Source organism: Ornithinimicrobium sp. (genome assembly GCF_030537745.1).
GTDB lineage: Bacteria > Actinomycetota > Actinomycetes > Actinomycetales > Dermatophilaceae > Ornithinicoccus.
This window is the reverse complement of the sequence record NZ_JAUNVI010000016.1, coordinates 1-46,605: the sequence shown is the minus strand read 5'-3', so window position 1 is coordinate 46,605 and position 46,605 is coordinate 1. Positions and strand designations below refer to the sequence as shown.

At 69.7% G+C, this 46,605-nt stretch carries 41 protein-coding genes and 1 pseudogene; 30 read left to right on the top strand and 12 right to left on the bottom strand.

The window, feature by feature from the left end; translation table 11 throughout:
• The first annotated feature begins 48 nt into the window (after nucleotides 1-48).
• From Q4P07_RS05520 to Q4P07_RS05510, 3 genes are all read left to right on the top strand, one after another.
• Nucleotides 49-840 (top strand): enoyl-CoA hydratase/isomerase family protein, encoded by a 792-nt coding sequence (locus tag Q4P07_RS05520; protein ID WP_303373896.1) that lies wholly within the window; start codon nucleotides 49-51, stop codon nucleotides 838-840.
• Nucleotides 841-905: 65 nt separating this feature from the next.
• Entirely contained in the window at nucleotides 906-1,586 is a 681-nt protein-coding gene (locus Q4P07_RS05515) for a response regulator transcription factor (protein ID WP_303373901.1), read from the top strand.
• Nucleotides 1,587-1,591: 5 nt separating this feature from the next.
• On the top strand, nucleotides 1,592-2,656 hold the full coding sequence (locus Q4P07_RS05510) for a HAMP domain-containing sensor histidine kinase (protein WP_303373895.1): 1,065 nt from the start codon (nucleotides 1,592-1,594) through the stop codon (nucleotides 2,654-2,656).
• A 28-nt stretch (nucleotides 2,657-2,684) separates the two neighbouring features.
• On the opposite strand, the gene Q4P07_RS05505 is transcribed toward Q4P07_RS05510, so the two are convergent.
• Nucleotides 2,685-3,191 (bottom strand): GtrA family protein, encoded by a 507-nt coding sequence (locus Q4P07_RS05505; protein WP_303373894.1) that lies wholly within the window; start codon nucleotides 3,189-3,191, stop codon nucleotides 2,685-2,687.
• A gap of 58 nt (nucleotides 3,192-3,249) precedes the next feature.
• Here Q4P07_RS05505 and Q4P07_RS05500 point away from each other — a divergent pair, with 58 nt between their 5' ends.
• The 3 genes from Q4P07_RS05500 to Q4P07_RS05490 are packed head-to-tail and all read left to right on the top strand — an operon-like array spanning nucleotide 3,250 to nucleotide 6,192.
• Nucleotides 3,250-4,491, top strand: a complete 1,242-nt coding sequence (locus tag Q4P07_RS05500) for a 5-(carboxyamino)imidazole ribonucleotide synthase (protein ID WP_303373893.1) — start codon at nucleotides 3,250-3,252, stop codon at nucleotides 4,489-4,491.
• The gene (gene purE, locus Q4P07_RS05495; RefSeq protein ID WP_303373892.1) at nucleotides 4,484-4,999 is read left to right on the top strand and encodes a 5-(carboxyamino)imidazole ribonucleotide mutase; all 516 of its coding nucleotides are present in this window, start codon (nucleotides 4,484-4,486) and stop codon (nucleotides 4,997-4,999) included. The genes Q4P07_RS05500 and purE overlap by 8 nt, the downstream gene beginning before the upstream one ends.
• Nucleotides 5,000-5,031: 32 nt before the next feature.
• Nucleotides 5,032-6,192, top strand: a complete 1,161-nt coding sequence (locus Q4P07_RS05490; protein ID WP_303373891.1) for an acyl-CoA dehydrogenase family protein — start codon at nucleotides 5,032-5,034, stop codon at nucleotides 6,190-6,192.
• A gap of 3 nt (nucleotides 6,193-6,195) precedes the next feature.
• On the opposite strand, the gene Q4P07_RS05485 is transcribed toward Q4P07_RS05490, so the two are convergent.
• Nucleotides 6,196-7,719, bottom strand: a complete 1,524-nt coding sequence (locus tag Q4P07_RS05485) for a serine/threonine-protein kinase (RefSeq protein WP_303373890.1) — start codon at nucleotides 7,717-7,719, stop codon at nucleotides 6,196-6,198.
• Between the two features lie 8 nt (nucleotides 7,720-7,727).
• Nucleotides 7,728-9,131 (bottom strand): LCP family protein, encoded by a 1,404-nt coding sequence (locus tag Q4P07_RS05480; RefSeq protein ID WP_303373889.1) that lies wholly within the window; start codon nucleotides 9,129-9,131, stop codon nucleotides 7,728-7,730.
• Here Q4P07_RS05480 and Q4P07_RS05475 point away from each other — a divergent pair.
• A complete protein-coding gene (locus tag Q4P07_RS05475) occupies nucleotides 9,130-10,065 on the top strand; it encodes a glycosyltransferase family 2 protein (protein WP_303373900.1) in 936 nt (311 codons plus the stop codon). The two genes, Q4P07_RS05480 and Q4P07_RS05475, sit on opposite strands and share 2 nt — an antisense overlap.
• 26 nt (nucleotides 10,066-10,091) lie before the next feature.
• Here the strand turns inward: Q4P07_RS05475 and Q4P07_RS05470 are convergent, their stop codons facing one another.
• Genes Q4P07_RS05470 through Q4P07_RS05460 form a run of 3 tightly spaced genes read right to left on the bottom strand, consistent with a single transcriptional unit; the run spans nucleotide 10,092 to nucleotide 12,351 of the window.
• A complete protein-coding gene (locus Q4P07_RS05470) occupies nucleotides 10,092-10,766 on the bottom strand; it encodes a 3-oxoacid CoA-transferase subunit B (RefSeq protein WP_303373888.1) in 675 nt (224 codons plus the stop codon).
• 2 nt (nucleotides 10,767-10,768) lie between these two features.
• Complete coding sequence (locus Q4P07_RS05465) at nucleotides 10,769-11,557, bottom strand: CoA transferase subunit A (protein WP_303373887.1); 789 nt, start codon at nucleotides 11,555-11,557, stop codon at nucleotides 10,769-10,771.
• 32 nt (nucleotides 11,558-11,589) lie between these two features.
• Complete coding sequence (locus tag Q4P07_RS05460) at nucleotides 11,590-12,351, bottom strand: TIGR03089 family protein (protein ID WP_303373886.1); 762 nt, start codon at nucleotides 12,349-12,351, stop codon at nucleotides 11,590-11,592.
• Between the two features lie 67 nt (nucleotides 12,352-12,418).
• On the opposite strand from Q4P07_RS05460, the gene Q4P07_RS05455 reads away from it, so the two are divergent.
• Nucleotides 12,419-13,375, top strand: coding sequence for a DNA-3-methyladenine glycosylase (locus tag Q4P07_RS05455; protein ID WP_303373885.1), 957 nt, complete (start codon nucleotides 12,419-12,421; stop codon nucleotides 13,373-13,375).
• A 33-nt stretch (nucleotides 13,376-13,408) separates the two neighbouring features.
• On the opposite strand, the gene Q4P07_RS05450 is transcribed toward Q4P07_RS05455, so the two are convergent.
• Both Q4P07_RS05450 and cofD read right to left on the bottom strand, forming a co-directional pair.
• The gene (locus tag Q4P07_RS05450; protein WP_303373884.1) at nucleotides 13,409-14,440 is read right to left on the bottom strand and encodes a coenzyme F420-0:L-glutamate ligase; all 1,032 of its coding nucleotides are present in this window, start codon (nucleotides 14,438-14,440) and stop codon (nucleotides 13,409-13,411) included.
• The gene (gene cofD / locus Q4P07_RS05445) at nucleotides 14,437-15,444 is read right to left on the bottom strand and encodes a 2-phospho-L-lactate transferase (protein WP_303373883.1); all 1,008 of its coding nucleotides are present in this window, start codon (nucleotides 15,442-15,444) and stop codon (nucleotides 14,437-14,439) included. The genes Q4P07_RS05450 and cofD overlap by 4 nt, the downstream gene beginning before the upstream one ends.
• Before the next feature lie 170 nt (nucleotides 15,445-15,614).
• Here cofD and Q4P07_RS05440 point away from each other — a divergent pair, with 170 nt between their 5' ends.
• The 3 genes from Q4P07_RS05440 to Q4P07_RS05430 all read left to right on the top strand — a co-directional run bounded on the left by Q4P07_RS05440 (nucleotide 15,615) and on the right by Q4P07_RS05430 (nucleotide 20,975).
• Entirely contained in the window at nucleotides 15,615-15,869 is a 255-nt protein-coding gene (locus tag Q4P07_RS05440; protein WP_303373899.1) for a WhiB family transcriptional regulator, read from the top strand.
• 64 nt (nucleotides 15,870-15,933) lie between these two features.
• Nucleotides 15,934-19,185 (top strand): glycosyltransferase, encoded by a 3,252-nt coding sequence (locus Q4P07_RS05435; RefSeq protein WP_303373882.1) that lies wholly within the window; start codon nucleotides 15,934-15,936, stop codon nucleotides 19,183-19,185.
• Nucleotides 19,182-20,975 carry a DUF5719 family protein gene (locus Q4P07_RS05430; protein WP_303373881.1) on the top strand — a complete coding sequence of 598 codons (1,794 nt, stop codon included), beginning with the start codon at nucleotides 19,182-19,184 and terminating at the stop codon, nucleotides 20,973-20,975. Before Q4P07_RS05435 ends, Q4P07_RS05430 begins: the two co-directional genes overlap by 4 nt.
• Nucleotides 20,976-20,997: 22 nt before the next feature.
• Here the strand turns inward: Q4P07_RS05430 and Q4P07_RS05425 are convergent, their stop codons facing one another.
• Nucleotides 20,998-21,351 carry a metallopeptidase family protein gene (locus Q4P07_RS05425; protein WP_303373880.1) on the bottom strand — a complete coding sequence of 118 codons (354 nt, stop codon included), beginning with the start codon at nucleotides 21,349-21,351 and terminating at the stop codon, nucleotides 20,998-21,000.
• A 184-nt stretch (nucleotides 21,352-21,535) separates the two neighbouring features.
• On the opposite strand from Q4P07_RS05425, the gene Q4P07_RS05420 reads away from it, so the two are divergent.
• From Q4P07_RS05420 to secA, 16 genes are all read left to right on the top strand, one after another.
• On the top strand, nucleotides 21,536-21,910 hold the full coding sequence (locus tag Q4P07_RS05420) for a DUF3499 domain-containing protein (RefSeq protein WP_303373879.1): 375 nt from the start codon (nucleotides 21,536-21,538) through the stop codon (nucleotides 21,908-21,910).
• Between the two features lie 36 nt (nucleotides 21,911-21,946).
• Nucleotides 21,947-23,392: a phosphomannomutase/phosphoglucomutase gene (locus tag Q4P07_RS05415; protein ID WP_303373878.1), complete on the top strand. Its 1,446-nt coding sequence runs from the start codon at nucleotides 21,947-21,949 to the stop codon at nucleotides 23,390-23,392.
• Complete coding sequence (locus tag Q4P07_RS05410; protein ID WP_303373877.1) at nucleotides 23,392-23,601, top strand: Trm112 family protein; 210 nt, start codon at nucleotides 23,392-23,394, stop codon at nucleotides 23,599-23,601. The genes Q4P07_RS05415 and Q4P07_RS05410 overlap by 1 nt, the downstream gene beginning before the upstream one ends.
• A 10-nt stretch (nucleotides 23,602-23,611) precedes the next feature.
• The gene (locus tag Q4P07_RS05405; RefSeq protein WP_303373876.1) at nucleotides 23,612-24,898 is read left to right on the top strand and encodes an SIS domain-containing protein; all 1,287 of its coding nucleotides are present in this window, start codon (nucleotides 23,612-23,614) and stop codon (nucleotides 24,896-24,898) included.
• Nucleotides 24,899-24,963: 65 nt separating this feature from the next.
• A complete protein-coding gene (locus Q4P07_RS05400) occupies nucleotides 24,964-25,884 on the top strand; it encodes a tryptophan 2,3-dioxygenase (protein WP_303373898.1) in 921 nt (306 codons plus the stop codon).
• The gene (locus Q4P07_RS05395) at nucleotides 25,881-27,125 is read left to right on the top strand and encodes a kynureninase (protein ID WP_303373875.1); all 1,245 of its coding nucleotides are present in this window, start codon (nucleotides 25,881-25,883) and stop codon (nucleotides 27,123-27,125) included. Before Q4P07_RS05400 ends, Q4P07_RS05395 begins: the two co-directional genes overlap by 4 nt.
• Before the next feature lie 10 nt (nucleotides 27,126-27,135).
• The gene (locus Q4P07_RS05390) at nucleotides 27,136-28,563 is read left to right on the top strand and encodes a mycothione reductase (protein ID WP_303373874.1); all 1,428 of its coding nucleotides are present in this window, start codon (nucleotides 27,136-27,138) and stop codon (nucleotides 28,561-28,563) included.
• Between the two features lie 26 nt (nucleotides 28,564-28,589).
• The gene (gene ahcY, locus Q4P07_RS05385) at nucleotides 28,590-30,071 is read left to right on the top strand and encodes an adenosylhomocysteinase (protein ID WP_303373873.1); all 1,482 of its coding nucleotides are present in this window, start codon (nucleotides 28,590-28,592) and stop codon (nucleotides 30,069-30,071) included.
• Nucleotides 30,072-30,093: 22 nt separating this feature from the next.
• The gene (gene mtrA / locus Q4P07_RS05380; protein WP_303373872.1) at nucleotides 30,094-30,771 is read left to right on the top strand and encodes an MtrAB system response regulator MtrA; all 678 of its coding nucleotides are present in this window, start codon (nucleotides 30,094-30,096) and stop codon (nucleotides 30,769-30,771) included.
• Nucleotides 30,743-32,470 (top strand): MtrAB system histidine kinase MtrB, encoded by a 1,728-nt coding sequence (mtrB, locus tag Q4P07_RS05375; RefSeq protein WP_303373871.1) that lies wholly within the window; start codon nucleotides 30,743-30,745, stop codon nucleotides 32,468-32,470. The genes mtrA and mtrB overlap by 29 nt, the downstream gene beginning before the upstream one ends.
• On the top strand, nucleotides 32,467-34,275 hold the full coding sequence (locus Q4P07_RS05370; protein WP_303373870.1) for an LpqB family beta-propeller domain-containing protein: 1,809 nt from the start codon (nucleotides 32,467-32,469) through the stop codon (nucleotides 34,273-34,275). The genes mtrB and Q4P07_RS05370 overlap by 4 nt, the downstream gene beginning before the upstream one ends.
• Nucleotides 34,276-34,346: 71 nt before the next feature.
• On the top strand, nucleotides 34,347-35,096 hold the full coding sequence (locus Q4P07_RS05365; protein WP_303373869.1) for a ComF family protein: 750 nt from the start codon (nucleotides 34,347-34,349) through the stop codon (nucleotides 35,094-35,096).
• A 108-nt stretch (nucleotides 35,097-35,204) separates the two neighbouring features.
• Complete coding sequence (raiA, locus tag Q4P07_RS05360) at nucleotides 35,205-35,885, top strand: ribosome-associated translation inhibitor RaiA (RefSeq protein ID WP_303373868.1); 681 nt, start codon at nucleotides 35,205-35,207, stop codon at nucleotides 35,883-35,885.
• Nucleotides 35,886-35,999: 114 nt separating this feature from the next.
• Nucleotides 36,000-37,214, top strand: coding sequence for a winged helix-turn-helix domain-containing protein (locus Q4P07_RS05355; protein ID WP_303373867.1), 1,215 nt, complete (start codon nucleotides 36,000-36,002; stop codon nucleotides 37,212-37,214).
• Between the two features lie 105 nt (nucleotides 37,215-37,319).
• Nucleotides 37,320-39,989 (top strand): ExeM/NucH family extracellular endonuclease, encoded by a 2,670-nt coding sequence (locus tag Q4P07_RS05350; protein WP_303373866.1) that lies wholly within the window; start codon nucleotides 37,320-37,322, stop codon nucleotides 39,987-39,989.
• 94 nt (nucleotides 39,990-40,083) lie between these two features.
• A complete protein-coding gene (gene secA / locus Q4P07_RS05345; RefSeq protein WP_303373865.1) occupies nucleotides 40,084-42,789 on the top strand; it encodes a preprotein translocase subunit SecA in 2,706 nt (901 codons plus the stop codon).
• Between the two features lie 4 nt (nucleotides 42,790-42,793).
• Here secA and Q4P07_RS05340 read toward each other — a convergent pair whose 3' ends face one another.
• Together Q4P07_RS05340 and Q4P07_RS05335 are read right to left on the bottom strand one after the other, a co-directional pair.
• Nucleotides 42,794-43,306, bottom strand: coding sequence for an Rv3235 family protein (locus Q4P07_RS05340; protein ID WP_303373864.1), 513 nt, complete (start codon nucleotides 43,304-43,306; stop codon nucleotides 42,794-42,796).
• The gene (locus Q4P07_RS05335; RefSeq protein ID WP_303373863.1) at nucleotides 43,303-44,091 is read right to left on the bottom strand and encodes a LysM peptidoglycan-binding domain-containing protein; all 789 of its coding nucleotides are present in this window, start codon (nucleotides 44,089-44,091) and stop codon (nucleotides 43,303-43,305) included. Before Q4P07_RS05335 ends, Q4P07_RS05340 begins: the two co-directional genes overlap by 4 nt.
• 149 nt (nucleotides 44,092-44,240) lie before the next feature.
• On the opposite strand from Q4P07_RS05335, the gene Q4P07_RS05330 reads away from it, so the two are divergent.
• Nucleotides 44,241-44,804 carry a hypothetical protein gene (locus Q4P07_RS05330; protein ID WP_303373862.1) on the top strand — a complete coding sequence of 188 codons (564 nt, stop codon included), beginning with the start codon at nucleotides 44,241-44,243 and terminating at the stop codon, nucleotides 44,802-44,804.
• A gap of 9 nt (nucleotides 44,805-44,813) precedes the next feature.
• Here the strand turns inward: Q4P07_RS05330 and Q4P07_RS05325 are convergent, their stop codons facing one another.
• Entirely contained in the window at nucleotides 44,814-45,047 is a 234-nt protein-coding gene (locus Q4P07_RS05325; protein WP_303373861.1) for a helix-turn-helix domain-containing protein, read from the bottom strand.
• A 165-nt stretch (nucleotides 45,048-45,212) separates the two neighbouring features.
• On the opposite strand from Q4P07_RS05325, the gene Q4P07_RS05320 reads away from it, so the two are divergent.
• On the top strand, nucleotides 45,213-45,914 hold the full coding sequence (locus Q4P07_RS05320; RefSeq protein ID WP_303373860.1) for a hypothetical protein: 702 nt from the start codon (nucleotides 45,213-45,215) through the stop codon (nucleotides 45,912-45,914).
• Nucleotides 45,911-46,605 (top strand): annotated as a pseudogene (locus tag Q4P07_RS05315) (hypothetical protein); the annotation flags it as partial. The gene Q4P07_RS05320 and the pseudogene Q4P07_RS05315, both read left to right, overlap by 4 nt.

Genomic DNA, 46,605 nt, shown 5'->3' with positions numbered 1-46,605 from the left:
GCCGGGCCGACCCGACCTCGGGTAGCGGACCCCAAGTAGCCTGACGGCATGAATGCCCCGACGATGCTGCAACTGACCAGGCACGCGGACGGTCACGTGGTCGAGATGAGGCTCAACCGGCCGGAGGCGATGAACGCGATCAACACCGCCTTCAGCGCCGAGATCACCGCAGCGACCGCCGAGCTTGCTGCCGACCCGAGCGTGCGGGCAGTCGTCATCACCAGCGTGCACGAGCGGGCCTTCTGCGTGGGTGCCGACCTCAAGGAGCGCAACACCTTCACCGACGCGCAGATGATGGAGCACCGGCTGGTGTCCAAGCAGGCCTACCGCGGCGTGCTCGACCTACCGGTGCCGGCGATCGCGGCCGTGGAGGGCTTTGCCCTCGGCGGAGGTATGGAGATCGCCCTGTCCTGCGACCTGATCGTGGCCGGGGAGCAAGCGACCGTGGGGCTGCCGGAGGTCAGCGTCGGCGTGATCCCGGGGGGTGGCGGCACGCAGTTGGTGACGAGGCGGGTCGGCTGGTCACGCGCGGCCTCGATGATCTTCACCGCCCGGCGGATGTCGGCGGCGGAGGGCAAGGACCTGGGGGTGCTCGATGAAGTGGTGCCCGCGGGGACCGCCCGCGACCGGGCGCTGGAGCTCGCCACGGCGATCGCTGCCAACTCGCCCGTCGGCGTGCGCAACGCCAAGAAGGCGATGCGGCTGGGCATGGGCGTCGATCTCGCCGCCGGCCTGGAGATCGAGGACGGTTGCTGGCGGGCGACCGCGTTCAGCGGCGACCGCGCTGAGGGCGTGGCCGCCTTTGCCGAGAAACGCACCCCGAACTGGCCGGGGCACTGAGCCCAGGATGGGCCCGCCACGAGATGCCGACCGATACTGTGCCCACCGCGACGAGTAAGGAGTTAGTGATCCGAGTCCTTTTGGCCGAAGATGACGCCACCATCTCCGAGCCGCTCGCGCGCGCCTTGCGCCGCGAAGGCTATGACGTCGTCGTCGCCGCCGACGGCCGCTCCGCCCTCAGCGAAGGGGTGAGCCAGCCAGGCCCGGACCTGGTCATCCTCGACCTGGGGCTACCGCTGATGGACGGCCTCGACGTGTGTCGAGGGCTGCGCGACGCCGGCGTCTTTGTGCCGGTCCTCATGCTCACCGCGCGCACCGACGAGATCGACACAGTCGTCGGGCTGGATGCTGGCGCGGACGACTATGTGACCAAGCCCTTCCGCCTCGGTGAGCTGATGGCCCGGGTGCGGGCGCTGCTGCGCCGCGGACCGGAGACCCCCAGCCGGACGCCCGGATCGTTGCGGATGGACGTCGGCGCCCGCCGAGTCTTCTTGCACGACAAGGAGCTGCGCCTGACCACCAAGGAGTTCGAGCTGCTCCGGGTGCTGATGCGCGAGGAGGGCAGGGTCGTCTCCCGGGAGACTCTCATGCGTGAGGTGTGGGACAGCTGGTACGGCTCCACTAAGACGCTCGACATGCACGTGTCCGTGCTGCGGCGCAAGATCGGCGACGACGCGCAGAGTCCCCGCTACATCGCGACCGTCCGTGGGGTCGGCTTCCGCTTCCAGAACGACCTCCAGGACTGACGCCCGTGCGCGCCGTGTTCCGCGAGGTCGCGGTGCGGGTCCTGCTCAGCACTCTGGCCATCGCCGTGGCAGTGACTGCGGCGGTCAGTTGGGTGGTACGCCAGATCCGCTCGGCGAACTGGCCCGGGGAGGACGTCACGGTGCAGTTCTGGGTCAGCGTGGTCGCCGTGGTCCTCGTCGTGCTGGTCGTCGGCGCGATCAGCGTCCCGGTCGTCAGGTCGCTGGCCGACCGAGCCGCCGAGTCCGTGGCTGACCCGCTGCGGCGCCTGGCCCACCGCACCGACGAGATGGCCTCCGGCGGTTTCGCCCTCGACCCGCATGCGCGGCCGGGCCGCGTCGTTGAGCCAGAGCCGTGGCAGGCGGGAGTCCCGGAGATCGACGCGGTCGCCCGCGAGATTGATCGTCACCACCACACCTTCGCGCGCACCCTCGTCTCGGAGCGCTCCTTCGCCGCCGACGCCTCGCACCAGCTCCGCACCCCGCTGGCGGCCCTGCTCCTACGGCTGGAGGAGATCGCTCAGTCGCAGGACGTGGTGCTGGCGCGGGCCGAGGCCGACATCGCGATCGCCCAGGTCGAGCGCCTCACTGGTGTGGTCGACGAGTTGCTCCGTCGGACGCGGCCGGGCCATGCCAGCGGCGGTGCCCTGACCTCGGTCGATGCGGTGCTCGCCGGGCTGGACGAGGAGTGGACCCCGGCCTTCGCCGAGCAGGGACGGGCGATCCAGCTCAGCGCTGAGCGCGGCATGATCGTGGAAGCGAGCAGCTCAGGTCTGTCCCAGATCCTCAACACTCTGGTCGAGAACTCCCTGGTGCACGGCGGCGGCCGGGTCGGTCTGCACGTGGCGCGGTCGGGGCCGTCTGCGGTCTTCACGGTGACCGATCAGGGCAGCGGGATCCCGCAGGAGATGTCACGGTTGATCTTTGATCGCAGCGTGAGCACCGGGGCGGGCACCGGCCTTGGCCTGTCCGTGGCCAGGGAGACCGCGGAGGCCAGCGGTGGCCGACTCGAGCTGACGCAGACCCGCCCGCCGATCTTCGCGCTCTATCTCTCACTCGCCTCGACGCCGTAGCCCGTGAGGCATCCTCGGGACGCGGTGCTCACTCGTGCTGGGCGCTCCCGCCCTCGGAGTCGACCTGTGGCCGGAAGACGAAGGTGCGGTAGGCCCAGAACCTGAAGAGCGTGCCGAGCACCAGGCCGATCCCGTTGCCGGAGACATTGTCGGCGAGCTGGCTCTCTAGCCCCAGGACGTAGCGAGACAGGCCCAGACAGGCGAGGGCGATCGCCAGACCTACCGCATTGAAGAAGACGAAGAGGACGAACTCGTGCCCCAGCGTTCGACTGATCCGGTGCCGGAAGGTCCACAGCCGATTGCCGAGCCAGGAGAAGACCGTGGCGATGCTCGTGGCGATGACCTTGGCGACCAACGGATGTCCGGGCAGCGACCCCTCAACTAGCCCCGGGAAGCCGAAGACGAGGACGTTGTAGATCAGCGTGTCCAGGACGAAAGCGAGGGCCCCGACCGCCCCGAACTTGGCGACCTCCTGGGCCAGCGCGGTATAGCCGGTGCGCAGTCGGTCGACGAGCGATCGGCGCACAGGAGTCACCGGGGGAGTCTACGTGCCACCGCTGGGCGATCTGGCCCGCTCTGGGTAGGGTCGTCGGGTGATCGACGCGCATCCTCCCCAGCCCGACCAGCCCCTGGACCCCGCGCGTGCGGAAGGCGGCTTCCCGGTCGTCGGCATCATCGGCGGTGGGCAGCTGGCCCGGATGTGCCAGCCACCGGCGGTCGCGCTCTCCCTGACCCTCTCGGTCCTGGCGCAGAGCCGTGGGGACAGCGCCGCCCTCGTCGTGCCACACAGCCCGGTGGGCGAGCACACCGATCTGGAGGGCGTCGTGCGCTGGGCGCGCGGCTGCGACGTCGTCACCTTCGACCATGAGCACGTCCCCCAGGAGATCCTGGCTGCCGTGGTCGCCGCGGGGATCCCGGTCCATCCTGCCCCCGAGGCGCTGCTGCACGCGCAGGACAAACTGGTCATGCGCCGCCGCCTCACGCAGATGGGCATCCCGTGCCCACGGTGGGCGCAGGCTCGGACGGCAGCAGAGGTCGAGGCGTTCGCGGAGCAGGTCGGTTGGCCGATCGTGGTCAAGGCCCCGCGGGGTGGCTACGACGGCAAGGGCGTCCAGGTATGCCGTGATCTGGCACAGGTGCAGCCGTGGCTCGCCGGCGTCGGCCAGGACGGGCTGGCCGAGGGTCTGCTGCTGGAGGAACTCGTGCCCTTCACCCGGGAGCTCGCGGCGCTCGTGGCGCGCAGCCCGTCGGGTCAGGCGGTCGCCTGGCCGGTCGTGGAGACGGTGCAGACCGACGGGGTCTGCACCGAGGTCCTCGCGCCGGCGCCCGACCTGGACCCTGCGCTGGCGCTAGCCGCCTGCGAGGGAGCGCTGCGGATCGTCGGTGAGCTCGGCGTGACCGGGGTGCTCGCGGTCGAGATGTTCGAGGTGCGCGACCCGCTCACCCAAAAGACGTCATACCTGGTCAATGAGCTCGCCATGCGCCCGCACAACAGCGGCCACTGGACCATCGACGGGAGCGTGACCAGCCAGTTCGAGCAGCATCTGCGCGCCGTCCTGGACCTGCCGCTCGGCGATCCCTCACCGCGGCAGCCGTGGACGGTAATGGCCAACGTCCTGGGCGGTGACTACCCCGACCTCTACCCGACCTACCGCCACCTGCTGGCGCGCGACCCCGGGCTGAAGGTGCACCTCTACGGCAAGGGCGTGCGTCCGGGCCGCAAGCTCGGGCACGTGACGGTCTACGGCGGCGACGGCACCGCACAGTCCCTGACCGCGCTGCGCGAACGCGGTCAGCACGCCGCCGACTATCTGCGAGGAGTCATCGATGAGTGAGCAGCGCCACCCCCTGGTCGGCCTCGTCATGGGCAGCGACAGCGACTGGCCGGTGATGGCGGCCGCCGCTGCGGCGCTGGACGAGTTCGGGGTGCCTTACGAGGCGGATGTCGTCTCCGCGCACCGGATGCCGGCCGAGATGATCGACTACGGCCGGTCCGCCCAAGCGCGCGGGCTGCGGGTGATCATCGCCGGCGCTGGTGGTGCCGCGCACCTGCCCGGGATGCTCGCCTCCGTCACCGTGCTGCCGGTCATCGGGGTGCCGGTCCCCCTCAAGCACCTGGACGGCATGGACTCGCTGCTCTCGATCGTCCAGATGCCCGCCGGGATCCCGGTCGCCACGGTCTCTATCGCCGGTGCCCGCAACGCCGGGCTGCTCGCGGTGCGGGTCCTGGCCGCCGGCGAAGGGGAACAGGCGGCCGCGTGGCGCGCGCAGCTGGCCACCTTCGCCGACGCCCTGCGTGACCAGGCGCACGCCAAGGGTGCGGCGCTGCGCGAACAGCTCTGAGCGGACGCGCTGAGGGCAAGTAGTCTGACGTCATGAGCGACGTCGACCTGTTCAAGATCAATGAAGATCACGAGGCCCTGCGGGAGGCGGTGAGGGCCGTCTGCGAGGAGCAGATCGCCCCATACGCCGCCGAGGTCGACGAGGAGAGCAGGTTTCCGCAGGAGGCGCTCACGGCGCTGACCGCCACCGACTTTCACGCCTCTCACATCCCCGAGCAGTACGACGGCGTCGGTGCCGACGCGCTGGCCACCTGCCTCATCATCGAGGAGGTGGCCCGCGTCTGCGCGAGCTCCTCGCTCATCCCGGCCGTCAACAAGCTGGGCACGATGCCGCTCCTGCTGGCCGCCAGCGAGGAGATCAAGAGCACCTATCTGCCGCCGGTCGCTCGCGGGGAGGCAATGTTCTCCTACGGGCTGTCCGAGGCGGGAGCGGGGTCGGACACCGCGGGGATGAAGTGCAAGGCGATCGAGCAGTCCGACGGCAGCTTCCTGCTCAACGGTCAGAAGTCGTGGATCACCAACGCCGGGGTGTCCGAGTACTACACGGTGATGGCCGTCACCGACCCCGACGGTCCACGCGGACGCAACGTCAGCGCCTTCGTGGTCGAGAAGTCTGATGAGGGCTTCAGCTTCGGCGCCAAGGAGAAGAAGCTGGGGATCAAGGGCAGTCCCACCCGTGAGCTGCACTTCGACAACTGCATCATCCCCGGCGACCGACTCGTCGGAGGGCTCGGTGACGGACTCAAGATCGCGCTGCAGACCCTTGACCACACGCGCGTCACGATCGGTGCCCAGGCCGTCGGGATCGCCCAGGGAGCGTTGGATTTTGCCCTTGGCTATGTCAAGGAACGCCAGCAGTTCGGCAAGGCGATCGCGGAGTTCCAGGGGATCCAGTTCATGCTCGCGGACATGGCGATGAAGCTCGAGGCGGCACGTCAGATGGTGTATGTCGCTGCCGCCAAGTCCGAGCGCGGCGATGCGGATCTGGCGTTCTTCGGCGCGGCCGCCAAGTGCTTTGCCTCGGACGTGGCGATGGAGGTCACCACGGATGCCGTGCAACTGCTCGGCGGCTACGGCTACACCAAGGACTTCCCGGTGGAGCGGATGATGCGCGACGCCAAGATCACCCAGATCTACGAAGGCACCAACCAGGTGCAGCGCATCGTGATGGCGCGGGCGCTGCTGCGAGGCTAGGCCCTATCCGTCCAGCATCGTGGTGCCCCGGCTGGCGATCCGCGGATGCCCGTCTGAGCGGGTCACGATGAGGTCCTCGCGCTGCACGATCAGGCTCGAGCCGTAGTCGTAGGAGGCGGTGAGCGACACCGTGGCGCTCCCGTTTGGCAGCACAGTCGTGGTCACGTCGGAGAGGGTGATGTCGTCAAGCCCCTCAGCGATCGCTGGATCGACTGAGGCACTGGGAAGCATCAGCTTCTGGGCGGCGGGGAGACCGTCGGCCTGCAGGGTCGAGTACCAATCGCGCACGAGTTGCTCGGCCTGCTTGGCCGTGACGGGGGTTCCCTCTGGGGCCGAGGAGTCGCTGTGCTCGCGGCTCGTCGTCGGCCCGCCGAGCCCGGTGGCCCCTGTCGCGATCGTGTAGACGAGCCATCCGAGAAGGATGGTTAGGAGGATGCCCAGCACCCACGCCATCACCCGGCTGGTGGACTGACGACGCCGTGCCGGTGGACGTGGGCCGGGTGGCCGCCGGATCGGCGAGGGGGAGCGGGTGGGTGGGGCCGGGGTTGACGACGCCGGACTAGGGGCGGGGGCGGCGACTTGCTGCTCACGGGTGCGCCCCACTGGTGACTGCGCCTGCGTCGCCGCGCCTCGCCATACCTGGGCAGCAGCAGGCAGTCCGGGGGCGGCGGTGTCCCCGGTCGATGAAGCGGTGCCGTTGATCCGGTCCAGAGCGTGCGCAGCCTGCTCGGCAGTCCACCTCCGCGCAGGGTCGCCGTCCAGCATGCCAGCGAGCACGGGGGTGAGCGGGCCTGCCTGCTGCGGCTCGCGGGGTTCCTCACGGACGATGGTATGCAGCTGGGCGACGGCGTTGGCCGCGTCGGGGAACGGTCTGCGACCCTCGACCGCGGCGTAGAGGGTGGCGCCCAGGGCCCAGACGTCGGTAGCTGGGCTCGGGCCCTCCCCCTGGGCCAGCTCGGGGGAGAAGTAGGCAGCGGTGCCCGACACCATGCCGGTCCGGGTCAGCTGGTGGTCGTCCTCGGCGCGGGCGATCCCGAAGTCGGTGAGCTTGGCGGTGCGGCCGCTCGGATCGGTGAGGAGCACGTTGGCCGGCTTCACGTCGCGGTGCAGGATCCCGGCCCGGTGGGCGGCTGCCAGTGCCCGAGCGACCTGGGCGCCGATGAGCGCGACCTGGGACGGCGGCAGCGACCGGCCGTCCTCCAGGAGAGCGGCGAGCGAGGGGCCAGGGACGTATTCCATGACGATCCACGGCGCGCCCTCGAACTCGAACGCGTCGTAGACCCGCACCACGTGGTCGTGGGCCAGCGCGGCACTCGTGCGGGCCTCCCGCAGTCCGCGTGTCACCAAGATCTCAGCGTCGGCCTCGCCGGCGACCTTCTTCAGCGCGACCTTGCGCCCGAGGTGCTGGTCGAGCGCGAGCCAGACGATGCCGCCGCCACCGCGTCCCAGGACGTGCTGGATCTGGTAGCGCCCGGCGATGACGCCAGGATCATCGCCGACGGGAGAGGGGGTGGTGGTCTGCGGCATCGCTGGGCTCAGGGCTGGACCGTGATGGGGTCGCCGTTGCGCAGCGCGGTGAAGAGGTCGGCAGCACTCTTCTCGTTCCACAGCACGGTGCTGCCGACGTTGGTCCGATAGTCCACGTTGGATATGGGGACCGTGATCGAGTGTCCTTTGCCGTTGGCGACCGCACGCATCGCCAGTGCGATCCGGGTCATCTCCAGCATCGAGGTGTCTTCGCCCCTGGCGAGGGCGCTGCCGGTCGCGGTGCCGACCTGGTGGAGGGAGTAGGGGTTGAGGATGGTGCTCGGGCGGGCCATCTTGGTGACCAGGGCGGAGAGGAAGGCACGCTGCCGTTCGACGCGGCCGAGGTCGCCTCGCCTGTCGCTATAACGCATCCGGACGTAACCGAGGGCATCCGGGCCGGTGAGGTCCTGGCAGCCGGCGGGCAGGTCGATGTGTGCCTTCTCGTCCTTGATCGGCGCGTCGAGGCACAGGTTGACGCCGTCCACCTTGTCCACGACGCCGACGAACCCGCCGAAGCCGATCTCGAGGTAGCCGTTGATCCGCAACCCGGTGGCCTGCTCGACGGTGTCCACGAGAAGGGCTGGACCGCCAAGGGAGTGGGCCGAGTTGAGCTTGTTGGCTCCGTGGTCGCGGACGTTCACATAGGAGTCTCGGGGGAGGCTGACGAGGGTTGGCTCGCCCATGGTGGGCACATGCAGCAACATGACCGTGTCAGCGCGTGAGCCCTCGGTGTAGCCCGTCCCGAAGGTGTCCTGCTGCTCCGCGGTGAGCTGGTCGCGACTGTCCGTCCCGACCAGGAGGTAGGACTCTCCGGCCCCGCCGCTGGGCCGGTCTGCGACGTTGGGGGTGGAGTCGATGGTGGCGATGCTGCCCCAGATCTGGGCGAAGACGATGATCATCGCGACCACGTAGGCGATCACTGCCATGGCGAGCAGCGCGAAGAACCGGCGCAGCCGGTAGCGGCGGCGGCGTCGCGGCGTGCGTGGTGGCGGACCAGCGCGCCGACTGCGCTGATCTGGCGCAGGGGCATAGCGGGAAGGGCGATGCTCGGCGCGGTAGCCGTCCGGTGACTCGTCGTAGCTGTCGTAGTCGTCGTACTGGTCAGGCCGACTGCCGTCGTCGTAGCGGCGGTCCGCACGCTCCTGGCGCGGGATGCGCTCGGTGGCGTCCTCACGCCAGCTGTCCCGGCCTTGGGGCTCGCGGGAGCGCCGATCCGGGCGGGTGGTGCGGGGGATCGGTCGGGTCCAGTCATCCTCAGGGCGGTGCGGCACGACGCACCAGACTAGGCCAGTCTCCTGGCTAACTGCTGGAAGCGGCGCGCTGCTGACCTGGATCCGCAGACCCGCGGGTAATCTCAGCCGGGTGAGCACTTCTGCCGACCCCTCGACATACCAGCCTGTGTCGGTGATCATGCCTATCCTCAACGAGGAGCACCACCTCGCCGCAGCGGTAGGTTCTGTGCTGGCCCAGGACTACCCGGGGCCGGTCGAGGTCGCCATCGCGATCGGCCCGGGCACGGACCGTACGCACGAGGTGGCGGAGGCGCTGGCGGCCGCGGACGACCGTGTGCTGGTCGTCGAGAACCCGACCGGCCGCACCCCGGACGGGCTCAATGCCGCAATTGCCGCCTCCACGCACGACATCGTGGTCCGGATGGACGGTCACGGCGCGCTGTCCGAGGGCTACATCCGACGCGCCGCCGAGATCCTCCAGGAGACGGGCGCGGCGAACGTCGGCGGTCTCATGCTTGCCGAGGGGCTGGGCGACCTGCAGCAGGCCGTCGCAGTGGCGATGCGCTCACCGCTGGGGATCGGCGCCGCGAAGTTTCACACCGGAGGCGCGGCCGGCCCGGCCGAGACCGTCTATCTGGGGGTCTTTCGCCGGGAGTGGCTCGACCGTGTCGGGGGCTACGACCCATCATTTAGCCGTGCGCAGGACTGGGAGCTCAACCATCGGATCCGTGAAGCCGGTGGGCTGGTCTGGTTCGACCCCAGCCTGACGGTGACCTACCGCCCGCGCTCGACCTGGCGCGACCTGGCCCGGCAGTTCTACACCACGGGTCAGTGGCGTCGTCAGGTGATGAGACGGCATCCGGAGACGGCGAGCGCGCGCTATCTTGCTCCGCCGGCCGCGGTGCTGGTGCTGGCAGCGGGGATCGTCGGCGGCTTCTTGTGGCGGCCGCTGTGGACGCTGCCGAGCGGGTATGCGGTGGCCGTGGTGGTGGGCGGCCTGTGGATCGCTCGGGCCGAGCGGCCGGGAGTGATGACCCGGATGCCAGCCGTCCTCGCGACCATGCATCTGACCTGGGGCGCTGGATTCCTTCGCGGCACCAACGCCCGCGGCTGATCGGCCGGTCAGGCCCGATCAGCCGTTCAGACCTGGGCCGTGGGGTCCGTCTCGGTGGTGTCGTCGTCCACGGCGATGGTCAGCGGTGCGCCGGTCTTGGCCACGACCTCGTCCACGGTGACCCCGGGCGCGACCTCACGCAGCACCAGACCCTGCGGTGTGACGTCGATGACCGCGAGGTCGGTGATGATGCGTTGCACGACCTTCAGTCCGGTGATCGGCAGGTCGCATTCCTGCAGGATCTTCAAACTTCCGTCTTTGGCGACGTGATCCATCAGCACGACTACCTTCTTGGCGCCGAGCACCAGGTCCATCGCACCGCCCATCCCCTTGACCATCTTGCCCGGGATCATCCAGTTAGCGATGTCGCCGTCCTGAGAGACCTGCATCGCGCCCAGGATCGCCGCGTCGATCTTGCCGCCACGGATCATCCCGAAGCTGGTCGCCGAGTCGAAGATGCTGGCGCCCTTGCGTAGGGTCACCGTCTCCTTGCCAGCGTTGATCAGGTCGGGATGCTCGTCGCCCTCGTAGGGGTAGGGGCCGACACCAAGGATGCCGTTCTCGCTCTGGAGCACGAGCTCGATGTCGTCTGGGACGTAGTTCGGCACGAGCGTCGGCATCCCGATGCCAAGGTTGACGTAGTCGCCGTCCTTGAGCTCGGCGGCGGCGCGTGCCGCCATCTCCTCACGGGTCAGAGCCATGATCAAGCCTCCTTGGTGGTCGGGCGGGGTCGCGTGGTCCGCTTCTCGATGTCCTTGGCGGCCACTTGCTCTGGCGTGAGCGCGAGCACCCGCTGCACGTAGATCCCGGGCAGGTGGACCTCGTCGGGGTCCAGGTCGCCAGGCTCGACGAGCTCCTCGACCTCGGCTACGGCGATGTTGGCCGCCATCGCACACAACGGGTTGAAGTTGCGCGCCGACTGGTGGAAGACGAGGTTGCCGTGCCGGTCACCCTTCTTGGCGTGGATGAGACCGAAGTCGGCAAAGATCGACTCCTCGAGCACGTAGTCGCGGGTGACGTCGCGCACCGTGTAGGAACGCTTTTCCTTCGGCTCGGAGGTCTTGATGACGTTGCCCTCGGTGTCATAGAGCCAGGGCAGGCCCCCCTCGGAGACCTGGGAGCCGACACCGGTGGGGGTGTAGAAGGCCGGGATGCCGGCGCCGGCCGAGCGCATCTTCTCGGCGAGGGTGCCCTGAGGGGTGAGCTCGACCTCGAGCTCACCGGAGAGGTACTGGCGGGCGAACTCCTTGTTCTCCCCGACATAGGAGGCGATCACGCGCGAGATGCGTCGCCCGTTGAGAAGTAGCCCGAGCCCGGCCCCGTCGACGCCACAGTTGTTGGAGACGACCTGGAGGCCGGTGGCGCCTTGCCTCAGGACCTCCTCGATCAGCACGGTCGGGATGCCGGAGAGTCCGAACCCACCGACGGTGACGGTCATGCCGTCGGTGAGCCCCGCGACGGCCTCGGCTGCAGAGGTGACGACTTTGTCCATGCTCGTGAGGATACCGTCCGGCACCCGGGCGGTCAGGACGTGGTCTGCTCGGGGGCCTGGTTGGTCGCCAGCGCAAAGCTGACGCCCTCGGACGCGAGCCGATCCTGGTCCTGACTCACGTCGGCCCCGTCCTCATGGTCGCTACGGACGATGACGACTGATCCGTCCGCGGCGAGCACCTGGAGCACCTGACGCAGGAAGAGGCCGGGATCGGTGGTGGTGATGAGGGCCCGCGAGCCGGTCGGGACCGGCGGCAGTTCGTCCAGCAGCTCGGCATAGCTGATCCGCTCGCCCTGGTCGACCAGGGCCGTGTCCTCCTCGGTCACGTCGTCCCAAGCGGTGAAGTCATCGGCATAGCTGGAAAGTTCGGCCGCCTCGTCGACGATGCCGGAGCGCAGTTCCTCACCGAAGGAGCGTGCGAGGGCGGGCAGAGCTACCGCGACGACCTCGTCGCAGTCCTCCGCGAGCTCGCTGTCCGGGTCGGTGGTGACGAGGACGTCGGCTCCCTCATGGGTGTCGACGGTCAGCGTCGCGCCGACGGACCACACCGCCAGGGCCCAGTAGACGAGTCGCCAGTGGGGGCCGGGGAGGTCCACCAGGACCACGGAGCCAGGCTGCACGTCCAACCCCTCCTGGAGGGCGTTGGCCGCCTTGCAGACCCAGGTGCGCAGCACCCGGCGAGAGAGCTCGATGCGCTCGCCCCCGCCACCGGTGGTGTCGTCGTAGAAGGTGATGGCGGGCCGGGTCGCATCGGCGGCAACCGCTTTGGCGAGCACCTGGTCTGGGAAAGGCACGGACCCACGCTAGCCGGTGCGGGGGCCCACCCTTGCGCACGGGCTGGCAGCAGTGCACAGTGGCGCGGTGACCAACGATGGACAGCGCCGAGGTGCGGCAGCACGGCAGAGGGTCCTGCGGACCCCCTGGTCGGTGGACCTGTCGGCGACCTGGGGCGTGCTTCGGCGGGGGGCGGGCGACCCGGCCTGGGTCCAGTCCGCGGGCGCCCTCTGGCGGGGGATCAGGACGCCAGAGGGTCCAGCGACGTTGAGGACCGTGGTGCGGCCGGCCGAGCGACTGGTGCTCGCGCAGAGCTGGGGGCCGGGTGCGTCTTGGGTGCTGGAGAAGCTGCCTCCGATGCTGGGTTCCCAGGACGTGGGAGCTGCCGGCTTTGAGGGTGGTCACCCGGTGGTCGAGAGGGCCCGGCGTCAGCACCCCGGGTGGAGAATCCCGCGGACAGGTCTCGTCCTGGAGTCGCTCGTGCCCGCGATTATCGAGCAGAAGGTCACTGGTCAGGAGGCCTTCGGTGGCTGGCGCAGAGTCGTCCGACGCTTCGGCGAGCCCGCTCCAGGGCCAGGGGCGGCCTTGGGGTTGCATGTCCCTCCGTCGGCCGACGCGTTGCGTGCCATCCCGTCCTGGGAGTGGCTCCGGGCCGGGGTGACACCGCAGCGCGCCGACACCGTGATGAGGGTGGCCGCCCACGCCGACCGCCTGGAGGAGATCACCACCCTGGACCTGCTCGCCGCGCGGCGCCGCCTGCTCGCCATCCCGGGGGTCGGCGTGTGGACCGCCGCCGAGACCGCGCATCGGGCACTCGGGGACGCCGACGCGGTGAGTTTCGGCGACTATCACGTCGCAGCCAACATCGGCTGGGCGCTGACCGGGCACCCCGTGGACGATCAGGTGCTCGTCGACCTGCTGCGGCCATGGGCGGGCCAGCGCTACCGCGTCCAGCGCTACCTCGAGCTCGCCGGCGCCCGGCGCCCAAGACGCGGTCCTCGGCTGTCCCCGCGTCAGCACGTCCCCGTCGCACGCGCTCGCTGAGCGGACTCGTGGCGGGGGCGACCGTTCGGTCGGTCAGGCGATGCGCACCTTGGCCGTGACGGACTCCCCGGCCAGCGCTACTTCTAGCCGAGCCGCGACCCGACCTGCGAGGAGAGGCGAGGCAGAGCTCACGGCATAACCGCCAGAGACTCCGCCGAGGACGTGCGCATCTTCGTGCCCCAGCAGGGCTAGTCGGACCGCGCGAGCGCCACGGAGTTCGTCCGCCTCCGGCGTCACCGACGGAATGCCTACGTGCCTCGCTTCTGCGCTGCCGGGCGGTGCGCCCAGAGCGGCGCGCACGGCCTCGCGGTGGCCGAGTGCGAACCAGTCAGCGGGCCCCGTCCGGACCAGCGAGCGCGCGCCCGCGGCCGTGTCGTTGGTCACCAAGCCGCCGAGACCGCGCACGAGAGCCGCCCCAACCCCACCGGTCTTGCCCTTGACCAGGTCGGCGGCGGCTGCCACCTCGTCGGCCACCGCTCGCGAAGTCACCGCCAACGGGCGTCCGTCGGCGTCCGTCGCGCCGCGGAGGTCGTCGACAACCCGCACGCCGTGCGCGCCGAGGGCGAAGTCCGTCTGGCCCAGACGCCACGGGCGCCCCGCAGTGTCGCTGATCACCAGGCCGAAGGCCGTGTCGGGGGAGTGCGAGGCGAGGGCATCGTGCAGATCGCGCGCGGCACCGTCGGGGTCGGACGGCAAGGCCAGCACGCCGCCCCCGGCGCCCGTGTTGGACGCGTCCAGCCCCGCGGCGGCCATCACCGGGCCAGCGACGGACTCGACGATGCTCGTTGTCCCCTGCGGGGTGCTGCGCTCGGCCACGATGCGGTGGGTATGGCGATGCACCAGGTCCTCCCGCGCGGTGCCTTCGGGGGCGCGGAGGCCGAGCGCCTTGGACACCACCTTGCTGGAGACGACGAGGAGATCGCCGTCGTGCAGGCCGCCCACGATGTCCAGCTCGCTGATCAGCAGCGCGGCGAGGTCGGCGCCGGTGGTGATCTCCGGCAGACCCGCGAGGGGCAGGATCGTGACGGCGCCTGCGGGCAGAGGCTTCGGTGCCGGCGGGCTCACCGGAGCTGCTCGGCCAGGTCGAGCGCGGCCCCGGCGATCCGCGCGGCGCCGTCGAGGTCTCGCATGAGCAGGTCGAGGTGCCGGACCGTCACGCCGGCCGGGTAGGAAGCGGAGGCATCGGCGTCGTCGACCAACCAGCCACGCAGGAAGTCGTCATAGAGTCCGGCGACCCCGGCCGCCGACACCTCTACTCCCAGGGGGGCCAGGCAGGCGTCAGCATGGCCGCGGACGGGGTGACCGCCGATGAGTGGGCTCACCCCGATGATCGGGGCACGGGCACCGCGTAGGGCGTCCCGCACGCCGGGGACGCCGAGGATGATGCCGATCGAGACGACCGGGTTGCTCGGTGGCAGCACCACCACGTCGGCGCCACGGATCGCCTCGAGCACGCCCGGGGCAGGGGTGGCCTGCCCGAGTCCGGCCACGGTAAAACGGTGCGCCAGGACGGCTGCGCGCTCCTTGACCCACCACTCCTGGAAGTGGATTGCCCGCTCCTGCCCGTCGTCGCCGCCGATCACGACGTGGGTCTCGATCGGCGTGTCCGTGACCGGAAGCAGCACGACCCCCTGGTCCGGCAGTCCCCACCGGGACGCGAGCCGTGCGGTGACCTGGCTCAGCGAGAGGCCCTGCCCGAGCCAGAGGCTGCGGGCCACGTGCGTGGCGAGGTCCTTGTCGCCCAGGCCGAACCATTGCGGTTGGACGCCCAGAGCGCCCAGCTCTCCCATCAGCTCGTGGGTGTCTGCGGCCCGCCCCCACCCCTGGTCCTCGTCGACTCCCCCGCCCAGCGTGTAGAGCAATGAGTCCAGGTCGGGGCAGACGCGGAGACCGAAGATCGTGATGTCGTCGCCGGTGTTGCCGATCACGGTGACGGTGTCAGGTGCGCTCTCAGCACCCCCCGAAACCCCGTCGACCCCTGCTGCGGATCTCCGCTGGCGCAGGGCGAGGAGGAGTCCTCGGACGAATCTGGCGCCCCCGACGCCACCGGACAGGACAGTGATCTGCATACCCCCATTGTGAGAGTTGGGGAGGCAATAGCAGATCAGGGGTTGACTCTTGGGGATGACACGCGTGTAATTCTCTTGACGTAACCTTTCGTCCGAGGGCAGCTCGGGTGAGAGAACTGAAGAGAACCCGTGTAGGCCTAGGTCGAGGAGGAGCCATGCACGAGCGAGAAATGTTGGCGTTGCTGAAGGGCATCGATGAGGTTGAAGAGCCTTCCTGGCAGGAGCGGGCCCTGTGCGCGCAGACTGACCCGGAGGCCTTCTTTCCAGAAAAGGGTGGTTCGACCCGCGACGCGAAGAAAGTCTGCGTCTCCTGCGAGGTGCGGGCCGAGTGCCTGGACTATGCGCTCGCCAATGACGAGCGCTTCGGGATCTGGGGTGGACTGTCCGAGCGGGAGCGGCGCAAGCTGAAGAAGCGCGCTGTCTGACTCGGTGACGGTCAGACCAACCAATTCTGACGCGCCCGGTGACCCCGGGCCGCGACCGGGATCAATGCCCCCCGCGCGGTCGAGCGTCGGCGACGTCACCGTCGTCGTCCTCGCCCACCCCGGGACATCCCCGGACTCCCTCGGCCACCTCCTCGACGCGATAGTTGCCCAGACCCTTGCTCCGCAACGCCTGCTGATCTGCGGCCTCGACCCGCAGGACCACGAGTTCGTCGACGCTCGGACGGAGCTGCCGGTCGTGCACCGCCCCACCCCCCCTGGGGCAGCAGCGGCCGACGGCGAGCCGCAACTGTGGCGGGTCTTGGACGACGCGCGGGCGGAGCTCCCGGTGCACGAGAACCACTGGCTCTGGCTGCTGCACGACGACAGCAGACCGGATCCGAGGGCGCTCGAGGCGCTTGCCGCGGCGGTGCGACGCACCAGCCGGGTCGGCCTGGTCGGGCCCAAGCTGGTCCGCGCTGACGATCCCCGTCTGCTGATCGGCGTGGGGCAGCACATCACCCCCGCCGGACGTGCCGTCGACCAGCGTGCAGCCGCCCTGGTCGACCAGGGCCAGCTCGACCTTCGCCAGGATGTCCTCGGCGCACCACTCGCCGGCGTCCTGGTCCGCAGCGACGTGCTCGCCGACGTCGGCGGACTGGATCCCAATTTTGGCTCCGACGGGGTAGAGGGCCTCGACCTGGGGTGGCGGATTCACCTGCACGGCGAACGCGTCGTGGTGGCTCCGGACGCCGTGGTCGCCCAGGGGCCCGTCGGGTTGGGGGTCACCCACCCGCGCCGCACCCGGATCCGGCTCCGCCAGCTCGCGTTGGCACGCAGCTCACTGCTGGCCAGTATCTGGCGCGCGCTCGGCGTGCTCGTCACGAGCTCCCTGGCGGCCGTGCTCCTGCTCCTGGTCAAGCGGACCCATGAGGCGGCGGACGAGTGGGCCGACGTGCGCGCGGTGTTCGCGCCCTTGCGCGGATGGCGTGCCAGGTGGCGCTTCCGCCCGCATCGCCGGGTCAGTCCCGCGGACCTCGGCGTCCTCTTCGTCCCCCGGTCCGCGGGCCTACGGTCGACGGTGGAGACCCTCGGAGAGGCTCTCGACCCACGATCGGTCGACGCTTCCCGAAACCGGGCTGCCGCGGGGACCGCCCGGCAAGGGACCGAGGCTGGGCCCGTGTCCGAGGAGTTCTCCGACCTTGGCCAACCGGCGGCGCGGCCATCGCGCTGGAGCTGGCCGTTGGCGCTGGCCGCGCTGGCGACCGTGGTGCTCACCACCTACCACTGGTGGCCGCTGCTGGGCGCACTTCGCCCAGGATCGAGCGGCGTCGCCGGCGGTGAGCTCGGAGCAGCGTCCGCGGATGCCGCAGGGCTGTGGCGCTCCGCCCTGGACGGCTGGCGCGGCGGTGGGCTCGGGCATGCCGGGAGCGCAGAGGCGTGGTTGGTGCCCGCGTCCGCGCTCACCCGTGCCGTGGAGCTCCTCCCCGGCGGCGCCACCGGCACCGCGACGGCTGGGGTGGCACTGAGCCTGGTGCTGGCGCTCGCGGCACCGTTGAGCGTCCTCACCGCCTATCTGGGGTTGCGCCGGGCAACCCGCCGCCGCTGGCTGCGCGCAGTGCTCGCGCTCGGCTGGGCAGGGGCCCTCCCGCTCACCGCGGCCGTCTCGACGGGACGCGTCGGGCCGGTCGTCGTGCACGTGCTCGCGCCGCTGCTGGTGGCCGGCTATGCCGTGTCCAGCGACTCTGCACCGAGCACTCGGCGCACCGCGGCCACCTTTGCGACTGTGCTGGGGATAGCCGTCGCCGCGCAATGGGTGCCGCTCGTCCTCGTGGCGGCGAGCCTCGCCGGGCTGTTGCTGGTCGTCGGCGGCCGTGCTCGCGCCCGCTGGCGCGGCCTGGCCCTGGCCCTCCTGCCCTGGCTGCTCATGCTCCCGTGGCTCCCGGTGCTCTGGTCCGCGCCGAGCCGGTTGCTCGGCGGAGCCGGTGCCACGCTGGCTGGCGACGGGCTCCCCGCGGCGGCCAGCGCGTGGCAGATGATGCTGCTCAATGCCGGTATGCCGTTCGATCCCGGGAGCTGGGCGGCGTTCCCGCTGTGGCTGAGCGTGCCGATCTGGCTCGCGGCGCTGGGTGCCCTCCTGTTGCCCAAAGCGGCGGGTCGACGCGCCGGGGTCCTGGTAGGCGGCGCACTGCTCACCCTCGGCCTGGCGTTCGTCGCTCCGCGCATCGGGCTGGGGGAGCTACCGGCCGGCCACCCCCAGGCGGGGGCGAGCGTGACCGCGTGGCCGGGCACCATCCTCTCGCTCACCGCAGCTGCGCTCCTGATCGCAGCCGCGCTCCTGCTCGAGCACCTGCTGGTCACGTCCGACGCTGGACGCGCCGCAGCGGCAGCCGGGACCGTTCGGTCACCACGGGCCAGGGCCACCACGACGCTGGCCTGGGCGTCCTGTGGCGTCCTTTCGCTCGCGGCGGTGGTGGGTCTGACGTGGAGCATGGTCGCACCCGGACTATCTATCCCCGGTGCAATGGACACGCGGCTCTCTAGAGCGGTCGCGCCCCTGCCGGCCGTTGCCGCCGAGCAGGCACGTGGCCCACTGGCTCTGCGAACGCTCATCCTGGAGCCCTCCGTGCCAGCCGACACCGTGGGCGGCGACAGCGAGGCTGCCCACCTCGTCAGCGCCGATCTGGTCGGGGTCGAGCCGGAGCCCGCCCGCATCCTGCGCGACCTCGCCTGGGAGGTGAGCGGAGCCCATGCTGACCCGGCGCCGGTCGCTGCGGCGGTCTCGACGATGACCGGCGAGGGCACGCCGGCCGAGGCGTTGGCACAACTACAGGCGCTGGGGGTCGGGTATGTCGAGGTGCGGGCGGAGGAGTCGGACCCCCTGGTGACCGTGGTGGACAGACTGCCCGGCATGACGCGCGTGAGCAGTCCAGCAGACCGGGTGCTCTGGCGGATGCTCGACAACGAGCACGCGAGGGTCCAGGTCCTGGCCGCAGATGGGGTGGTCCTCGATCACCTTCGGGTCACCGGAGCGCATGGGACCTCGGTGGGCCGGGTCGAGGACCTGCCAGCAGGTGCGGTGCTCAGTGCGTCCGAGGGCCAGGGTTGGGCGTCAGAGGTCACCGTCCTGGTCGACGGGGCGTCCGTCCCGGTGGTCCAGGACGGCACGGCAGCGCTGCCGGGCGGCAGCCACGAGGTTGAGGTCGTGCTCCGGACTCCGGCGTTGCCGTGGCACCTGCTCGCACTCGCGCTGGCCGTGGTGATCGCGTTCCTGGCGCTGCCTTTCGGCCGCAGCGAGTCGGAGGAGAAGGCATCGTGAGTGGCGAGGAGCAGATGGACCACCCGATGGGTGAGCCTGTGGTCGAGACCGTGGACGAGCCGTTGGTTGAGACGACGGTTGAGCTTCTGAACGAGGCGATGGACGACGCGCAGGTCGAAGGAACGGCGGAGTGGCAGACGCCTCGTCATCCTGGTCTGTGGCGGCTGGTCCTGATCGGTGCCGCCGCCGCTGGTCTGGTGCTCGCCGCCCAGTTCGTCGACGGCGTGGTGCACCTGCCCTTGGGCTCGGCGGCTCAGGGCGTGGTCGCGACCGATGAGGCTGCCGTGTCCGCAGCGTCACCGTGGGTGACCTCCGCTTCGGTCGGGTGCCCGGGGCAGTACCTCGGCGTGGCCGACGATGCGGCGCGGGCGCAGGTCGGTCTGATGGCTGCTACCGCGCCGACGGAGGTGATCGATGACCCCGGGGGCGGAGGCACCCCTGTAGGCAGTGCGTCGCTGCACCTCACGAGAGGTGGCGAGCGCGACGTCGCCGCTGATCCGGTGGAGCTGGAGGTCGACGACCCTTCCGGCGCGTGGCTGCAGGCTGAAGGCAGGCGTGCCGCCGGCGCCGTTGCGAGCCAGGTCGCTCTCTCGACCGAGCCTGGCGGGCGTGGGCTCAGTGTGGCCGCCTGCACCGGTGCCCAGGAGGTCCAGTGGCTGGTCGGTGGCAGCGGAGAGCCCGGACGCAGCGAGCAACTGGTGCTCGTCAACCCCGGCGCCGACGCCGTCACGGCCACCGTGAGCATCTGGGGGGCGGACGGTCCGGTCACCATGACCGGGGGGGGCGGGATCGTCGTCCCCCCACACGGCCAGGTTGTCCAACTGGTCGACGGCTTTGCCCCAGCTGTCGAGTCGCCGGTGATCCGAGTCGAGGCCGGTGGCGGACCCGTGGTGGCCCATCTCGGTGTGCTCTCGCGGGACGGGACTACCGACCTTGGCTCCGAGATTGTCACGAACGCAGCCGAACCCAGCACCGACCTGGTGCTGCCCGCTCTGCCGCGCGAGGGCACCGACGAGGACGAGGGGGCAGAGAGCGGCCCGGTCACGGTTCGTCTGGTCGCCCCGGGTGATCAGCCGGCCGTCGTCGACCTCACCGCGCTCACCAAGGACGGCGCGCAACGACTCTCCTCGCACGTGACCAGGATCCCGGCGGGACACACGGTCGACGTCGTGCTCGATGACCTCCCGGCGGGCGTGAACGCCCTGCGCATCCGTTCTGACGTCCCGGTCACGGCAGGGGCTCAGAGCCAGTTCCTGCCCAGGAGCAAGACCGCCGTCGTCGTCAAAGGCGAAGCGGCGACCAAGGACGTCAAAGACAGCACCAAGAAGACGACCAAGCCACCCGCCAAGGACACCGGCACCAGCACCTCAGGCCCGACCCAGGCAGAGCCTCTGGTGCACCCCGCGGGCGACCTCGCGTGGGTGGCGGCCAGCGCGCTCCATACTGGTCCCGTCGGCATCGCCATCCCTGACCTGAGCGGGCTGCCAGGTGCCGAGCTGACGCTCGCCGTGACGGCCGTCGACGCGGTCGACGCCCGGCTGGTCTGGTTGCGGGCGGACGGCACCACCTTCACCGACGACCTGGACCGGATCCCCAACGACTCGACACGCACGATCGTGGTGCCGGCAGCGGCGCGCGCTGTCTGGGTCATGCCGGAGGGGACGGCCGGCGTCGCGGCGGCCCTGCACGTGGTGGGGGCAGACGACCTCGGCCCCTTCGCCGCCTCGACGACCCTGCCCGGGGTGCCGTGGACTCGCGTCGTCACGCAGGTCCAGGTGCGCACGCCCTAGCGGTGGTCGGCGCTCGCCCGGCTCACAGCAGGTCGTCCGGATCCCGGCCGAGCATCCGGGCGATCTGCTCCGCGAGAACCTCGTGGACGACCGCGGCCAGATCCGCATCGTCGAGGGCGCGCTGCGTGAGAGGTCGGCGGTAGACGACCAACCGGGCCGGCAGGTTGCGTTCGGCCGGGAAGAGTCGACCCAACGCCACCCCGTGCTCCCAGGGCGCCGGGTCAGAGGGCGGGACATCTTCCACCGCGAGCTCGACGCCGAGCTCGTGCCCCAGTTTGCGTTCGATGGCCTCTGCCGCGTCGAGGACCAGCTCGTCAAACTTGGCGCTGCGCGAGATCATCACCGGCAACGCTGGCCACGCCAGCGGCCCCCTCATCCCACGACCGTGCCGGTCCCGTCTGGTGCCCACGATCCCTGACCCTAACGGCCGCTCAGGCGGGACGTGTCGTGGAGTGCTGGCGTCGGGCGGGCACGAACGCGTGCGGGAGAGAGCGGCGATGGCTTGGCCGCTGCGCGTGGTTCCACGGGTTTGACGGTCAGGGCGCCTACAGTGCTGTGTTGTGACCGTCTCTCGTCAGTGCTCCAAGATCGCGTGCTCCCGACCCGCGACGTCGACTCTGACCTATGTCTACGCCGAGCAGACCGCGGTCCTGGGACCGTTGGCCACCTACGCAGAGCCGCACTCCTACGACCTGTGCGAGACCCACGCGACCAAGTTGACGGCGCCGCGCGGCTGGGACGTCGTCCGGCTCGAGCTGCCTGAGGGTCAGGCCCGTCCCCCTTCGGACGATCTGGCCGCGCTCGCCGATGCGGTGCGTGAGCACCGGGGTCGCAGAGCCGTCGCCCAGGCCGAACCGGCCCGTGACGAGCACCGCGGGGCCAACGTCATCGAGATCACCCGGCGCGGGCATCTGCGCGTGCTGCGCGACGGCTGACCCCGCCGCGTCCCCGGCTCGTTAGTCTTGACTCTCGTGACCGCCGCCCGACTCGCCGACTTCGTCAAGGCCTATGACGTGCGTGGTCTGGTGCCCGAGCAATTTAACGCCGAGGTGGCGTCCGCGCTGGGCTCGGCCTTCGCCCAGGTCGTCGTGCTCCCCGAGGGGGAGACCGGCATCGTCATCGGTCACGACATGCGACCTTCCTCTCCGGAGCTGTCCCAGGCCTTCGCGGCCGCTGCGGCCGCCCACGGCCTGGACGTCACCATGATCGGGCTGTGCAGCACCGACGGCCTCTACTACGCCAGCGGAGTGCTGCAGCGGCCAGGCGCGATGTTCACCGCGAGCCACAACCCGGCAAACTACAACGGCATCAAACTCTGCCGTGCCGGGGCGCGGCCCGTGGGCGTGGACTCCGGCCTGGCGGAGGTGCGCGATCTGGCCCAGTGGATCCTGGATCGAGGTGCGGCCCATGACGGGCTCCGCTCGACGGCCCCGGCGGCAGGCGCGATCACGCAGGCAGACCTGCTCACCGACTACGCGTCCTACCTGCACTCCCTCGTCGATCTGCGCGATATCCGGCCCCTCACCGTGGTCGTCGACGCCGGCAACGGGATGGCCGGGCACACCGTCCCGGCAGTGCTGGGCGAGGCAGCGTGCCTCCCGCTGAGGGTGATCCCGCTCTACTTCGAGCTGGACGGCTCCTTCCCCAACCACGAGGCCAACCCGCTCGAACCGGCGAACCTGCGTGACCTGCAGGCTGCGGTCCTGCAGCACGACGCCGACCTGGGGCTCGCCTTCGACGGCGACGCCGACCGGTGCTTCGTCATCGACGAGCGCGGACTGCCGGTGAGCTCGAGCGCGCTGACGGCCCTCGTGGCGGCCCGCGAGATCGCCAGGGACGTGGCTTCTGGCACCTCGCCCGCGGACATCGCTGTCGTCCACAACCTGATCTGCTCGCGGGCCGTGCGTGAGACGATCGAAGAGCTCGGCGCGCGGCCTGTGCGCACCCGCGTCGGGCACTCCTACATCAAGGCGCAGATGGCCGAGCACGAGGCCGTCTTCGGGGGAGAGCACTCGGGGCACTACTACTTCCGCGACTTCTGGTTTGCCGACACCGGCATGCTCGCCGCGTTGCACGTGCTGGCGGCCCTCGGCGAACAGCCTCGACCGCTCTCGGAGCTGGTCGGCCGCTACCAGCGCTACGACGCCTCCGGCGAGATCAACTCCACGGTCGCCGACGTGATCGAGGCGACCGAGCGTGTCCGCAGGTGGGCGCAGCAGCAAGGGGCGACCGCGGACACCCTCGACGGGCTGACCATGACCCATGAGGCCACGCGGACCACCCCCATGTGGTGGTTCTCCCTGCGGCCTAGCAACACCGAACCGCTGCTCCGGCTCAATGTCGAAGCGGCCGATCCGTCCACGATGGAACAGGTCCGGGACACCGTCCTGGCGCTGGTCCGACAGGAGGCCACCTGATGGCACGTCCACAGTTCGAACCCTGGGTCCGGGAGATCCTGCGCTGCCCCGTCGGCGGTCACCGGCTCGTCGACGTCGTCGACGAGCAGGACGCACCTGCCCTGCAGTGCGCCGAGGACTGCGGTGGGCCCGGCCAGCGGCGCCGCTACCCGATCCAGGACGGCATCCCCGTGCTGCTCGCCGACGACGCGCTCGTCGTCACGGTCTGAGGGCGCTGCCGTGGCGCCCTACATCGACGACGCGCTGCTCGACGACCCGGACGAACTGACTCGCAAGGACTCTCAGGGGACGCTCCGGGCGCTCGCGACCAGCGGCGCGCAGGTCCGGGAGGCGCTCACCCTGGGCGCCGAGGCCGGCATCGACCGCCTCGCCGATCAGGACCGCCCCCGTTCGGTGCTGGTGGCAGCGGTCGGAGGGTCCTCGATCGTGGCAGACGTGCTGGAGCTGCTGGCCGAGCCCGGCTCACCGGTGCCGGTGCAGGCCCGTCGCAACCTGCCGATGCCCGGCTGGGTCGGACCGATGGACCTCGTGGTCGCCGTCTCGCTGTCCGGTCGTGCCCCCGGGCCGCTCGCGGTGGCGGCCGAAGCCGCGCGTCGCGGCGCCTCGCTCCTGACCGTCGGAGCGGACGACTCACCGCTGGCGGAGGTATGCCGTCGCGCCAGGGGGATCCACGTCGGCATCGGCCAGACCGCTCGGGCGAGTTCGCGGACGTCGCTGTGGACATTGCTCACCCCGGTCCTGGTCGGAGCTGCTCGGCTGGGGTTGCTGCCGGCCACTGACGCGGTGCTGGAGCAGGTCGCAGACCGCCTCGACGAGCGAGCCGCGGAGCTGCGACCCTCCTCCGCCGCGTTCGTCAACCCGGCCAAGCTGCTCGCCGTCCAGCTTGCCGAGACCGTTCCGGTCGTCCTTGGGGATGGCCCGCTGGGCGGGGTCGCCGCCGCCCGGGCCAGCGCGATGCTCGCCCGGACTGCCCGCATCCCCGCGCCCTACGGTGAGCTGCCGGACGCGGCGAGCACCATCGTGGCGTGCTTCGACGGCCCCTACACCTCCATTGGTGGGCGCCGGGCCGGCACCTACGACGATTCGCGCATCCGGCTCGGCGACATCGACACCAGCGGCTGGGAGCCGCACCACTTCGACGAGCCGGACGGCGAGCTGCTGGAGCGGCCCCACGACCCCGACGGCGGCCGGGAGGTCTTTGCTGATCCCTACCGCGAGGGTCCGAGGTCACCGCAGCTGGGGCTGCTCATGCTGAGGGACGCGCCGGCGCAGACTCCCAGCCCCGAGACGATCCGGGCGGAGTCTGTCGTCGAGGCCGTGCTGACCACCGCGCGGGAGGCGGGGGTCAAGGTGATGGAGGTGCGCGCTGGCGCGGGTGCCCCCGTCGTGCGACTCGCGGACCACATCGCGATGGTCGACTTCACCGCGACCTATCTGGCGATCGGGCTCGGTCTCGACCCTTCGATCAGTCCGCACGTGGCAGACCTGCGCGACCGCACCCGCTGACCGGGCGGTCGCTCCTGCCGCGGAGGGGTGGACGTGGGAGACTCGCAGACGTGAGCAACGACGCCATGCAGCACGACGATGAGACCGACACCATCACTGGCCACGGCCGGGCGATCCGCGATGTGGAGGCGGGGATCGAGCGCGATTTCGGCAAGAACCTCTCCTACTCGCAGTACCTCGACCTGCCGACCCTGCTCTCCGCCCAGCACCCCCGCGCCGTGCCCCCGCGCCACGACGAGATGCTGTTCATCATCCAGCACCACACCTCTGAGCTCTGGCTCAAGCTGATGCTGCACGAGCTGGACTCGGCCCGGGCCCTGATCGCCTCCGACCAGATCCACCCCGCGCTCAAGCGGATCGCCAGGATCAAGCACATCCAGCACTGCCTCACCGACCAGTGGACGGTGCTGGCCACCCTCACCCCTAGCGAGTACGCGCAGTTCCGCAGCTTCCTCGCGACCGGTTCCGGATTCCAGTCCTGGCAGTACCGCGCCGTCGAGTTTTCCCTCGGCAACAAGAACCCCGACATGCTCCGCGTCTTCGCCCACGACCCAGAGGTGCACGCGCACTTGGAGCGGCTGCTGCACGAGCCGAGCCTCTACGACGAGGTGCTCCGCTTCCTCGCGCGTGCCGGCCATCCGGTGCCAAAGGAGGTTCTCGAGCGTGACGTCACCGCGCCCTACGAGGGCAACCAGGGCGTCGTCGACGTCTTCGCCGCCATCTACGACGCTCCTCTGGAGCACTGGCTGGAGTACGAGATCGCCGAAGAGTTGGTCGACGTCGAGGACAACTTCCAGGTATGGCGATTCCGGCACCTCAAGACCGTGGAGCGCATCATCGGCTCCAAGCGGGGCACGGGAGGCAGTTCGGGCGTCCCCTTCCTGCGACGTGCGCTCGACCTGACCTTCTTTCCTGAGTTGTATGACGTACGCAGCCGGATCCAGGACGTCACGGCGCAGGGCTACCACGGGGGAGAGGGCGCATGAGCACCGTGAGCCCTACGCGCGCCGACGCCCTTGCGCTGGACGCCGCAGACCCGCTCGGTGCGTTCACCAGCCGCTTCGAGAAGGCCGAGGGCGTCGTCGCCTATTTCGACGGCAACTCACTGGGTCGACCGGTGGCCGGCACGCCCGAGGCGTTGGCCAACTTCGTCCGCGGAGAGTGGGGCACCCGGCTGATCCGCCGGTGGGACGAGTCGTGGATGAGGTGGCCAGAAGAGCTGGGTGACCTCGTCGGCAAGACGGCGCTGGGCGCGGCGTGCGGACAGACAGTCGTGGCGGACTCCACGACCGTGCTCCTCTACAAGCTCCTGCGGGCGCTCGCCGATCACCAGTTGCTGATGGACCCGCGGCGGACCGAGATCGTGGTCGACACCGACAACTTCCCGACGGACCGCTATGTGGCCGAAGGCGTTGCAGCAGAGCGCGGGATGACGTTGCGCTGGATCGAGACCGACACGGCCACGGGCGTGACGACCCAGCAGGTCGCCGACGTCGTGGGACCGCGCACCGCTGTCGTCCTGCTCTCCCACGTCTCCTACCGTTCCGCGTGGATCGCCGATGCGCAGACCATCACCAAAGTCGTCCACCGGGCCGGCGCAATGGTGCTGTGGGACACCTCGCACTCGGTCGGGTCGATCCCGATCTGTGCCGACGCGTGGGGCTGGGACGCCGCGGTCGGCTGCGCCTACAAATACCTGAACGGCGGCCCAGGCGCGCCCGCGCACGCCTACCTCGCCGGCCGGCTACACGGCATACCCACCCTGAGCCAGCCGATCCAGGGCTGGATGGGACGGCGTGACCCCTTCCTCATGGAGCAGGGCTATCGACCCGAGGCGGGCGTCCGCTCGCTGGTCAGCGGGACCCCGCCGATCATCTCCATGGTGCCCGTCCGCCTGGGTGTGCAACTGCTCGCGGAGGCCGGGATCAAGGCGGTCCGCGCGAAGTCGCTGCGTCTGACCGACCTGGCCTGGGCGATCGTCGAGTCGTGGCCGGCCGACCTCGGTGTGCAGGTCGCCAGCCCTCGGGAGCACCTGCGTCGAGGGGGCCACCTCACGCTGCGGCACGAGGGCTTCGACGAGATCGTGCACCGGCTGTGGCGACGTGGTGTGATCCCCGATTTCCGGCGCCCCGACGGCCTGCGGATCGGGCTCTCGCCGCTGTCGACGACGTTCGCCGAGGTGTGGGACGGGCTGGCCGTGGTCCGGGAGGAGTTGGCCAGGCACTAGCGTTCGGTGGATGAGCACCAGCACCCACTTTGACCTCGTGATCCTTGGCAGCGGCTCGGGCAACAGCCTCCTCACCCCGGATTTGCAGGACCGACGCGTCGCTATCGTGGACGAGGGCGTCTTTGGCGGCACCTGCCTCAACGTCGGCTGCATCCCGACCAAGATGTTCGTGTATGCCGCACAGGTCGCCGACACGATCCGGTCGGCTGGCCGCTTCGGCATCGACGCAAGTCTCGATGGGGTGCGCTGGCGCGACATCCGGGACCGGATCTTCGATCGCATCGACCCGATCAGCGCAGGCGGTCGTGACTACCGGGTCAACTCCGAGCACACGGAGGTGTTCCTGGGGCACGGCGAGTTCGTCGGCGACCGCGCCCTCGAGATCGAGATCACCCGGCCCGGTGGCCGGCACGAGGTCGGGTCCATCCATCGGATCACGGCGGACCAGGTGGTCATCGCGACGGGCTCGCGCCCTAAGGTGCCGCAGGTCGTGCTCGATGCCGGGGTGCCCTTCCACACCTCCGACACGGTCATGCGGATGGACGAGCTGCCCACGAGCATGGTCATCGTCGGCGGGGGCGTCATCGCCGCGGAGTTCGCGCACATCTTCTCTGCGCTCGGCGTCCGGGTCAGCATCCTGTCCCGTTCCGTCCACATGCTGCGAGGCATCGATGAGGAGATCGCGAAGGCCTTCACCGACCTGGCCAGCGAGCAGTGGGATCTGCATACCGACGCCGCGCCCGAGGCGGTGCGCGCGGGAGGTGACGGTGTCGAGCTCGACCTGCCGGACGGGACGACGGTGACCGGTGAGCTGCTGCTGGTCGCCACCGGTCGGCAGCCCAACAGCGACCGGCTGGGCCTGGAGCACACGGCGGTGCGCGTGCATGAGGATGGGCGGGTCGTCGTCGACGAGCGCGGCCGGACGCAGGCCCCCGGCGTGTGGGCACTGGGCGACGCCAGCTCGCCTTGGCAGCTCAAGCACGTCGCCAACCACGAGGCGAGGATCGTGGCCCACAACCTCGCGCACCCCGAGGACCTGCGCGCTGCGGATCACCGCTACGTCCCGGCCGCCTTCTTCAGCCAGCCGCAGGTGGCCACGGTGGGTCTGAGCGAGGAAGAGGCGCACGCGCAGGGGTATGCGGTCACCACCAAGGTGCAGAAGTACGGCGACACGGCCTACGGCTGGGCGATGGAGGACACGACGGGCCTGTTCAAGGTGGTCGCGGACCGGCGTACTGGTGCGCTGCTGGGCGCCCACGTCATGGGCCCGCAGGCGTCCAGCCTGATCCAGCCGGTGATTCAGGCGCTGAGCCTGATGCCGCACCCCGTCCTCCCTCATGAGCTGGCTCGAGGTCAGTACTGGATCCACCCTGCCCTGTCGGAGGTGCTGGAGAATGCGCTGCTGGGACTGGAGGTGCCGGACGAGGACGAGGTCTGACCCCACCGACACGTACCATGAGGCGCATGTCTGACGTCGCGACTTCCGATCGCCTGCACGACTTCAAGGTCGCCGACCTTTCCTTGGCCGAGCAGGGACGCCACCAGATCCGGCTGGCGGAGTACGAGATGCCCGGCCTGATGACCCTGCGCGAGCGCTTCGCGGGAGCGCAACCGCTGGCCGGGGCGCGGATCGCGGGATCGTTGCACATGACTGTGCAGACGGCGGTGCTCATCGAGACCCTGGTAGCCCTGGGTGCGCAGGTGCGCTGGGCCTCGTGCAACATCTTCTCCACCCAGGATGAGGCCGCGGCTGCGGTCGCGGTCGGCCCGAACGGCACGCCCGAGGACCCGCAGGGGGTGCCGGTGTTCGCCTGGAAGGGTGAGTCGCTGGAGGAGTACTGGTGGTGCACCACCCAGATCATGCAGTGGCCTGGGGAGGGGCCGACCATGATCCTCGACGACGGCGGCGACGCCACCATGCTTGTCCTGAACGGCCGAGAGTGGGAGCAGCAGGGCGCCGTGCCCAGCCCGGAGCCGGAAGACACGCAGGAGTGGAAGGTCTTCCTGGAGACGGTTCGGGCAGGGCTGGCGCAGCACCCGGACCGGTTCACCCAGGTCTCCGAGGGACTGCGGGGCGTGAGCGAGGAGACGACGACCGGCGTGCACCGCCTCTACCAGCTAGCGGAGGCTGGTGGCCTGCTCTTCCCGGCCATCAACGTCAACGACTCGGTGACCAAGTCCAAGTTCGACAACACCTATGGCTGCCGGCACAGCCTCATCGACGGTCTCAACCGCGCCACCGACGTCCTGATCGGCGGCAAGGTCGCCGTCGTCTGCGGCTTCGGCGACGTCGGCAAGGGCTGTGCCGAAGCCCTGCGCGGTCAGGGCGCCCGCGTCATCGTGACCGAGATCGACCCGATCTGCGCACTGCAGGCCGCGATGGAGGGCTATCAGGTTGCTCGCCTCGACGACGTGGTCGGCCAGGCTGACTTCGTCATCACGGCGACCGGCTGCAAGGACGTCGTCACTGCCGATCACCTGCTGAGCCTGAAGGACAAGGCGATCGTCGGCAACATCGGCCACTTCGACAACGAGATCGACCTGGCGGGTCTGGCCCGAGTGCCGGGCGTGGTCCGCACCGAGATCAAACCACAGGTGCACGAGTGGACGCTGCCAACGGGTGCGGGGGCCGCATCCGGCTCGAAACGGTCGATCATCGTGCTCTCCGAGGGTCGGTTGCTCAACCTCGGCAATGCCACCGGTCACCCCAGTTTCGTGATGTCGACCAGCTTCGCCAACCAGGTGCTGGCGCAGATCGAGCTCTTTACCCGTCCTGACGCCTACCCTGTGGGGGTGCACACCCTGCCCAAGGCACTCGACGAAGAGGTTGCGCGACTGCACCTCGAGTCGGTCGCGGCGGAGTTGACCGAGCTCTCCAAGGAGCAGGCCGAGTACCTCGGTGTGGACGTGGCCGGCCCCTATAAGCCGGACTTCTACCGCTACTGAACAAGGACGCTCAGGAGGCCCCGTGACCGCCAGCATCCTCGTCGTCGATGACGACCAGGCGCTTGCCGAGATGCTCGGCATCGTGCTCCGCAAGGAGGGTTATGTCGTCGCGACCTGTGGCGATGGTGGCCGCGCCTTGCCGATGTTTCGTGAGCTGCGCCCCGACCTGGTGCTCCTGGACGTCATGCTGCCCACCCTGGACGGCATCGAGGTCGCGCGGGCGCTGCGGCTCGAGTCGGGCGTCCCGATCGTCATGCTCACCGCCCGCACCGACACCCGGGACGTCGTGGTCGGGCTCGAGGCCGGTGCCGATGACTACGTCGTCAAGCCTTTCAAGCCGCAGGAGCTGCTGGCCCGCATCCGGGCCCGCCTTCGCCGGGTCGACACCGGCGGCGACGGTCGTCTCCAGGTCGGCGACGTGGTCATCGACGTGGCCGGGCACGAGGTGACTCGCGGGGGAGAGGTCATCTCGCTGACCCCTCTCGAGTTCGACCTGCTCGTCGCGCTGGCCAGCAAACCGAGCCAGGTCTTCGACCGGGAGTCGCTGCTGGAGCAGGTATGGGGCTACCGGCACGCTGGCGACACCCGGCTGGTCAACGTGCACGTGCAGCGGCTCCGTTCCAAGATCGAGAAGGACCCCGAGAACCCCCAGGTCGTGGTGACGGTCCGTGGTGTCGGTTACAAGGCCGGTCACCAATGACCCGGTGATCCTGGCCGCCTCGGGCTCGTCGTCCTCGGGGGGCGCCGGGTCCGTAGCCGCCGGGCACGCACCAGAGCTGCCGGCGCCGCTGCGCTGGTGGCGGGGTTCCCTGCGCCGGCGCGTCATCACCACCACCGTGCTCCTCGGCCTCGGGCTCGGTGTCCTGCTCGGGTCTCTTCTCTACCAACAGGTCGCCAACGGTCTGGTGGCACAGGGGGTCGACAGCGCTCAGCGAGACGCGGCCCAGCAGGTTGCCCTCGCTCAGGAAGCCTTCGACGCGACCGATCAGCGGGACGACTCGGGACTGTCGTTGACGGCCGACGATCAAGTGCGCTCGATGGCTGGGACCAGCCCGGAGAACGGGCGTCAGGTGCTGCTGGTCCCGGCGCTGGGCAACGACCGTGGCGGGATCGTGGGGACGATCGCGGTCGGGGTGAGCGCTGCCGATCTCCCGGCCGCGCTGCAGCAGGCCATCGCGGCAGACCCGGAGAACCAGCAGGTGATCGTGGTTCCGGTGAGTCTCGGGGGGCGAGACCAGCCGGTCACCTCAGTCGTCGTCGGATCCCGGGTGAGCCTGCTGCGCGCCGGCCCCTACGACCTGGTCCTGGTCTACCCGCTCCTGCGGGAGGAGGACACCCTCGACCTCCTGCGGCAGCTCTTCGTCGCGGCCGGGCTTGGGCTCGGCCTGCTGGTCGGTGGACTGGGGTGGGTGGCGACCCGGATGGTGACCCGGCCGGTCGCGCGCGCGGCCGCGGTCTCCCAACAGCTGGCGCGCGGACACCTCAGCGAGAGGCTTCCCGTGCGCGGCACGGACGAGTTGGCCCAGCTGGCCACTTCCTTCAACACGATGGCCGACTCGATCCAGGCGCAGATCCGGGAGTTGCGCTCCCTGTCGCAGTTGCAGCAGCGCTTCGTCTCCGACGTCTCTCATGAGCTCCGGACCCCGTTGACCACGATCCGCATGGCCGGTGAGGTGCTCCACGCCTCTCGGGGAGACTTCCCAGAGCCGGTCGCTCGATCGGCCGAGCTGCTCCAGCAGGAGGTGGACCGCTTCGAGGACCTCCTCGGCGAGCTGCTCGAGATCAGCCGCTTCGACTCCGGCGCGGCGACCGTGGAGCGTCATCGGGAGGACATCGTCACCCTCATCCGTGACACCGTCGCGGGGGTGCAGACGCTCGCGGCGCAACTGCAGACGTCGATCATCGTGCGCTTGCCCAAGGAGCCTGGGCCAGTGACCGTGATGATGGACGGGCGACTGATCAGCAGGGTGCTGCGCAACCTGCTCAACAACGGCCTCGAGCACGGGGAGGGCCGGCCGGTCACCGTGACCCTGGCGGCCACCGAGCACGTGGTCGCGGTCTCTGTCCGCGACCAGGGCATCGGGCTCGACCCCGAGCAGCGCAGCCACGTCTTTGACCGCTTCTGGCGGGCAGACCCGTCCCGGCAGCGGACCACGGGCGGGACCGGGCTCGGCCTGGCCATCGCGACCGAGGACGCCCGCGTTCACGGCGGGTGGCTCCAGGTGAGCAGTGAGCCGGGGCACGGTGCGTGCTTCCGGCTCGTCCTGCCACGCGAGGAGCACCTGGTGATCGCCGAGCCTCCACCAGAGGTGCCGCTCCACCGGGCGGGCCAGCCGGAGGTCGACAACGAGGTCCCCGCAGTCGTCCTTGCCCTCGCGACCAGGGAGAAGCAGACATGAGCACCTATCGGTCCCTGACACGGCAGCGCGCCGGGTGGCGCCGGTCCACGATCGCAGTGGCACTCACGGCGGTGCTCACGCTGGCCGGCTGCACCGGCTCGCTGCCCACCGATCCGATGCCCCAGGCAGGGTTGCCGGTCGAGGTCCAGCCCAGGCAGGACGTCCAACGACTGCTGCCGCGCCCGCAGCCTGGGGCCAGCGTGACGGCGATCGTCACCGGCTTCCTACGCTCCAACGTCGGTTTCGCCGAGGCTAATGACGTTGCTCGCGACTACCTCACCCCTCAACTGGCCCGTGGCTGGGTGCCGACCAGCAAGGTGCTCGTGCTGGAGGGCAGCCCGCAGATGGTCTCCACCGAGCCAGGGATCGTCTCCGTCACCGCCCAGGTGAAGGGCTGGATCGATGAGCGTGGGCGTCTCACAGAGCAGCCGGCCGGCACGGTCACGACCCAGTCCTTCGACCTGACCCGGGTAGAGGGACAGTGGCGGATCAGTGAGTTCCCGGAGGGCTTCGGGCTCTGGCTCACCTCCCAAGACCTGGAGACGGCGTTCCGACCCTCGACCGTCTACTACCTCAATACCCAACTCAAGGTGTTCGTCCCGGACGTGCGTTGGTTGCCGCACGGGGAGGGACGCCCCACGTCGCTGGCCCGTGCCCAGCTCGCTCCCATCCCCTCCTATCTGGACGGTGCGGTGACCACCGGCTCCAGCCCGGACACCCATCTGGCGGTGGGCGCGGTGCCGGTCGACCCAGAGAGCCTGGTCGCCACGATCAACCTGGAAGGCCCTGGGCTGGGTGAGAACACCGACCGGGTGGGGATGCTGCGTGCCCAGCTCGGCCACGCGCTGCTCGCCCTCAACGGGGTCGCCGCGGTCGACCTGCGCGTCTCCGGTCGCAGTGTCGACACGGGCGATGACGGCCCGGTGACGCTGGGGACCGACCTGGGTTATCGGGACGTGGTCCGGGACGTCAACCGGGCCCTGCTGCGGGTCGGGGACAAGTTCAAAGTGATCGATCCGCAGTGGTACGACCTGCGCAACCTGCCCTCGGCACAGTCCCGTGACGTCGACTTGCCGCAGCTGGACAGCACGTGGACCGGGGTCGCCGCCTCCGCGGATCTCGCCAGCCTGGCCGCCGTCTCGGTCAACCGCACCGAGCTGTGGCGCTGGCACGATGACGCCACGGAGATCAACACCGGCATCGGCGATGCGCTCACCGACCCGTCCTACGATCCGCACGGCCTGCTCTGGGTCGCTGGTGTCTCGCGAGGCAAGGGGCTGCCTCGGGTGTGGTTCGTCGACGATGAGCAGATCAAGGCAGTCGCCAAGCCGCTGGACGTCCCCACTCTGGACAAGGAGGACATCATCCGCGTCTTCCGGGTGTCTCCGGACGGCTCCCGGGCGCTGCTCGTGGTCGGCAGCAACCAGGACACCGGAAAGGAAAAACTCCTGATGGCCGGCATCGTGCGCGGCTCCGACGGTCAGCCGGTCGGCCTGGACGAGCCGGTGAATGTCGCGCCGACCCTCGTCCACGTGGCCTCGGCGCGCTGGGCCTCGACGACCGAGCTGGTGGCCACCGGTCAACGCGCTGGGGACCCGCGGATGCTGGCGTTCCGAGTCCCCCTCGGCGGGTGGCTCGGCCCGTTGGGCGAGCAGGCTGGTCTGGTCGATATCTTCGCGGTGCCGACCGGCGAGGGCTACTCCCCGGTCCTGCGCACCGAAGACGGCCGTTTTCACGTCCGAGAGGGCACGCGGGGCTGGGCGGACGCCCGCAACGGGGACGAGCTCATCATCCCGGGCACCTAAAGGATTGCCGTTCGGTCGCGGCCTGTGGACGAACGCGCCGCCGTCCCGGCGCCGTCGCACAGGCTGAGGGTATGTCGTGGCAGCCGTGGGAAGACGTCGTGTCCCTCGTCGAGCTGGTGGCGCCCACCTCTTGTGCCGGGTGCGGCCGCCGGGGCCAAAGGTGGTGCCCGGCGTGTGGTGCAGAGCTCCGCACGCCCGCCCCCGGCCCCTGGTCGCCGACGCCGCGGCCGGCAGGGATGCCGCCGACGTGGTCGGGGCCCCCGTATGCCGACCACGTCCGCCTCGCGATCGTCGCCTGGAAGGATCAGGGAAGGGCTGACCTGACGGCTGTCTTCGCGCCCGTGCTGCGCGAGATCCTGGCGACGGCGCTGTCCGCCTCAGCGCCGCATCGTGACCACCTGCGTGCGGGTGGCCCTCTCTGGCTGCTCCCGGCACCCTCCGCGCGCTCCGGGACCCGGGCCCGCGGCGAGCACCGCGTGGCAGCCCTGACCAAGGCGAGCGTGCACGACCTACCAGCCTCGGTGTGCCGCGTGAGCGGGGCTTTGCGTCTGCGACGAAGGGTGTCGGACCAGGCGGGGCTGACTGCGCTTGCCCGAGCCGCCAACCTCTCCGGAGCGGTCGCGGTGGATCCCCGGGCGGCGCGTGCGATGGCCGGCCGACCCTGCGTTGTGGTGGACGACGTCGTCACTACCGGAGCGACCCTTGCCGAGTGCGCGAGAGCGCTCCGGCAAGCCGGTTTCGGACCCGTGATCGCAGTGACTCTGGCGGCGACTCGACGCCGCGGTCGGGGTGCGCTACCGCAACCCCAGGTTGCCGACTAGGGTGAGTTCATGGAGCTTCTCTCGCGTGCAGAAGAGGGGTGAGGCCGACGATAGAGGCGCCGTAGTCGACGCCATAGCCACATCCCCGCTTACTGCATGGAGGACCAAATGGAAGTCACGGTTACTGGTCGCAAGAAGGACGTCAGCGAGCGTTTTCGCCGGCACCTGGAGGAAAAGCTCAGCAAGATCCCGCAACTGGCGCCGCGGGTGCGGCGCGTCGAGGTCGTGCTGACTTCGGAGGCCAACCCGAGGCTCGTCAAAGAGGCCGAACGCTGCGAGATCACCTGCTACGTCGCCCGCACGGTCGTGCGTGCCGAGGCCGCTGCTGGTGACGACTACGCCGCTCTTGATCTGGCCATGAGCAAGCTCAGCGAACGCCTCCGTCGGATGGGTGACAAGCGCCGCGTCAGCCACTCCGGCAAGCACCGGCTGCCCTCGGTCTCAGAGGCGACCTTCGGGCTGCCTACCCACCCGATCGAGCCACCCACCGAGAAGGAGGCGCCAGCACCCTCGAGCGAGGACGCGCTGCACGCCGACCTCGACACCAAGGGCAACAGCCCCATCGAGGTGCGTGTCAAGGTCCACCCGTCCAGTCCGATGACGGTTGGCCAGGCCCTGTCCCGGATGGAGCTCGTGGGGCACGCGTTCTTCTTGTTCCACGACATCGACACTGATCAGCCCAGCGTCGTCTATCGACGTCGCGGCTGGTCCTACGGCGTGCTGCGGCTCGACCTGGACGCCGACGCCCCTGACGACCACGTCGAGGACGCCGACGCCGTCGCCTCCTGAGTCGCGGCCGCCCGCGACCAGGGCATCTGCGCCTGTAGGGCGCACCCGGGCCCGCCACCCGCTCCAGGGTGGCGGGCCTGCGGCTGAGCGTGACCTTTGGCAGAGTGTTGTGTGATGACTCCTGTCCGCACCCGGCTGCCCACGATCAGCCTCCCGCAGGCTCGGCGCACGGCCCTGGCCGCGCAGGGCTTCACCGACCGTCGCCCCGCGTCGGGCGCCTCGACGATGCGCCAGGTGAGGCGAGTGATCGATCGGGTGCAATGCGTGCAGATCGACAGCGTCAATGTGCTTTCCCGCAGCCAGTACCTCCCGTTCTTTGCCCGGCTCGGTCCCTATGACTCAGCCCTGCTCGACCTCGCCCGTGACGGTTCTGGAGCGGACCGGCGACTGGTCGAGTACTGGGCGCACGAGGCGTCCCTCATCCCGCCGAGGACCTGGCCGTTGCTCACCTTCCGGATGGAGGCCGCCCGCGAGCGGGCGTGGAGCAGGTCGGTCACCACCGCGCACCCCGGTCTGCTCACGGCAGTGCTGGAGGTGGTCGCCGAGCACGGCCCGCTCACCTCGCGTGCCGTCGAAGCACGCCTGCCCCACGGCGCCGACCGCTCGGGCCGCGACTGGGGGTGGAACTGGTCCGCGGTCAAACAGTGCTTAGAGTTCCTCTTCTGGGCAGGGGACATCACCTCTGCCGGGCGGACCGCGTCGTTCGAGCGTCGGTATGCCGTCCCTGCCGCGGTGCTGCCGGCGCACCTGGTGGCGGCGCGGGACGCGGCCCGGGACGCAGACCCGCAGGATGCGGTGACCGAGCTCGTCCGGCTGGCGCTGGTGGCCCACGGCCTGGGCACCCGCGCCTGCCTCGGCGACTACTTCCGGATCCGCGGCCCGCGCGTGGAGATGGCGCTGCGCCAGCTTCAGGAGCGCGGTCAGGCCGAGCCGGTTCGAGTGCGCGGGTGGGATCGGCCGATCTGGCGCGACCCTGGGGCGCGAGCGCCACGAGGGGTGCCCGGTGCCGCGTTGCTGAGCCCGTTTGACTCTCTGGTCTGGCAACGGGCAAGGACGGAGGCGCTGTGGGGGATGCGCTATCGCTTGGAGATCTACGTGCCGGCGCCGTTGCGGGTCCACGGTTACTACGTCCTGCCCTTCCTGCTGGAGGAAGAGCTGGTCGGTCGCGTCGACCTCAAGGCCGACCGGCCCGGTGGCGTCCTTCGGGTCCAGGCGGTGCACTGGGAGGACGGCACGGACTCGGTCGCCGCGCTGCCAGCGCTCGTGGCTCAGCTGGAGTCGATGGCGGGGTGGCTCGGGCTCTCCTCGCTCGACTTTGCCAAACCGTGACCGGTGGATCGGGCCCGGTCGCCTCGAATCAGCGCAGGAGCCGCCCGTCAAGGCCTATGGTCACAAGGTCCCCTTCAACGGCGAAGAAGAGAAAGACCGATCCCTATGACCCGCGCACCCCGAAGCCGGGTAGGCGTCGCGGCGGTCGGGGCGTTCGCGCTCCTGGCCAGCCTGCTGACTCCCGCCCTGGCGACCGCAGCCGACGGACCGCCGACAGCCCACGACCTGATCTTCAGCGAATACGTCGAGGGCTCGTCCGACAACAAGGCGTTAGAGATCTACAACGGGACAGCGGCAGCGATCGACCTGTCGACCTACTCGATCCAGTTGTTCAGCAATGGCGCAGCCAAGGCCGGTTTCACGCTCCCGCTCAGCGGCACACTCGAGCCGAGCGACGTCTACGTCGTGGCGCACACCGCCGCAGCATCCCAGATCCTCACCGTCGCGGATGTCACGACCGCTAGCGGGCTCTTCAACGGCGACGACGCCCTGACCTTGCGCAACGGGAGTGCCGTCGTCGACTCGATCGGCCAGGTCGGTGTCGACCCCGGCACCCGGTGGGGGACTCCTCCGGTCTCCACGGTCGACACCACCTTGCGCAGGTTGGCCAGCGTGTGTGGGGGCGACACCGTGCCCGATGATGTCTTCGAGCCGTCGGCGCAGTGGGAGGGCTTCGCCAAGGATTCCTTCGACGGGCTCGGCACGCACCGCTCGGACTGCGTCGCCGGTGACCTGACGGTCCCGGACCCGGATCCGGACCCCACCGATGTCTGCGAGACGGTGACGTCGATCGGGGCCGTGCAGGGCAGCGGCGCGGCAAGCCCGATGGTCGGTGCGGTCGTGTGCATCGAGGGCGTCGTCGTCGGCGACTTCCAGCAGATTGACTCCCTCGACGGCTACTACGTCCAGGACGCCGGCGACGGCGACTCGGCCACCTCCGACGGCATCTTCGTCTTCGCCCCGTCGGGTGCAGAGGTTGCCGTGGGCGACCAGGTGAGGGTGGGCGGCAACGTCGCCGAGTTCTACGGCATGACGCAGTTGTCGCTGACCACCCTGGAGGTGGTCGCGAGCGATGCACCTCTGCCCGCGGCGGCCCAACTGGCCCTGCCCCTTGCGGACCCTGAGGTCCATGAGGGAATGCTGGTCACCTTCGAGCAGGAGTTGGCTATCCTCGAATACTTCAACTACGGCCGGTATGGCGAGATCGTGCTGGGGGTCGGGGACCAGACCCCGCGTCAGCACCAGCCGACCGCCGTCTTCGAGCCCGGTTCGACGCAGGCGCAGGCGCTCGCAACCTTCAACCTCTCCCACCGGATCACCCTCGATGACGGCATGAAGAGGCAGAACCCGTCGACCCTGCGCCACCCCAATGGTGGCCAGTTCGGGTTGGACAACCTCTTCCGCGGGGGCGACACCGTTGGCGACCTCACCGGCATCCTGGACTACCGCAACAACGCCTGGAAGATCCAGCCCACGCAGGGCGCGGACTACGAGGTGAAGAATGCGCGTCCCGGCGTGCCTGACGTGGGTGGCAGCACGACCGTGGCCTCCTTCAACGTCCTCAACTACTTCACCACCCTCCCCTCGCAGGATTCCACGGCCCGTGGCGCGGACACCCAAAAAGAGTTTGTTCGTCAACAGGACAAGATCGTCGCGGCCATCAACGCGATGGATGCCGACGTGACCGGTCTGATCGAGATCGAGAACAACGGTGACGTAGCAGTCGGCAACCTGGTCGCGGCGCTCAACACGGCCGCCGGTGCACAGAGGTGGGCTTTCGTCTCGACCGGCCCGGTCGGCACTGACGTGATCACCACCGCCTTTATCTACCAGCCGGCCCAGGTGACCCCCGTCGGCGAGCACGCCGTGCTCGACTCCTCGGTGGACGAACGCTTCCTCGACGACTTCAACCGGCCTGCCCTCGCGCAGACCTTCGAGGACAACGTCAACGGCGGAGTGGTGACGGTCATCGTCAACCACCTCAAGTCCAAGGGGTCTGGGTGCGACGCGGCCGGTGACCCGCAGGACCCCAACGGCCAGGGCAACTGCAACGGTGTGCGCACCGAAGCGGCCGATGCCTTGGGCGACTGGGCAAACGCAGACCCGACGGGGAGCGGCACGGACCACGCGCTGATCATCGGTGACCTCAACTCCTACGACAAGGAGGACCCGATTGACGCGCTCAAGGCGGACGGCTACACCGACCTGATGCACGCCTTCCAGGGTGAGTACGCCTACTCCTACGTCTTCGACGGAATGCTCGGTTACCTCGACTACGCGATGGCCAGCCAGTCCCTCGCGCCCCGGGTCACCGGCACGCAAGGATGGGCGATCAATGCCGACGAGCCGAGCGTCCTCGACTACGACATGAGCTTCAAGCCGGCCGCCCAGGATGCCCTCTATGCGCCCGACGCCTTCCGCTCCAGCGACCACGACCCGGTGCTCATCGGGCTCGACCTGGCAGACACGGTCGCCCCGCAGCTGGAGGTCATCGCCTCTCCCTCCTCGATCTGGCCACCCAACAACAAGTGGGTCACCGTCAACACGGTGGTGACCGCCAGCGACGACTCCGGCGCGGCTCCCGCGGTCACCCTCGTGGGAGCGGTCGTCACTAAGCGCGGCGTCAACGGCAAGGCCGCGATCAAGGTCGTCTCGGACTCGCAGTTCCGGGTCAAGGCGGTCAAGGGCGCGGTCTACACGATCACCTACGAGGCCACTGACGCGGCGGGCAACACCACCGTCACTTCGGTGAGTGTCACGGTCAGCAAGGGGTGATCGCCTCGCTCAGCCATCCGGCGGCGGCGCGCCAACGTGGGCCACGCCAGCCCTGCGGCGCGATCTGCCCGTCTGGGGCGGTTAGCCTAGGTGGGTGGCAAACCTCTTCGAGAAGATCCTCCGCGCCGGTGAGAAGACTGCGCTGCGTCGCCTGGAGACCGTGGCCAAGCAGGTCAACGCCCTGGAGGGCGACTTCGCCGGGCTGACCGACGCCGAGCTCCGTGAGGAGACGGACAAGTTCCGGGCTCGGCTGGCCGACGGTCAGACGCTGGAGCAGATCATGCCGGAGGCCTTCGCGGCCGTCCGCGAGGCGTCCAAGCGGACGATCGGTAAACGGCACTTCGACGTCCAGATCATGGGCGGCGTGGCCCTGCACCAGGGCAACGTCGCAGAGATGCGTACCGGTGAGGGCAAGACCCTGGTGGCCACCCTGCCCTCCTACCTCAACGCGCTGACGGGCAAGGGCGTCCACGTCATCACGACCAACGACTACCTTGCGCAGTACCAGTCCGAGCTGATGGGCCGCGTGCACCGGGCCTTGGGGCTGCAGACCGGCTGCATCCTGTCCTCGATGACCCCCGCGCAGAGACGCGAGCAGTACAACCTCGACATCACCTACGGCACCAACAACGAGTTCGGCTTCGACTACCTCCGCGACAACATGGCGTGGTCGATGATGGACCTCGTGCAGCGTGGACACCACTACGCCATCGTCGATGAGGTCGACTCGATCCTGATCGACGAGGCTCGCACGCCGCTGATCATCTCCGGCCCGGCCGACCAGGCCACCAAGTGGTACACCGAGTTCAGCAAGTTGGTCCGGCACCTGGACCGTGGCGAGGACGGCTTGGGTGACTACGAGGTCGATGAGAAGAAGAAGACGGTCGGTGTCCTGGAGAGCGGCATCGAGAAGATCGAGGACTACCTCGGCATCGACAACCTCTATGAGTCCGCCAACACCCCGCTCATCGGCTACCTCAACAACGCGATCAAGGCTAAAGAGCTGTTCGACCGCGACAAGGATTACGTCGTCATGGACGGTCAGGTCATGATCGTGGACGAGCACACCGGCCGCATCCTGCCGGGACGTCGCTACAACGAGGGCATGCACCAGGCGATCGAGGCCAAGGAGGGGGTGGACATCAAGAACGAGAACCAGACCCTGGCCACCGTCACCTTGCAGAACTACTTCCGCATGTACGACAAGCTCGCCGGCATGACCGGCACGGCGCAGACCGAGGCCGCCGAGCTGCACCAGATCTACAAGGTCGGTGTGCTCTCCATCCCCACCAACATGCCGATGATTCGCGCCGACCAGGCCGACCTGGTCTACCGCACCGAAGAGGCTAAGTACGACGCGCTCGTCGACGACATCGCCTCTCGCTACGAGGTGGGTCAGCCGGTCCTGGTCGGCACCACCAGCGTCGCCAAGTCAGAGCTCATCTCGGAGGCGTTGCGACGCAAGAGCGTGAAGCACGAGGTGCTCAATGCCAAGCACCATGAGCGCGAGGCCTCGATCGTGGCGGAGGCGGGCCGCAAGGGTGCCGTCACGGTCGCCACCAACATGGCCGGCCGGGGCACCGACATCATGTTGGGAGGCAGCCCGGAGTTCAGAGCGGTCGCGGCGCTCAAGGCTCAGGGCCTGGACCCCATCGAGACGCCTGATGAGTATGAGGAGGCCTGGGACCGCACGCTCGCCCAAGCCGAGAAGTCGGTCGAGTCCGAGCATGACGAAGTCACTGCGCTGGGCGGGCTGTACGTGTTGGGCACCGAGCGGCACGAATCGCGACGTATCGACAACCAGCTGCGGGGTCGTGCCGGTCGTCAGGGCGACCCCGGAGAGAGTCGTTTCTATCTGTCCCTCCAGGACGATCTGATGCGGATGTTCAACGCCGCCATGGTCGACCGGGTGATGGCGACCACTGGCCTGAGCGACGACATACCGATCGAGTCGAAGATGGTCTCGCGCTCCATCGCCAGCGCCCAGTCCCAGGTCGAGGCGCAGCACTTCGAGACCCGAAAGAACGTCCTCAAGTACGACGATGTGCTCAATCGCCAACGTGAGGTGATCTACGGCGAGCGTCGCCGGGTCCTTGAAGGTGAGGACATCCAGGAGCAGGTGCGGATCTTCATCAACGACGTGGTGACCGACTACGTCAACAGCACCCCGATCTCCGAGGCGGCTGAGAGCCTGGACCTGGAGTCGCTCTGGAACGACCTCGGACAGATCTACCCGATCCAGATCTCGATCGAGGAGATGGTCGAGGTCGCGGGCGACCGGAGCGCGGTCACCCCAGCGTTCCTCGTTGAGGAGCTGACCTCGGACGCGCAGCACGCCTACGACCAACGCGAGGAGGCCGTCGGTCAGGATCTGATGCGTGACGTCGAACGCCGTATCGTCCTTCAGGTCCTGGACCGCAAGTGGCGGGAGCACCTCTACGAGATGGACTACCTCAAGGAGGGCATCGGCCTGCGTGCGATGGCCCAGCGTGAGCCGCTCGTGGAGTATCAGCGAGAGGGCTATCAGTTGTTCCAGGCCGTCATGGAGGGCATCAAGGAGGAGTCCGTCCGTTTCCTCTTCCATGCGGAGATCAAGGCCGCGGAGCCCGAGCCGGAGCACCCGCAGGAGCAGCTCACCTTCGTCGCGCCCAGCGAGGACGGGTCGGCGGAGGTCCGCCCGGTCCGCACCGACGGCAGTATGTCGGAGCAGGCCACCGACGCCATGACCGACGACAACGACAGCACGCCAGAGGGCAGCGGCAACCGCGCCCAGCGTCGGAAGGCCAACCGCAGGAGCTGAGCCCTTACCCGAGCTCCCAGGCGGTGATGAGCCAGCGCCCGTCGACCCCGCTCATCCGGAAAGCCAGGGCTCGGATACGTCCGTCGACCCAGACGACGGCGGACACTTCGACCACCCCGTCGGCTGGCGCGCAGGTGCGCAAAGTGCGCAGCACCGGAGGCCGATGGGTCCGTCGGCCGCGGCGCCGCGCCAGCTGACCCCTCCGGTGCGCGCGTTCGCGGATCTCGGGGACGACCCACCTGATGAGCTGGTCCGCCGACCGGGTGCCGTGGTAGGTCTCCAGGACCGCCTGCACCATGCGCTGTGCCCAGGGCCGAGCGTCCGGGAGGTCGACGGTCGACGTCGACTGGGGTCCGAAGACCGGGTCAAAGCCGTCGGCGCGGAAGTCGACCGCGAGGCTGCCCTGGACGTAACGCTGCTGGCGCCTGCTGCCCGCCTCGCCCCAGTCCGGTCCGGAGGCGGGCAGCTCTGTCTCTGGTGCTGGCAGGAGGCGCAGCACCGTCGGGCGCCCCTTCATCGCTGCGCTCCGGGAGTGACCAGCCGTTGGCCGGGGAAGATCAGATCGGGGTCGGACCCGATGACGTTGCGATTGGCGGCATACCAGCGCGGCCACTCCTGCGCCACGTCCTGGTCGGTCGCGTCCGCGCCGAGGTGATGCGCAGCGATGCCCCAGAGGGTGTCACCGCGACGCACCACCACGTCAGACACCGCCGCGCGCTCGGGTGGCGAGCTCACCAACCAGACCTCACCCGTGGGCCGGGGTGAGGGAGCAGATGGGGTCGGCGTCCAACCGGGTGCGGGCAGGTCAGCCTCGCGGCTGCTTGCTGCCGTGGTGCGGGGGTCGTTGCCAGGTGAGTCCGTGCTCAGATCGAGCAGCGCTGCCATGGTCGTGGCTGAGGTCATTGCCGCTGGGCTCGAAGTGAGCGCGGACGGCGTCACCGATGCCGACACCAGCGTTGGTGCGCAGGAGGAGGCCGCCGAGGGGCTCAACCCGAGGGCTGCCGCGGCCAGCAGCCCGGTCGCCACCCTGCTGATGAGGTGGCGGCCGTCGGTCGCGGAATCGTGGGGGGCCGTCCTCTGACGCAGCAGCGAGAGGGTGGCGGCCATGAGGACGAAGGCCACCCAGGCCGACAACGCCGCCGCGACCACGGTTGCCACCAGCCCGATGCCCTCAGCGACGGCGACCGGGCCGGTCCCCGGCCAGCGGCTCCAGGTGTGGCTGGCCAGCGCGCCGGCGAGGCTCGCGGTCGCTACCGCCCCTGCACCGCCCAGGCTCATGGCGTAGGTGCGTTGCCTCGTCATCTCGTCCCCTCCGTGCGATCTTGTGTCGTATTGCCTACGTTTGCGTACGTTTGCCTCACCTTAAGTCGATAGGGGAGTCTTTGACAAGTCATGGCGGCAAGCTGTGGACAGACTCCCTGGTCGGTGCGCGAGGCTGGCACGATGGGGCGATGCGCTGGGACAGACTCTTCGCCGACCTCGAGGCGCAGTTGGACGTGCTGGAGCGCGCGGAGCTTGCCGCAGAGGTGGTCGAGCACACCCGGGCCGAGCGTGGACAGATCGAGCTCGCGCACCGGCTGGTGAGTGCGGTGGACGGCTCCACACGCCTCAAGGTCAGTGGGCTCGGCTGGGTGCAGGTGCGCCTCCTCGACGTCGGCACCGACTGGCTCCTGACCGAGCTCGCCAGCTCTACCGCCGCGCGGGGTCGGGAGCTGCTCATTCCCTTGCCTGCGGTCTACGCAGTCGAGGGCCTGCGCCGCGCCGCTGATGCCCGACCCAGCGCGGTCAGTCGCAGATTTGGGCTGCGGCATGCGCTCCGGGCTCTGAGCCGCGACCGGGCGCCCGTGCGGATCCACGACCGGGACGGCGACCAGGTCAGCGGCACGATTGACCGCGTCCTCGCCGACCATCTCGACCTCGCCCGACATCCGGGTGACGAACCTCGCCGCACCGATGCTGTGAGGGGGATGCTCAGCGTGCCCTACTCGGCGCTCGCAGCGGTGCGCCGGATCTAGAGCTCGACTTTAGATCTCGACGTCGGCATCGGGCCTGCTGGGCTGCCGGATCGACTCCTGCGTCTGGGTGTACATCCGGCTGATGTAGGCCTCCAGCTCGACATCCTCCACCCGCCAGACGCCCCGGCCGCCGAGCTTGACTCCCCGCAGGTCGCCGGTGCGGACCAGTGACTGGACCTGGGAGAGGGACACATTCAGCGTCTCGGCGACATCGGTCAGGGTGAGAAAACGGGGTCCGGGCACGGGTCGTGCTCCTTTCGAGGAACTCTTGACCAGGATTTTACGAAACTCTGGCCCACTCTTGACCATGCCTGTGGACAAGATGGTCGGGATGGGGAGGTCGCGCGCTATTTTGGCAGTTCGCGAGCACCTGGTCTTGACCAGCGACACGACGACGAAGAGGTAAGTATGGGCACTGCGACGTTGCGCGCCGGCAGGGAGCAGACCGGGACGCCGCGCCCGGCGCGCAGGCTGGAGCGCCCCAGCTGGCGAGACCTTCGGCTCGTGCTGGGGCTGTTGCTGGTGCTGCTTTCCGTGGCCGGCGGGATCCGGCTGGTCTCGGCCTTCGACGACACGACCCCGGTGTATGCCGCAGCCAGTGACCTGCTGCCAGGTCAACCGGTCACCTCAGGGGACGTCCTGACCGTCGACGTGCGCATGGGGGAGGAACTCGCGCGGTATGTCGACGGCTCGGCCCCGATCCAGCCGGGGACCTATCTGATCCGCGGAGTGGCCGCGGGTGAGCTCGTGCCCGCGGGAGCGCTCGGCTCGGCGCGCCAGGCGCTGGACAAGACGGTCAGCGTGCCGGTGGACATGGTCGCCGCCCGGTCATTGGTCGCTGGTGCGGTCGTCGACGTGTGGATCAGCCGACGCGATCCCGGCGCCGTGGGGGAGGCCTACCAAGACCCGGTCCGCCTCTTGGCCGGGGCCGTCATCGACTCCGTGCCTGCTCAGGGCAAGGGGTTGGGCTCGGGACTTGGCCGCAGCAGCGTGCAGGTCGTGGTGCCCGCCGATCAGGTCGGTGCCGTCATCGGCGCCGTGGATCAGGGTGCCCGCGTGACGCTGGTGCCCGCGCCCCGGGCCAGCAACCCGGTCGCGAGCGACCGGTGACCGAGCCGCTCATCTCGGCGATCGCGCCCCGCTGGGAGGCGGACCTCGCGGGAGCCCTGGCGCGCTCCCGGAGCGTGCACGTCGCACGCCGGTGCGCTGACGTGGCCGAACTGCTCGGCGTCGCGGCGGCCGGGCTCGGCCGGGTCGCCGTGGTGTCCTCCGACCTGCGTCGGCTGGACCGCAGCGTGATCGACACCCTGCGCGGCTATGCCGTGGAGGTCCTCGGTGTCCATCCACCCGATGACGCGGCAGCCGCGCGCACGCTGCGCCGCTGGGGGCTGCGGGTGGTCCTCCCCGCGGATGCGACCCCCGCAGAGCTCGACGTCGCGCTCGTGGAGTTGCTCGATGGCTCCAGGCCTGAGCGGGCGACACCGGCCTCGACCATGGGAGGGCGCGGTGACGGCACGGAGAGGGCGTCGGCTCCCGACCAACCGCAGGCTGGTCAGGCCCGAGCCGGGAAGGAAGCCCGGGCACCTGGTGGTGCGACCGAGGACGCTGGCGGCACGGCTGGTCATCGCTGGGACCGGGGCGGTAGCTCCCTCGACGCTGACTCTCGCGCCGCTGGCTCCCTCGTCGATGCGGTCGGAGGCGGCCGAGAGCCTGAGACGGAGGGCGGCGAGGGCGAGCACGTCGAACCCAAGCACGTCGAACACAAGGGCGCCGTGCACAAGGGCGGCGAGTATGAGCGCGA

What these genes read in the sequence shown, in the direction of transcription:
- Q4P07_RS05520 (WP_303373896.1), top strand. Translation starts at nt 49, where the DNA reads ATGAATGCCCCGACGATGCTGCAACTGACCAGGCACGCGGACGGTCAC.
- purE (WP_303373892.1), top strand. Translation starts at nt 4,484, where the DNA reads ATGAGTGAGCAGCGCCACCCCCTGGTCGGCCTCGTCATGGGCAGCGAC.
- Q4P07_RS05490 (WP_303373891.1), top strand. Translation starts at nt 5,032, where the DNA reads ATGAGCGACGTCGACCTGTTCAAGATCAATGAAGATCACGAGGCCCTG.
- Q4P07_RS05485 (WP_303373890.1), bottom strand. Translation starts at nt 7,719, where the DNA reads ATGCCGCAGACCACCACCCCCTCTCCCGTCGGCGATGATCCTGGCGTC.
- Q4P07_RS05475 (WP_303373900.1), top strand. Translation starts at nt 9,130, where the DNA reads ATGCCTATCCTCAACGAGGAGCACCACCTCGCCGCAGCGGTAGGTTCT.
- Q4P07_RS05480 (WP_303373889.1), bottom strand. Translation starts at nt 9,131, where the DNA reads ATGATCACCGACACAGGCTGGTATGTCGAGGGGTCGGCAGAAGTGCTC.
- Q4P07_RS05470 (WP_303373888.1), bottom strand. Translation starts at nt 10,766, where the DNA reads ATGGCTCTGACCCGTGAGGAGATGGCGGCACGCGCCGCCGCCGAGCTC.
- Q4P07_RS05465 (WP_303373887.1), bottom strand. Translation starts at nt 11,557, where the DNA reads ATGGACAAAGTCGTCACCTCTGCAGCCGAGGCCGTCGCGGGGCTCACC.
- cofD (WP_303373883.1), bottom strand. Translation starts at nt 15,444, where the DNA reads ATGCAGATCACTGTCCTGTCCGGTGGCGTCGGGGGCGCCAGATTCGTC.
- Q4P07_RS05440 (WP_303373899.1), top strand. Translation starts at nt 15,615, where the DNA reads ATGTTGGCGTTGCTGAAGGGCATCGATGAGGTTGAAGAGCCTTCCTGG.
- Q4P07_RS05435 (WP_303373882.1), top strand. Translation starts at nt 15,934, where the DNA reads ATGCCCCCCGCGCGGTCGAGCGTCGGCGACGTCACCGTCGTCGTCCTC.
- Q4P07_RS05425 (WP_303373880.1), bottom strand. Translation starts at nt 21,351, where the DNA reads ATGAGGGGGCCGCTGGCGTGGCCAGCGTTGCCGGTGATGATCTCGCGC.
- Q4P07_RS05410 (WP_303373877.1), top strand. Translation starts at nt 23,392, where the DNA reads ATGGCACGTCCACAGTTCGAACCCTGGGTCCGGGAGATCCTGCGCTGC.
- Q4P07_RS05400 (WP_303373898.1), top strand. Translation starts at nt 24,964, where the DNA reads ATGCAGCACGACGATGAGACCGACACCATCACTGGCCACGGCCGGGCG.
- Q4P07_RS05395 (WP_303373875.1), top strand. Translation starts at nt 25,881, where the DNA reads ATGAGCACCGTGAGCCCTACGCGCGCCGACGCCCTTGCGCTGGACGCC.
- Q4P07_RS05390 (WP_303373874.1), top strand. Translation starts at nt 27,136, where the DNA reads ATGAGCACCAGCACCCACTTTGACCTCGTGATCCTTGGCAGCGGCTCG.
- ahcY (WP_303373873.1), top strand. Translation starts at nt 28,590, where the DNA reads ATGTCTGACGTCGCGACTTCCGATCGCCTGCACGACTTCAAGGTCGCC.
- Q4P07_RS05370 (WP_303373870.1), top strand. Translation starts at nt 32,467, where the DNA reads ATGAGCACCTATCGGTCCCTGACACGGCAGCGCGCCGGGTGGCGCCGG.
- Q4P07_RS05365 (WP_303373869.1), top strand. Translation starts at nt 34,347, where the DNA reads ATGTCGTGGCAGCCGTGGGAAGACGTCGTGTCCCTCGTCGAGCTGGTG.
- raiA (WP_303373868.1), top strand. Translation starts at nt 35,205, where the DNA reads ATGGAAGTCACGGTTACTGGTCGCAAGAAGGACGTCAGCGAGCGTTTT.
- Q4P07_RS05355 (WP_303373867.1), top strand. Translation starts at nt 36,000, where the DNA reads ATGACTCCTGTCCGCACCCGGCTGCCCACGATCAGCCTCCCGCAGGCT.
- Q4P07_RS05350 (WP_303373866.1), top strand. Translation starts at nt 37,320, where the DNA reads ATGACCCGCGCACCCCGAAGCCGGGTAGGCGTCGCGGCGGTCGGGGCG.
- Q4P07_RS05340 (WP_303373864.1), bottom strand. Translation starts at nt 43,306, where the DNA reads ATGAAGGGGCGCCCGACGGTGCTGCGCCTCCTGCCAGCACCAGAGACA.
- Q4P07_RS05335 (WP_303373863.1), bottom strand. Translation starts at nt 44,091, where the DNA reads ATGACGAGGCAACGCACCTACGCCATGAGCCTGGGCGGTGCAGGGGCG.
- Q4P07_RS05330 (WP_303373862.1), top strand. Translation starts at nt 44,241, where the DNA reads ATGCGCTGGGACAGACTCTTCGCCGACCTCGAGGCGCAGTTGGACGTG.
- Q4P07_RS05320 (WP_303373860.1), top strand. Translation starts at nt 45,213, where the DNA reads ATGGGCACTGCGACGTTGCGCGCCGGCAGGGAGCAGACCGGGACGCCG.